The following is a 55,477-nucleotide window of genomic DNA, read 5'->3' as shown; positions in this document are numbered from 1 at the left end:
GGGCGCCGCCTCCGGGGTCTCGAAGTCGCTCTGCGCGCCGCTGAGCTCCCACAGCTTCTGGCCGCTGGAGGCCTCCCAGCCCTGTACGCCGCCGCCGCGCGTCGCGGTGACGACGGTGCCCCGCTCGGCGCGCAGCGCGTACACCCACGCCTCGGTGGCCAGCCGCCAGCGCTCGGAGCCGTCGGAGGCGTCGAGCGCGTACAGGGAGGGGCCGTCGGAGGCGTGGATGCGGCCGTCGGCGACTGCCATGGACCAGGCGACGTCGCGCGTCTTGAACTGGCGCCGGCCGCTGCCGACGTCCAGCGCGTGCACCTCGAAGGAGGTGACGTACAGCAGGTCGCCGGCGACGGTCGGGGTGCCCCAGACCTCGTTCGACATGCGGAAGCGCCAGGGGCGCCAGCGGCCGCTCTCGGGCGAGGGACCGGAGGGGGCCGCCGCGGACGCCGCCGACGACGACGCCTGGTGCGGCACCGCCCCGACGGCCTCGGCGGCGGACGCGCCGCCCGGCGGGCGGACCCAGCCCGTCGCGACGTCGGCCCCGGCCCCGGCGGGCGCGGCGGCCGTCGCGCGCGGCCCGGGCCCGATCGGCACCGGCGAGGCGCCGAGCCGGACCGGCTCGCCCGAGGACACCGGCGAGCCCGGCGGGTGCGGCGGAAGCGGGGGTGCGGCCTGCCCGGTGCGCGGGTCCACCCACGACTCGGCGGCGTCACGCCGCGGCCGGTGCGTGGCGGGGCCCGACAGCGGCCCCTCGGCGCCGCGCGGCTTGCGGGCGGGGGCGGGGACCACCGCCGTGCGCAGCCCCGCGCGGCGGGCTTCGATCATGGCGACGGCGGTACCGGGCAGCCAGGCCGAGGCGGTGCCGCTGTCGTCGCCGCCGTCGAAGAGGTGCGGGGCCAGCTGCGCCTGGAGGTCGGCCGGGGTCGGGCGGCGGGTGGCGTCCATCTGCATGCAGGAGTCGATCAGGGGCCGCAGCTCGTCCGGGAGCCCCTCCAGGTTCGGGCCCTCGCGCAGCAGCATGAACACCGTCTCGACCGGGTTGGCCCCGTGGTAGGGCGGGTGTCCGGTGGCGGCGAAGACGAGCGTCGAGCCGAGCGAGAAGACGTCGCTGGCGCCCTTGACGCTGCGCGAGTCCTTCGCCTGCTCGGGCGACATGTAGGCGGGGGTGCCGACGGCGACGTTCGTCATGGTCAGGCGGGTGTTGGAGACCCCGCTCGCGATACCGAAGTCGATGACGCGCGGGCCGTCCTCGACGACGAGCACGTTGGACGGTTTCAGGTCGCGGTGCACGAGGCCGGCCCCGTGGATGGACTGGAGGGCTTCGGCGATGCCGGCCGCGAGCCACCGTACGGCCTGCACGGGCATGGGCCCGCACTCGTTGACGATCTCCTCCAGGGAGGGGGCCGGCACGTACGCGGTCGCCAGCCACGGCACGGCGGCGCGCGGGTCGGCGTCGACCACGGCCGCGGTGTAGAAGCCGGAGACGGCGCGCGCCGCCTCCACCTCCCGGGTGAAACGCACGCGGAACAGCTGGTCCTCGGCGAGCTCGGTGCGCACCGTCTTGATCGCGACGCGCCGTCCGGACGCCGACCGCGCGAGGTAGACCAGCCCCATGCCGCCGGCGCCGAGCCGTCCCAGCACCTCGAAGGGGCCGATCCGTCTCGGGTCGTGCTGCGTCAGCTGCTCCACCACTGGCCTCCACACCTCCCCGTACGGGCCTCCCGGGCCCACGCCGGGCCCGCCCGCAGCGCGCGTCCACCGGCGCGCACGCCCGATTCTGTCAGGCCCGCGCCTGGTCCGGCCCCGGGTCAGGGCCGGGTTTCGCCTCCGGCTTTGGTCCGCGGCTCCGAGAGCAGCCCGAAGACCGCCCCCTGATTGTCGGCGACGACCGCGATGCGCCCGTACGGGGTGTCCACGGGATCGGCGGTGACCCGGCCACCGAGGCGCTGCGCGGTGGCCACGCTCTGGTCGCAGTCGGGGACGGCGAAGTAGGCCAGGAAGTGCGCCGGCATGATCTCCGGGAAGGCGTCGGTGATGAGGCTTCGGCCCAGGACGGCGGTCGCGGAGCCGGGGGCGCTGCCGGGCGGGGACCAGACGCGGTACTCGATGCCGGAGTCGGGGTCGTCCTGGTCCTCGGGGACGTAGCCGAAGACCTTGGCGTAGAACACGTCCACGGCGTCGCGCGCCCGGGTGTAGACCTCCGACCAGCGGTAGGTGTACGGCTCGCCCTGGGCTTCGAACCCGTGGTGGGTGCCGGGCTGCCACAGGCCGAAGACGGCCCCGCCGGGGTCGGCGGCCATCGCGGCGGTGCCGTACGGGCCCACGGGCTGCGGGTCCATCACCATCTGGCCGCCCGCCGCGCGGATGCGGGCGGCGCACGCGTAGGCGTCGACGGTGTAGAGGTAGATCCCCCAGACGGTGGGCATGCGGCCGTCGGGTTTGGGGGCGAGGGCGGCGACGTTGCGGCCGCGGCTGTAGGCCTGCGTGTAGTGCCCGTACTCGGCGCCCGCGCTGTCCCCGAAGGTCCACCCGAAGAGCTCACCGTAGAAGCGCTTTCCCGCCTCGACGTCCGGGAGCGAGGCGTCGACCCAGCAGGGGGAGCCCTCCGCGAATGCCGTCATCGCCCGGTTCCTTCCGTCGTCCACCCCGTGTCCGCCCCGCTCGTACCGGCCATGATGGGTCCGTGAAGGGGTCCGGGGCCTGTTGACGAGACTATTCGGGGGATTACGCCACGATACGGGTGGGCCAGGGACGGGCCGCGACCGGTATCGGCAGGACAGGGCGGCCCGGGACGGAATCCGGCCCGGAAAGCGGCCGAAAAGCATCGGCGGCGGGGTGCGCGGGCGCCGATGGCCCAGGTCCGGGGCCGGGTAACCCCATTTGCAGGCGGCCGAATAGCGCGCCCATCACCCCTCGGTAAGCTGACGGCATGACAGGACAAGTACGCACCGTCGACGGGCGTGTCGCCGGCCGGCGCGGCCAGGCGACGCGGCAGAAGCTGCTCGACTGCCTCGGCGAGATGCTCAGCTCCTCGCCGTACCGCGACGTCAAGGTGATCGACGTCGCGCGCAAGGCCGGTACCTCCCCCGCGACCTTCTACCAGTACTTCCCGGACGTCGAAGGTGCCGTCCTGGAGATCGCCGAGGAAATGGCCACGGAGGGCGCGCAGTTGACGGCGCTCGTCGAGGGCCGCAACTGGGTGGGCAAGGCCGGCTGGGCCGCGGCCGAAGAACTGGTCGAGGGCTTCCTGGACTTCTGGCGCCGCAACGACGCGATCCTGCGGGTCGTCGACCTCGGCGCGGCGGAGGGCGACAAGCGGTTCTACAAGATCCGCATGAAGATCCTGAACTCCGTCACCAACTCCCTCACGGAGTCGATGAAGGAACTCCAGGCCAAGGGCAGGGTCGACAAGGACCTCAGCCCGGCCGCGATGGCCGGTTCGCTGGTCGCGATGCTGGCCGCGGTCGCCTCGCACCAGAAGGGGTTCCAGACCTGGGGTGTGAAGCAGGCCGAACTCAAGCCGAACCTCGCGCTCCTCGTGCACCTGGGCATCACCGGCAAGAAGCCGACCAAGTAACGGCGGCCCCGGACCCCGGCCAGGGGTCCAGGTCCGCCGGCGCCCACCGCGGCCGCCGCGTACGGGTTGCCGCGCTCAGCGGCGGTCCAGGCGGAACAGCCGGATCTCGCGCTCGATCCGCGCCTGGTACGTCGCGTACGGCGGCCAGAACGCCAGGGCCTCCCGCCAGGCCGCCGCACGCTCCTCGCCGTGGAGCAGGCGGGCCCGTACGGCGATGTCCCGGCCGTGCCAACTCACCTGCGCGTCGGGGTGCCTGAGCAGGTTCGCGGTCCAGGCCGGGTGGCCGGGGCGGCCGAAGTTGGAGCCGATCAGCAGCCAGCTCGCGCCGTCGTCCAGCGGCATGCAGGCGAGTGGTGTGGTGCGCGGCTCGCCCGTCTTGGCCCCCTTGGCGGTGAGGATCACGCCGGGGAGCATCTGCGCGCTGAGGATGACCTTGCCCCGGGTGAGCCGGTGCACCGCCTTGTCCATGGCGGGGATGACGTGCGGTGCGATCCTGGCGAACAGCAGGGTCGAGGAGACCTTCTGCATCAGGCGGACTCCGACGGCGGCCATCAGACGGCCATCCTCTCCGAGGTCGTGTCCCGGGCCGCCTCCCGGGCCGCCGGGAAGAGGCCGGCGCGCTGCGCGGCGTGCCCCCGGAGCCGGTGGGCCGGCCCGAAGAGCAGTTCGTCGGCCGCCGCGCGCTTGAAGTAGAGGTGCGCGTCGTGCTCCCAGGTGAAGCCGATGCCGCCGTGCAGCTGGATGGCCTCGCCCGAGGTCAGCCGCAGCGCCTCCAGCGCCTGGGCGAGGGCGAGTCCGCCCTGGTCCGGGTCCCAGGCCGCGTAGTACGCGGCGGAGCGGGCCGCCTGGACCTGTACGTAGAGGTCCGCGAGCCGGTGCTTGACGGCCTGGAAGGAGCCGACCGCACGGCCGAACTGCTCGCGCTCGCGTACGTACTCCACCGTGCGGGCCAGCGCTCGGCCCGCCGCGCCGACCGCCTCGGTGGCGAGCAGGGTGGCGGCGCTCCGGCCGGTCGCGGCGAGCGCCCCGGACACCCCGCCGCCACCGTCACCGCCGTCACCGCCGCCGTCACCGCCCAGCAGCTCGGCTGCCACGTCCCGCAGCTGGACCCGGCCCTGGGGACGGGTCTCGTCGAGCGTGGCCTGCCGGGTGCGTACGAGGCCGGGCGCGTCGTCGCGCACCAGGAAGAGCAGGGTGCGGCTGCGGGCGAAGCCGCCGGTGTGCGCGGCGACCAGCAGCAGGCCGGCGCTGTGCCCGTCCAGCACCTGCGCGGCCTCCCCGTACAGCCGCCAGCCGCCGTCCTCGCCGGCCCGGGCCTGCACCCCGCCGGCGCGGCCGCCCCCGGACCACTCGCCGGGGGTGTTGTCGCCGGTCAGCGCGAGGGCGGTGGCCAGGGCCGTACCGGGTACGGCGAGCGCGGCGGTCAGGGTTCCGGCGGCGAGCGGGGGCAGCAGCGCCGCGCGCTGGGCGGGCGTCCCGAGGGCGCCGATCAGCGGCGCGACGAGCCCGGCGGTGGCGAGCAGCGGGGAGGGCAGCAGCACGCGTCCGGTCTCCTCGCAGGCCAGCGCCAGGTCGGCGGGCGTGCAGCCGACTCCCCCGTACTCCTCGGCGATGGCGGTACCCGGCAGCCCCAGCTGTCGCGAGAGCTGCTGCCACAGCTCACGGTCGTATCCGGCGGAGGTGCGGACGGCGGCCTTGACCTCGTCCGGACCGCAGCGTTTGCCCAGGATCTCGCGCAGGGTGCGGCGCATCTCGTCCTGCTCCGCGGTGAAGGCGGCATCCATCGTCTGGCTCCTCCTGGGGGCGGGCACCTCCCAGCGGTGGCCGGGGGGATATCTGACGGGCCGTCATGTTAGGGCGGCGGGCCGCGGATGCCCAGGGGCTGTCACCGCCGAAGTCGCGCCGGGCGCCACGACGTGCACCACCCCGGTTCCGGCGGCACTACGGCCGGACGGGGCCTAGCGCCTGACGGTACGTCAGATATACGGTCGCCCCATGCCTGGACCCCTCTCCGCCGCCTCCGCACCCCGCCGCAGGGTCGCGGTCGTCGGCGTCGCGCTCTCGGACTGCGGCCGGGTCGACGGCCCCACCCCCTACGCCCTGCACGCCCAGGCCGCCCGCCGGGCGCTCGCCGACTCGGGCCTGGACCGCTCCCTCATCGACGGCCTTGCCTCGGCGGGCCTCGGCACCCTCGCCCCCGTCGAGGTGGCCGAGTACCTCGGGCTGCGCCCCACCTGGGTCGACTCCACCTCCGTCGGCGGCTCCACCTGGGAAGTCATGGCGGCCCACGCCGCCGACGCCATCGCCGCGGGCCACGCCAACGCAGTCCTGCTGGTCTACGGCTCCACCGCCCGCGCCGACGTCAAGGCCCGCCGGCGCACCTCGAACCTCTCCTTCGGGGCCCGGGGCCCGCTCCAGTTCGAGGTCCCGTACGGCCACACCCTCGTCGCGAAGTACGCCATGGCCGCACGCCGCCACATGCACGAGTACGGCACCACGGCGGAGCAGCTCGCCGCCGTGGCCGTCCAGGCGCGGGCGAACGCCGCCACCAACCCCGACGCGATGTACCGGGACCCGATCACGGTGGAGGACGTGCTGTCCGCCGAGATGATCGCGGACCCGTTCACGAAGCTGCACTGCTGCATCCGCTCCGACGGCGGCTGCGCGGTGCTGCTCGCGGCGGAGGACTACGTACCGGACACCGCGAAGGCGCCCGTCTGGATCCTGGGTTCGGGCACCTCCGTCTCCCACACCACCATGTCGGAGTGGGAGGACTTCACCGTCTCCCCGGCGGCGGTCTCGGGCCGCCTGGCCTTCGAACGGGCCGGTCTGGGCCCGGCGGACGTGGATCTGGCGGAGATCTACGACGCCTTCACGTACATGACCCTGGTGACCCTGGAGGACCTCGGCTTCTGCGCCAAGGGGGAGGGCGGGGCCTTCGTGGAGAAGGGCCGGCTGCTGCGGGACGGCGAACTGCCCGTCAACACCGACGGTGGCGGGCTCTCGGCCTGCCACCCCGGGATGCGGGGCCTGTTCCTGCTGGTGGAGGCGGTCCGCCAGCTCCGCGGCGAGGCCGGCCCCGACCGCCAGGTCACCAAGCGGAACGGCCGACTGCCCGAGGTGGCCCTGGCCTCGGGCACGGGCGGCTGGTTCTGCTCCTCGGGCACCGTCATCCTCGGGCGGTAGGCCCCGCGGCGGGCCGGCATCACCGGCGACCCCCGGGGCCGCTCAAGGGCCCCGGGGGGCCGGCGGCCCGGCGGGGCGAGGCTCCGGCGGGCGGGGCGGCTCCGGCGGCCCGCCGACTGCGGCCGCTCAGTAGTTCCAGCGCGCCCGGCTGCCCTCCGAGCGGCAGTGGATGATGCGGCCGTTCGCGGCGTGCGTCTCGCGGCCGACGTCCGCCTTGCGGCAGAACTGGCCCGCCTTGTAGCAGTTCCCGGAGTCGGAGACGATCTCGCAGGCGGCTTCCTCCGCCTGCGTCGGCTCCTGCGCCGGCTCTGCGGTCGCGGCCCGCGTCGGCGCCTGCGTCGTCGGGGCCGGAGCCTTTACCGTCGGTTCGGCCGAGGGCGTCCGCACAGCGGCGGGCGCCGGCGCCGAGGGGCCGGGCAGCGGGGAGGACGAGACGGAGGGCGAGGGCGAGGCAGAGGGCGTGGGCGGGGGCGGGGCCGAGGATTCCGCCGACACGAGCGCCGACGGTGCGACCGGCGCCAAGGAGGCGGCCGCACCGCTCCCCGTGCCGGGCCCGCACGCGACGGCCGCCCCCGCCAGCAGCAGCGCCGCCAGCGTCCGCCGGAGAACCGTCCCCGTACGCCCCGTGCGCCCCGTGCGCCCCACGCGTCTGCCGTCCGAGCCGTCCACCGGTATGCCCATCGGTACCCCCACCCCTCAGCAGTTTGATGAGGGCACATCATATGGACGCGGGGGGCGTGCCGGAGGCACTTTCCACCGGTTCGCGGGGCCCGCCCCGGCCACCGCACCGCGCCCGCCCCGGATGGTGTTCGATGGCCCGTATGACCAGCGAGACGAGCGGCGACGACTTCCGGGACACCCTGCACTCCCTGCGCGTCTGGGACACCCCGCTGCCCTCCTTCGACCCCGGGGCCGCGCCGGCCGAGCCGCTGCCCCTGTTCCGCGAGTGGTTCGTCCACGCCGCCCGCGCCGGGCAGCCCGAGCCGCACACGATGAGCCTGGCGACGGTCGACCCCGAGGGGCGGCCCGACGTGCGCACCCTGATGCTGCACGACGCCGACGCGCGGGGCTGGCACTTCGCCTCGCACGCCACCAGCGCGAAGGGGCGCCAGCTGGCCGGGCGGCCCCAGGCGGCGCTCGGTTTCTACTGGCCCGCAGTGGGACGGCAGATCCGGATCCGGGGACGGGTCACGGCGTGCGGGGCGCGGGAGAGCCGCGAGGACCTGGCGGTGCGCTCGCGCGGGGCGCTGGCCGCGGCCCTGACCGGCCGCCAGAGCGAGGTGCTGGGCTCCCTGACGGACCTCGCCGAGGCCTCGGCGGCGGCATGGGCCCGTGCCGGGGCCGACCCGCAGGCGCCGGCACCGACGTGGACGCGCTACGTGCTGGACCCGGCCGAGGTCGAGTTCTTCCAGGGCGACCCCGCCCGCCGCCACACCCGCCTCCTCTACCGGCGGGACCCCGACGGCGGCTGGTCGCGCATCCTGCTGTGGCCGTGAGGCGGCCGGCCCCCGGGGACGGGCGCCCCCGGGGCCTCAGCTGCGGGAATACGAACCGAGGCCGATCAGGCAGTACACGTACTCGTTGATCGGAGCCCCGTTGAGGGTGTAGCGGTACGAGAACGCGTACTCCGTGCGCGGGGTGTCGTCGCAGCGGTGCAGGTCCGAGGTGAACCCGAAGCGCTGGATCACCTTGTAGTGCGCGTCCGACGCCGAGCAGGAGACCTCTTCCACGTCGTCGACGCGCTGCGCGGTCGTCGAGTCCGGCAGCTGCCCGTTGAGGCAGGTCCCCTTGTCGAACGGGCTCGGGTCCGCCGTGGTGGGGGCCGAGGTGGGGTACGGGTACGCGGGGACGGAGCTGCTGCTGTCCGCGCCGGACGTGTACGAGGTGCGGGTCGGCAACGGCTCGGGCGAAAAGGAGCTGTACGTCGGGTCGGGCGTCGGGCTGTACGTCGAGCTGGGCGACGAGGACGCGGTGTGCTTGTCGTCGTCATCGCCACCGCTGTTCGCCACGACCGCCACGATGATCACGGCCACGACGACGCCGACCACCGCGAGCCAGCCGCCGGCACCGGACGACGACCTGGCCGGCTGACCGGGTACGGCGGCGCTCGCGACGGTCGGCGGCCCCTGTGCAGCCGCCGAACCGGCCCCCGCACCGCCCGCGACCCGTATCCGCAGCAGAACCTCGGTCCCGCCCGCGCGGGCCCGTACGAGTTCGCCGTCCCGGACCCCGGCGGGGATCCGCAGGCGCACGTCCCCGCCGGGCAGTGACACCGGAAGGATCACGCCGTAGGCCGCCTGCTGGGGGGTGATCGTGAGGGGGATCTCCTGCGAGGACGAGGACACCGGCTGCTCCGAGGGGTGAGGTGGTCCGGACCTTTCTGGTGCCGTTCCAGGATCGCCGGGTCCGGGCCGGGGAAGCAGCCGTTCCGCCGGACCGGTGCGGGGCTGTGACATTCCGCGCACGCAGTGGTGCGTACGGCGACTACCGCGCCGTGTCGCCCGGCCGGGCGGCCGGGCGGAAGACCGGGACGACCGGGCCCGGGCCGCCCGTGCGGAACGCGACCCGCAACGGCGTCCCGACGCCCAGGTCCGCCGGCCCGCAGCCCACGAGTTCCGTCATCATCCGCGGCCCCTCCGCCAGGTCGACCACCGCCGCGACGTACGGGACCCGCTCCCCGAAGGGGGGCAGGTCGTTGCGGTGGACGACCGACCAGGTGTATAGGACGGCCGACCCCTCGGCCTCCTCCCACCGCACCCGGTCCTCGCCCGCCCAGCAGAACGGGCAGAACTCCCGGGGGTAGTGGTGCGCCCGGCCGCAGTCCGCGCAGCGGCGCAGCAGGAGCCGCCCCTCGGCGGCCGCGTCCCAGTAGGGGCGGGTGAAGTCGTCCGCCTCGGGCACGTCGTGGCGCGTGGTCACAGGAAGAGTCCCATCGCCGCGTCGAGGGACCAGACCTGCCAGCCCATGGCGAAGAGCGCGACCAGGGAGATGAGCGCCATCATGGCGTTCTGCCCCTGCTCGGCCCAGTCGTGGATCATCAGCACCAGGTACAGCAGGTTGAGCAGCAGCCCCCCGACCAGCGCGATGGGGGTCAGCAGCCTGAGGACCAGGCCGAGACCGAGCGCCAGTTCCGCGTACACCACCACGTACGCCATGAGCCTGGGGCGCGGCCGGACGACCCGGTCGAAGCCGCTTTTCACGAACGTCCAGCGGTGTTTGCCCGCCACATCGGCGGCCCACGCGATGCCGGTGCCGCGCTCGAACCAGCCCTTCTTGTCCTTGTGCCGCCAGCTCTCCAGCCACCACAGGCCGAGGCCCGTTCGGAGCACGGCCATCCATTCGGCTCCACTGAGCCAGACGGTCTGCATCGACAGCCCCCTCCTCCATTATCTGACGGAACGTCAGTTGACCCGATCGGGGCGCGTCCCGCAAGGCCCCCGGAGCCGGCCCGTGACCGATCCGCAATCGATTCCCTCCTTGTCCGAGACCCATCAACTCTCTGTGTCGATACGCTCACACCTCATGCCCGCAGCCCCCACAGCCCCCGACCTGACCACCCAGCCGCGCCCCGTGTACGTGATCGGCGCCGGCCCCGGCGGCCTCGCCGTCGCCGCCGCGCTGCGTGCCCGCGGGATCCGCGCCGTGGTGGTCGAGAAGTCCGACGCGGTCGGCACCTCGTGGCGCTCCCACTACGACCGGCTCCACCTGCACACCACCAGGCGCCTCTCCGGCCTGCCGGGCCTCGCCGTGCCGCGCCGCTTCGGACGGTGGGTCGCGCGGGAGGACGTCGTGCGGTACCTGGAGAAGTACGCCGAGTTCCACGAGCTGGAACTGGTCACCGGCGTGGAGGTGACCCGCATCGAGCCGGCCGCCGACGCGGAGGGCGGGGCCGGCGGCTGGACCCTGCACGCCAGCGGCGGGCGGGTACTGGCCGCGGGGGCCGTCGTCGTGGCCACCGGGTTCAACCACACCCCGGCGCTGCCCGACTGGCCCGGCCGGGAGGGCTTCGAAGGGCGGCTGCTGCACGCCGCCGAGTACCGCAACCCCGCCCCGTACGCCGGCCGGGACGTGCTCGTCGTCGGCGTCGGCAACACCGGCGCGGAGATCGCCGCAGACCTGGCAGAGGGCGGGGCCGCGCGGGTGCGGCTCGCCGTCCGCACCGCCCCGCACATCGTGCGCCGCTCCACCGCCGGCTGGCCGGCGCAGCGCACCGGGATCCTGGTCCGCAGGCTGCCCGTCCGGCTGGTGGACCGGCTCGGCGCGCTCGTCGCCAAGGCGTCCGTGCCGGACCTGACGGCGTACGGTCTCCCGCGCCCCGCCACCGGGCTGTACAGCAGGGTCAAGGAGGGCGCCATCCCGGTCCAGGACGTCGGGCTGATCGACGCGGTCCGCCGCGGGGCGGTCGAGCCGGTCGCGGCCGTGACCTCCTTCGACGGGGACGCGGTGGTGCTGGCGGACGGCAGCCGGATCACCCCCGAGGTGGTGATCGCCGCGACCGGCTACCGGCGGGCACTGGAAGGCCTGGTCGGCCACCTCGGCGTGCTCGACGAGCGCGGCCGCCCCCTCGCGCACGGCGCCCGCACCCTCGCGCAGGCCCCGGGTCTCCACTTCACCGGCTTCACCAACCCCATCAGCGGAATGCTGCGGGAACTGGCCCTGGACGCGGAGAGGATCGCCAAGGCCCTGGCCCGTCGCGGCGGGGCTACCCGCGGCCGTCGCAGGGTCGGCTGAAACCGTCCTGGACCCCCGCCCCGGGGGTCTGGGACCGTTCCACACATCACCTCCACCATCTTTCCTGCGCATCCCTGTTCCTGACGGCGTGTCAGTTCAGTAATCTGACTATGCGTCAGCTAGCGCGACTCATGGAGTCCATCGAGCAGGAGCGGGCGGAACGATGCTTGGATCTACTCACGGCACCCTCACCACCGACTTCCGCGCACGGGTCGAGGCCTGCGGCGAAACCCCCCGGACGGCCGTCCACTCCACGGCGGCACCCACCGCCGAGGGCGCGGCCGCACTGGACGTCAGCGGACGGCCGCTGCGCTGCGACGTGCCCGACCTGGACCGGTTCTTCCGGCCCGAGGCCGTCGCCGTCATCGGCGCCTCCGACGCCGAGGGCAGAGCGAACACCGGCATCACCCGGCAGCTCATCGCCTGGGCGGAGCGCGTCGGTGCCCGGATCCACCCCGTGCACCCGACCCGCTCCACCGTCTTCGGACTGCCCTGCCACGCCTCCGTGGCCGAGCTGCCCGAACAGGTGGACCTCGCGGTGCTGCTGGTGGCCGACCCGCTCCCGGTGATCGAGGAACTGGCCGAGGCCAAGGTCAGGTTCGCGGTCGCCTTCGCCTCCGGCTTCGCCGAGACCGGTGACGCGGGAGCCGCTGCCCAGGCCCGGCTCTCCGCCGCCGTCCGCCGCTCCGGATTGCGCCTGCTCGGCCCCAACACCAACCTCAACGCCTTCGAGGCGTTCCGCGACGACCTGGACGGCCCGGCCATCGCGCTGATCACCCAGTCCGGCCACCAGGGCCGGCCCCTCTACACCCTCCAGGAACTCGGCATCCGGCTCTCCCACTGGGCCCCCACGGGCAACGAGGCCGATCTGGAGACCGCCGACTTCATCTCCTACTTCGCCCAGCGGCCCGAGGTCGGCGCCATCGCCTGCTACGTCGAGGGGCTCAAGGACGGCCGCGCCTTCCTGCTCGCCGCCGACCGGGCCGCGCGGGCCGGGGTGCCCGTCGTCGCCGTCAAGGTCGGCCGTACCGAGACCGGCGCCCGGATGGCGGCCTCCCACACGGGGAAGCTGACGGGCGCCGACGCCGTCGTGGACGCGGCCATGCGGCAGTTCGGGGTGATCCGGGTCGACGGCCTGGACGAGCTCCAGGACACGGCCGCCCTGCTCGCCCGCGCGCGCCCGCCCCGGGCCGAAGGCGTCGTCGTGTACTCCATCTCCGGCGGCACCGGCGCCCACTTCTCCGACCTGGCGACGGAGGCGGGCCTGACCCTGCCCACGCTCTCCGAGGCCAAGCAGGCCGAACTGCACCAGTGGATACCGCCGTACCTGAACGTCGCGAACCCCGTCGACAACGGCGGCCACCCCGTCGGCGACTGGCGCGGCCCCAAGATCATCGATGCCCTCCTGGCGGACCCGTCCGTAGGCGTCCTCATCTGCCCGATCACCGGCCCGTTCCCGCCCATGAGCGACAAGCTGGCGCAGGACCTGGTGGACGCCGCCGAGCGGACGGACAAGCTGGTCTGCGTGATCTGGGGCTCGCCCGTCGGCACCGAGGAGGCCTACCGCACCACGCTGCTCGGCTCCTCCCGCGTCGCCACCTTCCGCACCTTCGGCAACTGCATCACCGCCGTACGGGCCTACCTGGGCCACCACCGCTTCACCGCGTCCTACCGCTCGCCCTTCGAGGACGCCCCGCGCACGCCGTCCCCCTCCTACCGCAAGGCACAGGCCCTGATGCGCCCGGGGCAGCAACTCAGCGAGCACGCGGCGAAGCAGCTGCTGCGGGCGTACGGGATACGGGTCCCGCGCGAGCAGCTGGTCACCAGCGCGGCGGCGGCGGTACGGGCGGCGGGGCTGGTCGGCTACCCGGTCGTCATGAAGGCCTCGGGGCCGCAGCTGGGGCACAAGACGGAACTGGGCCTGGTCAAGATCGGCCTGACCTCGGCGAGCCAGATCCGCGACGCGTACCGGGAGCTGACGGACATCGCCCGCTACGAGAACGTCCCGCTGGACGGCATCCTCGTCTGCCAGATGGTCGAGCGGGGCGTGGAGATGGTCGTCGGCGTCACCCAGGACGACCTCTTCGGCCCGACGGTGACGGTGGGGCTGGGCGGCGTCCTGGTGGAAGTCCTGCGCGACGCGGCGGTACGGGTACCGCCGTTCGGGGAGGACCAGGCCCGGGCGATGCTGACGGAACTGCGCGGGCACGCGCTGCTGGAGGGCGTACGGGGCGCCCCTGCGGCGGACGTGGACGCGCTGGTCGAGGTCGTCCTCCGGGTCCAGCGGATGGCGCTCGAACTGGGCGACACCCTGTCCGAGCTGGACATCAACCCCCTGATGGTCCTCCCCCGCGGCCAGGGCGCGGTGGCGCTGGACGCCCTGGCCATCTGCCGTTGACGCTGCGCCGGCCCGGGCCTCGCGCGGCTCCCCCCGACCCCCGCCCGGGCCGGCCGGAGCCCCAGCCCCCGGGAACCGGAACCCGGGGCCCCGTACGTGCGCTCAATCGCCGCGCGGGCTGGATTGCCGGCGCCCCGGGGGACTGGACCCGGGGCTCCGCCCCGGACCCCGTACGTGCGCTCCGCGCCCGTGCGCTCAATCGCCGCGCGGGCTGGATGTGCTCCGCACCTCCCAGCCCTGCGGCGCCGCCGGCAATTCCAGCCCCGCCGGCGTTTGAGGCGCGGGGTCCGGGGCGGAGCCCCGGGGAACGGGGGAAGGGCGGGGCGGGAGACGGCCCCGCGCAGCGGCCCCCACACCCCGCACCCGACCGCCAGGGCCACCGGTACCGGCCCCTGCCCCGCGCCCGGCCGCAGGGCCCCCGGCACCCGCACCCCTGACCCCACACCCGGCACCCGGCCACCGGCCACCACCCCGAACGGGAGTTCACATGACCAGCGCAGCCCCCGGTGACGAAGTCCTGCACCGCATCGAGACCGGCGGTGTCTCCTGGATCACCCTCAACCGCCCCGCGGCGATGAACGCCCTCACCCGGGACAACCGCGAGCGGGTCATCGCGCTCCTCGCCGACGCCTCCGCCGACCCCCGCATCCGCGCCGTCGTCCTCACCGCCACCGGCAAGGGCTTCTGCGCCGGCGCCGACCTCCGCACCGGCCCCACCGCCGCCGGTGACCCCGCCCCCGCCGACCGCGTCGCGGGCGACGTCGCCCGCATGATCCGCCTCGGCGCGCAGCGCCTGATCACCGCGGTCCTCGACTGCGAGAAGCCCGTCATCGCCGCCGTCAACGGCACCGCCGCCGGCATCGGCTCCCACCTCGCGCTCGCCTGCGACCTCGTCATCGCCGCCGAACCGGCCCGTTTCATCGAGGTGTTCGTCCGCCGCGGCCTCGTCCCCGACGGCGGCGGCGCGTACCTCCTGCCCCGCCTCCTCGGCCCGCAGAAGGCCAAGGAGCTGATGTTCTTCGGCGACGCCGTCCCCGCCGCCGAGGCCGAACGCCTCGGGCTGGTCAACACCGTCGTCCCGGCCGACGCCCTGGAGGCGACCGCCCGCGCCTGGGCGGAGCGCCTGGCCCAGGGCCCGACCCGGGCCCTGGCCCTGACGAAGCAGTTGGTCAACGCCTCCCTCGACGGGGACCGGGCCGCCGCCCTGGCCGCCGAGGCCACCGCCCAGGAGATCAACATGACCACCGCCGACGCCAACGAGGGCGTGGCCGGCTTCGTGGAGCGCCGCACCCCCAAATACCTCGGGCGGTAACCGGGCGGCCGCCCGGCCCGGCGGCCGCCCGGCCCGGCAGCCCCGCAACCCAGCGGCCCCGCGGCCCGACCTACATCTGCGGGCTCGGCTTCAGCAGCGCGAACGTCGCCCCGAACGGGTCCGCGACCCACGCGATCCGGCCGACGTCCGGCACGTCCGCCGCCGGCATCAGCACCGAGCCGCCGTTGCCCTGCACGGCGCTCACCGTGGCGTCCACGTCCGCGACGTGGAAGTACGGCACCCAGCTCGGCCCGACACCGCCGCCCCCGGCCCCGTCACCCTGGGGCGCGACCCCGCCGAAGGACGCCTCCCGCTGGTCGCCGTCCTTGGTGCTCAGCACCCGGTACGTCATCCCGGGCGCCTGCATCTCCTCGCTGCGCCAGCCGAACACCCCGCTGTAGAAGGAGACGGCCGCGACCGGGTCCGGTGCGTGCAGCTCCACCCAGACCAGCGAGTTCTCCTCCGAGGCCACCCCCAGGCCGCTGGTCTTGCCCGGCTGCCACGAGGCGAACTGGGCGCCCTGCGGGTCGGTGAACTGCCCGAGCCACCCCTCGCCCATCACGTCCATCGGCTCCATCCGGACGGTGCCGCCGCCGTCCCTGACGGCCGAGGCGGTGGCTTGGATGTCCGGGGTCATGAAGTGCACCATCCAGGCGGACTTCGCACCCTGCTCGGTGAGCGGCCCGATCGCGGCGACGGTCTTGCCGCCCTGCTGGAAGAAGCCGTACCCGCCGGTCTCGGGGCCGGCGGAGACGAAGTTCCATCCGAAGACGCCGCTGTAGAAGGCGGTGGCGGCGTCCACGTCGGGGCTGCCGAGGTCGAGCCAGTTGGGCGAGCCGGTACGGAAGTCGGTGCCGAGCATGGGTTCTCTCCCGGGTGTCTGCGGTCGTTCGGCGCACGGCGGCACGCCGGTCCCCGCCACCATGCCGAGCCCGCGCGGGGCCGTCCGGCGTACGGGCACGGCGGGCCGGAGGTTTCACCCGTACGGGGGAACGCCCGGGCCCCCGATCCCGTGGCCGCGCCGGTCCGACCCCTTCCAATCTGACGCACCGTCAGCTTCAATCAACGGTGTGATGGGACACGCAGGGATGGCGGCCACCGTCGTCCGATACCTCAGGTCAGTCGGCTCCCCCACCTCCGCCGCGCCGGAGCCGGATCCGCTGTTCGACGCCGCCCTGCCGCGTCCCGACCTGCGGGCCGTCCGGGAGGACGAGCGGGCGCCGGTCGCCCCCGCCGAGTTCCGGGCCGTCCTCGGGAACTTCGCCAGCGGGGTCACCGTCATCACCGCCCCGGCCGTCGAGGGCGCGGACGGGCCGGCCGGCTTCGCGTGCCAGTCCTTCGCCTCGCTGTCCCTGGACCCGCCGCTGGTCACCTTCATGGTGGCCCGTACGTCGACCACCTGGCCCCGGATCGCCCGCGCGGGGGTGTTCTGCGTCAACATCCTGGGCGCCGAACAGGGGTCGCTGTGCCGGTCGTTCGCTGTCAGCGGCGCGGACAAGTTCGCCGGCGTCGTCCACCGCCCGTCCCCCGCGACGGGGTCGCCGCAGCTGGACGCCGTGCCCGCCTGGATCGACTGCCGGATCCACGCCGTCCACACGGGCGGGGACCACCTCATCGTGGTCGGCCGCGTCGAGGCCCTGGGCGCGGCCGGCGAAGGCGACCCGCTCCTCTTCCACCAGGGCAGGTTCGGCCGCTTCACACCGTGAGCCCGAAAGCCCGGAAGCCCGGAAGCCCGGAAGCCCGGAAGCCCGCAGACCGTCGGCCCATAGCCCGTAGCCCGCGAAGCCCCCCGCCCCCGTGCCGGGACCCCGCGCAGGGGCCCGGCACCGGCGCGTTCAAAAGGTCAGCACCCCGCGCGCCACGCGCCCGTGCCGCGCGTCGTCCACCGCCTTCGCGAAGTCCTCCACCGGGTAGACCTCCGTCACCAGCTCGTCCAGCAGCAGCTTCCCCTGCCGGTACAGCTCGGCGTACAGGGCCGTGTCGCGCTGCGGCCGGGAGGACCCGTACCGGCACCCCATGATCGTCTTGTCCAGGTACAGGGACGACACCTGGAAGGAGGCCTCCTCCTTGGAGCCCGGCACGCCCAGCAGGACCGCCTGCCCGTGCCGGTCGAGGAGGTCGATCGCCTGCCGGATCAGCCGTACGTGACCCACGCACTCGAAGGCGTGGTCGGCGCCGGTCGGCAGGATCTCGCGGATCGCCGCCGAGGTGTCCGCGGCGGCGGAGGCGTCGATGAAGTGGGTGGCCCCGAACTGCCGGGCCACCGCCTCCTTCGCCGGGTTGGCGTCCACCGCGACGATGGTGGCGGCCCCCGCGATCCGGGCGCCCTGGAGCACGTTCAGCCCGATGCCGCCGGCGCCGATCACGACCACCGACTCGCCGTGGTCCACCCGCGCCCGGTTCAGTACCGCCCCCACCCCGGTCAGGACCCCGCACCCGATCAGCGCGGCCGAGGTGGCCGGGATGTCCTTCGGGATCTTCACGGCCTGCACGGCCTTGACGATCGTCCGCTCCGCGAACGCCGAGTTGGAGGCGAACTGGAACAGGGGCGTCCCGCCGCGCGAGAAGGGCTGTCCCGGCATTCCGATGGCCTTGCGGCACATGGTGGGCCGGCCCCGGTCGCAGTCCGCGCACGCCCCGCAGTTGGCGAGGGTGGACAGCGAGACGTGGTCCCCGGCCTCCACGTGGGTGACCCCGGCGCCCACGGCCTCGACCACCCCCGCCCCCTCGTGCCCCAGCACCACCGGCGCCGGGAAGGGGATGGTCCCGTCGATCACCGAGAGGTCGCTGTGGCACAGCCCGGCCGCCGATACCGCGACCAGCACCTCCCCCGGCCCCGGGCCGCGGATCTCCAGATCGTCGACCACCTGGGCCTGCTTGCCGTCGAACACGACGCCTCGCATGTCGTCACCGCGTCTCTCTGGGCAGGCCGAGCACGCGCTCGGCGATGATGTTCCGCTGGATCTCGTCCGAACCGCCGTAGATGGTGTCGGCCCGGCTGAACAGGAACAGGCGCTGCTCCTCGTCGAGCCCGTTCTCGTACGGGCTCTCCCCGCCCCAGTCCGCCGGTCCGACGGTGGCCGCCGCGCCCCGCACCGCCACCGCCAGCTCGCCGAGCCGCCGGTGCCAGCCGCCCCACAGCAGCTTCGCGACGCTCGGCGCGCCCTGGTCGCCGCTGCCGCCCAGGGTGCGCAGGGCGTTCCAGCGCATGGTGCGCAGCTCGGCCCACTGCCGTACCAGCCGCTCGTGCAGTACGGGGTCGGCTGCTCCGGAGGCGGCGTGGGCGGCCAGGACCCGTTCCAGTTCGGCGGCGAAGCCGATCTGCTGGACGAGGGTGGAGACGCCGCGTTCCAGGGCGAGCAGGCCCATGGCCACGGTCCAGCCGTCGCCCTCGGCGCCGACGGTCTCGGCGGCCACCGCCCCGTCGAAGAACACCTCGTTGAACTCGCTGGTGCCGGTGAGCTGGCGGATGGGCCGGACCTCGATGCGGCCGGGCTGGTCCATCGGCACCAGCAGGAAGGTCAGCCCCCGGTGGCGGCGGGAGCCGGGTTCGGTGCGGGCCAGGACGAAGCACCAGTCGGCGTCCCGGGCGAGGGAGGTCCAGATCTTCTGCCCGGTGATGCGGTGGCGCCCGTCGGCCGGGTCGCGGACGGCCGCCGTACGGATCCCGGCGAGGTCGGATCCGGCGCCCGGCTCGCTGTACCCCTGGCACCACAGTTCCTCGCCGCGGGCGATGCCCGGCAGGTAGCGGTCCTGCTGCCGCCGGGACCCGTGGGCGATCAGGGTGGGCGCGAGGAGGTTCTCGCCGATGTGGCCGACCCGCCCGGGGGCGCGCAGCGCGGCGTACTCCTCCGCCCACACCACCTGCCCGGTCAGGGAGAGCCGGCGCTGCCCGTAGGCACCGTCGGGGACCTCCCAGCCCTGGCCGATCCAGCCGCCGCGGCCCAGCTCCCGCTCCCAGGCGCGGCGGGCCCCGACCTCCTCGTGTTCGCTGCCGGGGCCGCCGAGCCCGCGGGCGTGCGCGTACGGGCCCACGAGGTGCTCCCGCAGCCACGACCGGGCGCGGCCGCGCAGTTCCTCGTCCTCGGGCCCGAAGCCGAAGTCCATGGGCTCCCCCTCACGCGTTGGGGCGGTCCTTGGCGGCCGCCGCCTTGGCCATGGCCTCCAGCTGCGCGAGCATCGGCATCGGGTCGGTGCCCACCGTCCCGGGCAGGAAGTCGGCGATCTTCTCGGGCGTCCAGGAGCCTTCGGCGTACGCGGCGCGCAGTTCGCGCGGCTGCGCCCACACGGCGATCTTCGGTCCGGCGATGGTGTACACCTGCCCGGTGATCCCCTCGGTCTTCGCCCGGTCGCTGAGCAGGTAGGTGACGAGCGCCGCGACGTCCTCGGGCTCGCCGATCTCCTTGAGCTCCATGGGTACGCCCGCGGACATCCGGGTCCGGGCCACAGGTGCGACGGCGTTGGCGGTGACCCCGTACTTGGCCAGGCCCAGGGCCGCCGAGCGGACGAGGGAGATGATCCCGCCCTTGGCCGCGCTGTAGTTGGCCTGGGCGACCGAGCCCTGGTGGTTGCCGCTGGTGAAGCCTATGAGCGTGCCGGATCCCTGCTTGCGCATGACGGCGGAGGCGGCCCGGAAGACGGTGAAGGTTCCTTTGAGGTGGGTGGCGACCACGGGGTCCCACTCCTGCTCGGACATGTTGAACAGCATCCGCTCGCGCAGGATGCCGGCGACGCAGACGACTCCGTCGACGCGCCCGTAGCGGGCGAGGGCGGTGTCGACGATGCGCTGTCCGCCCTCCATGGTGGAGATGTCGTCGGCGACGGCGACGGCCTCGCCGCCCGCGGTGAGGATCTCCTTGACCACGGATTCGGCGATCTCGCTGGTGGGCTCGCCGCCCTCGATGCCCACGCCGTAGTCGTTGACGACGACCTTGGCCCCTTCGGCGGCCGCGGCGAGTGCCACGGCCCGCCCGATGCCCCGGCCCGCCCCGGTGACGGCGATGACCTTGCCTGCCAGGAAGTTCCCCACGCCCGACCCCTTTCCGCAGTTTCTGACGGACCGTTAGATTCTATGGGCAGCCGGACGCCACAGCACAAGCCCCGGGAGTTGATGAGGCCATGACCTTGCCGGCCGAGTTCCACGACATCGCCAGGCGCGTCAACAACTGGGGCCGGTGGGGCGCCGAGGACGAGAGGGGCACCTTGAACCTGGTCACCGACGCGGTGGTGCGCGCCGCGGCCGCCGAGGTCCGCACGGGCCGGCGGATCCCGCTGGCCCTGCCCCTCAAGGAGGACGGGGTGCAGGCCGGCCTGATCCCCGGCCGGATCAACCCCCTGCACACCATGGTGCAGATCAACCAGGAGCTCTTCGGCCCCGGCACGGTGGCCTGCAACGACGACGCCGTGACGATGGGGCTCCAGGCCGGCACGCACTGGGACGCCCTCACCCACGTCTCGCACTCGGGACGGATCTACAACGGCCGTCCGGCCTCCACGGTCACCGCCCACTCCCGCGCCGAGTTCGGCGGCATCGACAAGGCCGGTCCCGTCGTCTCCCGGGGCGTCCTGCTCGACGTGGCCCGCGCCAAGGGCCTGGACCGGCTGCCGGGCGGCCACGCGGTGACCCCCGAGGACCTCGCGCAGGCGGAGGAGTTCGGCCGGGTCACGGTCCGGGCCGGTGACGTCGTCCTGGTCCGGACGGGCCAGATCCAGGTGTACCTCGCGGGCGACAAGCACGGCTACGGGTTCCCCTCGCCGGGCCTGTCGGTCCGCACCCCCGAGTGGTTCCACGCACGGGACGTGGCGGCGGTCGCCAACGACACCCTGACCTTCGAGATCTTCCCGCCGGAGATCGAGAACCTGTGGCTGCCGGTGCACGCGCTCGACCTGGTCGAGATGGGCATGCTCCAGGGCCAGAACTGGAATCTCGAAAAGTTGTCCACAGCCTGTGCAGAAGAGGGCCGCTACGCGTTCTGGCTCTCCGCGATGCCCGAACCGTTCGTCGGCGGCACCGGCACCCCGGTGGCACCGGTCGCCGTCCTGTGACCGGAGGCCGGATGCCGGAAGGAGCGACCTACTGGGTGGCGGCGTACGCGCATGCACGCCCCGAGCGCGGCACGGCAGCCGCCACCCCACGACCCGCACTCGTCAAGGCAGGACCCTTGGCGTCCCCTCGCGACGAATCGCTCCCCACCAGAGTGATCAACACGTGACGAACCGTCAACACCTCGTTAGAGGTACACGCGGGGTTCCCGGATCGGGGCAAAGAATTCGGCAGACCTTTCCGGGGCGCCCTCGGCGCACTCGGCGCCCGCCTTCCGCGCCCGGTCGACCTCGCACCAGATCCGCTTCCCGGCGCCCTCGGGCTGCCAGCCCCAGCGGTCCGCGAGCCCGTCCACCAGCTCGAGGCCGCGCCCGCCCGTGTCGGTCCCGGCGGCCTGCCTCCGGGCGGGCGCCCGGTCGCTGGCGTCCGCGACCTCGACCCGCACCCCGGGCCCCCCGAACAGCATCCGCAGCACGGCGGGACAGCCGGTGTGCACGACCGCGTTGGTGACCAGCTCCGAGATCAGCAGAATCAGCGTCTCGGCGAGCGGCTCGTCTTCCCCTATGCCGGAACCCGCCAGACGGGACCGCGCCCACCGGCGCGCCCGGCCGACCTCGGCGGGGTCCGCTCCTACCTCAAGCTGAACCTGAAGCACCTGCACCGCTCACACCATCCGAACCGGCGGACACTTCGCCTCACGACGGAACGGGGTCACGGCCAGTGACCCCCTTGTGGAGCAGCATGGTTGACATACAGTCACCACAACAAGCGCTTCGGGCATATTCCAGCGCGAAGGAGTAGGCCTGGTGCATACTGTGCGACGCTCACGCCGCGGGGCCGCTCGCATTCGTGGGAGCGTACCGGAGCGCACCCCCGACTCCGGTCCGTAAGGGGGCGCCCCCAGGACACAAACCGATATCAACTCTCTGTAATCGGACATGAGTCCCGCCTCGTTCCTCCCGTTGCCGAACCCGGCCTCAGCCGACGGCGCCCAGCAGGTCCGCCGCCAGCACCTCCTCCGCCTGCGCAGCCGTGCGCCACTGCTCCGCGCGGACCCAGGCCCGCTTGAGGTGCAGGTGCACGTCCGCCTCCCAGGTGAAGCCCATCCCGCCGTACACCTGGAGGCAGTCGCGGGCCCCCCGCACGGCCGCCTCGTCGGCCAGCAGCTTCGCCGCCGCGATCTCGGCGACGTCGCCCGTCACGGCCGCCGCGTACACCGCGGTACGGGCCACCTCCGCCCGCACCAGCATGCCCGCGCACAGGTGTTTGACCGCCTGGAACGCCCCGATCGGCTGCCCGAACTGCTCACGCCGGCGCGCGTGGTCCACCGCCAGCTCCACGGTCCGCAGGGCGCTGCCGACCTGGAGCGCGGCCGTCAGCAGCGCACCCTCGTCGCGGTAGGGAGCCGGGTCGGGGCCCGGATCCGGGTGGCGGCCCGCCACCCGGTGCAGCGGTGTCAGCGGGTCCACCGAGCGCACCGGCTCGCCTTCGGGCGGCGCGGACGCCCCGAGGACCGCGTCCGCCTCCCCCAGGTGGGCCACCAGCGGCCCGCCCAGGTCGAACGCCGTCACCACCGTCGTCCCGGACGCGGCGCCCGGGACCACCCCGGCCGCCAGGTGCGTGGCCACCAGCGGCCCCGGCAGCAGGGCCCGCCCCGCCTCCTCGAAGACCAGGGCGGCCTCCGGGAGCCCGAGCCCGACCCCGCCGTCGGACTCCGGCAGGCGCAGCGCGAAGAACCCGGCCTCGCCGAGCTCCCGCCACAGCCGCCGGTCCACCGCGACGCCCGCCTCCACCGACGCCCGCAGCGCCTCGCGCCCGTACCGGCCCGCCAGCAGGTCCCGCACGCCCGCCCGCAGGGCGCGCTGTTCCCCGGTCGGCTGGAAGTCCACCGCGCTCACCGCCCCTTCGGCAGGCCGAGGACGCGCTCGGCGACGATGTTCCGCTGGATCTGGGAGGTGCCCGCGGCGATGGTGTACGACAGGGACGAGAGCCGGTCCAGGACCCACTCCTCGTCCAGCGCGAGCGAGCCGGCGCCGAGCACCTGGGCCGCGGCGTCGTACAGCTCCTGCCGCGCGTGGGAGTACGCCAGCTTGAAGACGCTGCCACCTGTGCCGGGGACGCCGCCCGAGCGCTCCGATTCGCTGACGTTCCACTGCGTCAGCCTCCAGAGGGCGCCGAGTTCCCCGTGGAGCCGTCCGAGGGTGCGGCGTAGGACGGGATCGTCCCAGCGCCCGTTTTCCTTCGCGGTCCGGGCCAGCAGGGCGAGCGTACGGCGGCAGGCCACCACCTCCCCCACGAAGGCGGTGCCCCGCTCGAAGGACAGCGTCACCATCGTGACCCGCCAGCCGTCGTTCTCCGCCCCCACCCGGTTCGCCGCCGGCACCCGCACCTCGTCCAGGAACACCTCCGCGAACTCGGCCGACCCGGCGAGCGTGCGCAGCGGCCGTACGGTGATCCCGGGAGCGTCCATCGGCATGGCCAGCCAGGTGATCCCACGGTGCTTCGGCGCGCCGGGGTCGGTCCGCACCAGCAGCTCGCACCAGTCGGCGACCTCCGCGTGGGAGGTCCAGATCTTCGCGCCCGTGACCACGTAGTCGTCGCCGTCGCGGACCGCGCGGGTCCGCAGCGACGCCAGGTCGGAGCCGGCGTCCGGCTCGCTGAACCCCTGGCACCACATCTCGTCACCGCGCAGCACCGGCGGCAGCCAGCGCGCCCGCTGCGCGGCGGTGCCCTCGGCGGCGATGGTGGGCCCGGCGTGCAGGAGCCCGACGAAGTTCGCGCCGACGTACGGGGCCCCCGCCCGCTCGGTCTCCTCCAGGAAGATCAGGTGCTGGGTGGGGGTCGCGCCGCGCCCGCCCGCGTCGAGGGGCCAGTGCAGGCCCGCGTACCCGGCTTCGAACAGCCGGCGCTGCCAGCCGGCGTCGTAGGCGCGGCGGGCCGGCCAGTCGTCGGGGGAGGGCCTCGGGGGCAGTGCGGGCAGCTCCTTGGCGAGCCACTCCCGCAGCCGGGCGCGGAACTCCTGCTCCTCGTCGGTGTAGGTGAGGTCCACTACCGGTCCAGGTCCAGGCCCAGCATGCGGATGGCGTTGCCGCGCATCAGCTTGTAGACGGTCTCGTCGTCGAGCCCCTTCACGTGGTCGAGGGCGACGTCCTTGGTGTGCGGGAAGGTCGAGTCCACGTGCGGGTAGTCGGTCTCGAAGGTCGCGTTGTCGCGTCCGACGACGTCGAGCGAGGCGATGCCGTGCTTGTCGCGGAAGAAGCAGCAGAACATCTGCCGGTAGTAGTACGTGGACGGCGGCTCGGGGATCAGGTCGCGGACGCCGCCCCAGGCGCGGTGTTCGCGCCACACGTCGTCGGCGCGTTCCAGGGCGTACGGGATCCAGCCCATCTGGCCTTCGCTGTAGGCGAGCTTGAGCGCCGGGAACCTCACCAGCACCCCGCTGAACAGGAAGTCCATCATCGAGGCCATCGCGTTGTTGAAGCTGAGGGAGGCCTGGACGGCGGGCGGTGCGTCGGGGGAGGCGGCGGGCATCTGCGAGGAGGACCCGATGTGCATGTTGACGACGGTGCCGGTGTCCTGGCAGACGGCGAAGAAGGGGTCCCAGTACCCGGAGTGGATCGAAGGCAGCCCGAGGTAGGTCGGGATCTCGGAGAAGGTCACGGCGCGCACGCCCCGCGCGGCGTTGCGCCGGACCTCCGCCACCGCGAGGTCGATGTCCCACAGGGGGATGATGCAGAGCGGGATCAGCCGGCCGCCGCTGTCGCCGCACCACTCCTGCACCATCCAGTCGTTGTAGGCGCGCACGCAGGCGAGGGCCACCTCCTTGTCGTGCGCCTCGGCGAAGGTCTGGCCGCAGAAGCGGGGGAAGGTGGGGAAGCACAGGGAGGCCTCGACGTGGTTGAGGTCCATGTCGGCGAGGCGCGCCTTCGGATCCCAGCAACCCGGCCGCATCTCCTCCCTCGTGATCCCCTCCAGGGTCATGTCGTCGCGGTCGAAGCCGACGGCGGCGATGTTGCGCTTGTACGGGAACTTGAGGTCCTCGTAGATCCACCAGTCGGTCGGGGGTCCGTCGGGGTCCATGGAGATCACGTACTTGCCGCCGGTGTAGACCAGCTCGCCGATCCCGGCGGTCAGTGCCTTGGGTCCGCGGTCGCGGTATTTGGCCGGCAGCCACACGTCGAAGAGGTGCGCGGGTTCGATCACGTGGTCGTCGACGCTGATGATCCGAGGCAGTTCCGTGTCCATGATGTCCGGTGTCCCCTCGCCCTATCTGATGGACCGTCAGAAACAAGCTAGCCCCGCCACCTCTGGACCGGCAAGCGGCGGGGCCCTACGCTCTCGCCAGATCTGACACATCGTCAGCCAAGGGGAGGCGGCCGGGATGACGAGGACGGACCACGACGCGGGGGCGGGAGCAGGAGCGGGGACGGCGGCAGCGGCGGGGACGGCGGCAGCGGCGGGGACGGCGGCAGCGGCGGGGACCGGAGCGGAGACCGCCCGCACCCTCGCGGACTCCCGCACCCTCTGGGACCTCGTCGCCCGCCGCGCCGCACTCACCCCCGCCGCCACCGCGCTCATCGAGGCCGCCCCGGACCCCGCCGACGACCGCACCCTCACGTTCGGCGCGCTCCACGACCGCGCGGAGCGGGTCGCGGCGGGCCTGCACGGCATGGGCGTCGGCCCGGGCACGGTCGTCGCCTGGCAGCTGCCGACCCGCATCGAGACGGTGCTGCTCTCGCTCGCGCTGGCCCGGCTCGGCGCCGTCCAGTCGCCCGTCATCCCCTTCTACCGCGACCGCGAGGCCGGCTTCGCGCTGCGCGGGTCGAAGGCGGAGTTCTTCGCCGTCCCCGGGGAGTGGCGCGGCTTCGACCACGCGGCGATGGCCTCCCGGCTCGGGGCGCGGGGCGTCTTCAAGGCCTACGAGGACCTCCCGGCCGGCGACCCGGCCGGCCTGCCGGCGCCTCCCGCCTCCGGAACGGACGTGCGCTGGATCTACTGGACCTCCGGCACGACCTCCGACCCCAAGGGCGTGCTGCACACCGACCGGTCCCTGATCGCGGGCGGCTCCTGCCTGGCGCACGCCCTGCGGCCGGGGCCGGGGGACGTGGGCTCGATCGCCTTCCCGTACGCGCACATAGGCGGCCCCGACTACCTCGTGATGCTGCTGCTGTACGGGTTCCCGGCGGTGCTGTTCGAGAAGTTCGCGATGCCGGACGCGCTGGACGGGTACCGCCGCCACGGCGTCACCATCGCCGGCGGCTCCACCGCCTTCTACTCGATGTTCCTCACCGAGCAGCGCAAGGACCCCGACGGGAAGCTCGTCCCGAGCCTGCGCCTGCTGGCGGGCGGCGGCGCACCGAAGCCGCCGGAGATCTACCACGCGGTGGTCCGCGAACTGGGCTGCCGGCTCACCCACGGCTACGGCATGACCGAAGTCCCGATGATCACCATGGGGGACCCGGACGACACGGACGAGAACCTCGCGACGACCGAGGGCCGCCCGCCGCGGGGCATGTCGATACGCATCACGGCCCCGGACGGCACCCCGCTCCCGCCGTCCGCCGACGGAGAGGTCCGCCTGCGGGGCGAGGCGGTCTGCCGGGGCTACCTGGACCCCGACCTGTCGGCGGAGGCCTTCGACGCCGACGGCTACCTGATCACCGGCGACCTCGGCCACCTCACCCCGGACGGGCACCTGGTCCTCACCGGCCGCAGCAAGGACGTCATCATCCGCAAGGGCGAGAACATCTCGGCGAAGGAGATCGAGGACCTCCTCCACCTGCTCCCGGACGTGACCGACGCCGCCGTCATCGGCCTTCCGGACCCCGAGCGCGGCGAACGCGTCTGCGCGGTGGTCGAGCAACCGCCGTCGGCACCCCCGTTGACGCTGACGGCGGTCACCGCCCACCTGCGCTCCCAGGGCCTTTCCCCGCACAAGCTCCCGGAACAACTGGAACTGGTCGAGGCGCTGCCCAGAAACGAAGCCCTCCGCAAAGTGCTCAAATACAAACTCCGCGAGCGCTACGCGTGAAAGCACGCCGCCGGCCTCCGAGACCGACAAGGGATCTCGGAGACCGGCGAAAGCGATTCCCTGGTGGGGGGACGAATCAGGTAACCGCCGCGCACCGTCTCGATTCGTAGCCGCTCTTTGCCGTTAGATGTTCTTGAGGTAGCCGCTCTTGAACCCGTAGGCGTTGGCGACGACCTGCTGGCGCTTGTCGATCTCGACGCCGAAGCCCTTGTAGATGATCGAGCCTTCCCAGACGACCTGGCCGATGGCGTTGCCGCTGGCCAGCTGGGCCTTCGGGACGCCGTGGCCGATGGAGACGGCGCCGTTGAAGTTGCGCTTGCCGCAGTCGGCGTGGTCGACGCGGTCGATCTTGGAGCCGTTGGTGTGGTAGTTCACCCACACGCTGAGCTTGGTGATGGTGATGCCGAAGATCTTCTGGCGGACGGTGTAGGTGGTGTCCCACCAGCCGGCGTGCAGCTTGCCCGCGGCCGAGATCCCGGAGGCGTCGCCCGCGTCGGGGGTGAAGGTGGCGTCGCTGTCGGCGGCGATCTGCACGTCACCGCCCTTGAGGTTCACGAGCGAGTGCGAGGGCGTGCCGTCCGTGGGGACGTCGGCGACCTCTTCCAGCAGGGCCTTGAGGTTCTCGGGGTCCTCGGCGTAGTTGAGGAACTTGACCTGCTTGTCGTGGGTCAGGGCGTCGAAGTCGCGCAGCGCGTCGGCGGCGCCTTCCTCGGTGCTGTTCTTGAGGCTGTTCTCGTAGGCGGCGATGCGCATGCCGTCCTGCGAGATGAGAGAGGCGCTGGCGTTCGCGGTACCCATCAGCGTGGTGGCGGCGACGACGGCGAGAACGGCTGCGGTACGGCGGGGGGTTATGACCTTGGACATGGCTGAGCGGAAGCCCTTCACGTTGGGGGGTGGCTTGCGAAACTCAGCTAACCAGCGGAACAAACCGTTCCCGCTCAACGGATCCTCAGATCTTCGATCTTCGTCGCCCCGGCACGCGAATGCGCCTCAAATGCCGCACTGAGTACGGCAGTTGCTCAAACCGGAGCACTGCCGCCCGGCCCCCCGCGAACGGAGGACGGCCCCCGCACGGTCATCGCCGCGACCCCGCTCCGGGGAGCGGGGTCGCGGCTGATGTTCCTCGTGAAACGACGCCCCGTCCGGGGTCAGGCATCCGGGGCGGCGACGCCGCAGTAGGCGGCGAAGGCCGTGAGGATCTCGTCCTCCGAGATGCGGCCGTCGCCGTCCGCGTCGAGGGCCGTGGCGATCTGGGACGCCGGCTCCGGCGGGGTGCCGAGGACGCGCAGCACGCGGGCCGCCGCCGCCGGGGTGGCGCCCGGGTCCGCGCCGTCCTCGGACGCCACCGCGATCACCGCGCGCAGGAACGGCCGGGCGATCTCCGCAAAGCGCTCCGGGTTGTCCCGCAGCCGCTTGACCGCACCCGTCACGAACTCCTCGCGCGACACCCGCTGGTCACCGTCGACGTCGGCGATCCCGGCCATGCCCTGCCAGAACGCCTCGGCGCCCGCGAAGACGGCCTGGCCCTTGTCCGACCGGGCGCGGACGCCGAATTCGGCCAGCACGGCCCGCGCGGCCACGCTGAAATCCTCGCGGTCGATGAATCCGGACCCGTCCTGGTCGAAGGTGGCGAATCGGGAGGCGATCTTGCGCTCGTACTCTGCGCTGTCCATATTCGGCGTTCCGCCTTCACATGTGCGTGTGGGTGCAGTTTGAGGTGCAGTTCAAGACAAGGCAGGAGCGTACGGCCTCGGTGGCCCGCGCGTTAAGCCGAGCCGTCCGGGAGATGGCCGCATCGAACCCGCGCACGGGAAGCGCGGCAGGGCGCGTACTGATGTGCCTATGCGGGTGTCATGTTCCGGCCCCGGGGCGGGTAGTGGCCGTACCACGACAGGCACGCTCCGGGGGTGGGCTTTCGGTGAAGACGGGCGCATCCCGCCATGTGCCGACTACATTCGACGGGTCGACACACGGCCGGGGCTGGGGGCACTATGCCGAAGGACGTACCACCGCGCTGGGACCGCCGCATGCAGCAGCGCCTCGCCCGCGGTGAGGCCGCCGCGCTCGGGGAGCTGTACGACCGCTTCGCCTCGCTCGTGCACAGCCTCGCGCACCGGGTGCTGGGCGACGAGACGGCCGCGGACCGGATCACCCGCGAGGTGTTCGGGTACATCTGGGAGAACCCGGACGCCTACGACCCCAAGCAGGGCTCCCTGCGTTCCTGGGTCGCCCGGATCACCCAGGGCCAGGCCGTGGCCCGGCTGCGCCAGGCAGAACTGGGCCGCGGTTCCCGCGAGGAGCTGGAGCAGAAGGTGCGCAGCGCCAACGCCGCCGCCCGGGCGGACTACATCGTCACCTCCATGCCCGCGCCGCTGCGCTCCGCGCTGGAACTCGCGTACTTCAAGCGGCGCGACTACCGGCAGGCCGCCGCCGACCTCCACATCAGCGAGGACGAGGCGCGGCGCCGGCTGCGCCTCGGGCTCCAGCTGCTGTCGACCGCCAACGCCCTCCCGCGGGAGGACACCGCCCCGCCCGGATACGGCCCGCCCGGATATGGAACGCCCCGATGACCGGCCCCGCCGAAGACGTGCCCGACGACGGTTACGAGCGGCCCGTGGGCGGTGCGGCCCGGATACCGGGCCCGCGCGGGGCCGCCGACGACCTCGACCCGCTGCCGGACCCCCGGCCCACGCCGCAGCCCGCGCCCGTGCCGCAACACGCCCCCGAGCCGCCGCCCACGCACGCCGTACTGAAATCCCTGCTCGGTGCGTGGGCGCTGGCCGCCTGCTCCGCCGAGGAGACCCAGGCGGTGGAGGACCACCTCACCGAGTGCGCGCCCTGCGCGGAGGAGGCGCTGCGTCTGCGGGACGCGGTCGGGCTGCTGCACCCGGAGGAGAGCCTCGACCTCAAACCGCTGCTGCGCTCGCGGGTGCTGGAGGACTGCCTGGGCAAGCGCCCGGCCCGCATCCCCGTCCCGGCGTGGGCGACCCCGTACGACACGGAGACCGCCCGGCTCGACGCCCTGCTGCGGGACTTCGGGGACGCCGAGTGGCACACGCCCGTACAGCTCAAGTGGTTCCAGGAGGAGCGGAGCCGGTCGCGGGACACCACCGTGGCCGGCGTCATCGGCCACCTCCTGACGGTGGACGGGCTCGTCGCGACGGCGCTCGGACTGGACGACCCGCTGGGCGCGCAGGCACCGCCCGGCGGTACGACGCGGCGCACTGAGTTCTTCTGGGACTCGGAGCGGCACCCGGCCACCCGGCAGGTCCGCGAGCCGTGGCGGGAGCAGGGCCACACCCTGGTCCGGACGGTGTCCTTCGCGGGCCACGGGGTGGCCGAGCTGGCGGTCGACTACGGCGGCTTCGCCCTGCCGCTGGGCGACGCGTTCCTGGAGCGTGCCTTCGAGTGCTGGGTGCACGCGTGGGACATCGCGGAGGCGGTGGACTACCCGTACGAGCCGCCGTCCGGACCGCACCTGCACCGCATGATCGACCTGGCGGCGCGCCTGCTGCCGGCGGCGCTGGCCGAACGGCGCCGCGCGGGTCTGGCGGGACCGGCGCGCGGACTGGTCGCGGCGGGCGCCCCGGGGCGGACCCTGCACCTGGAGATCGAGGGTGCGGGCGGCGGCGGTTGGGACATCGCGCTGGATTCCCCGGCGGCGAAGCCGTCGTCGGACCACACGGTGGCGGAGATCGCCCTGGACGGCCTGGAATTCTGCCAGCTGGCCGCCGGTCACATCTTCCCGGAGGAAGCGGCGGCGGGCCAGCACGGCGACCGCGAGGCCATCCGCGACGTCCTCTTCGCGGCGGCCTCCCTCAGCCGGCTGTAGGGGCCCCGCCCCGGCGGGCGGGGGCCCCACCAGCCGGTGGGGCCCCCGCGGCCGATGGGGCCCCCGCGGCGGGTCAGGCGAAGACGACCGTCCGCGTGCCGTTCAGCAGCACGCGGTGCTCGCTGTGCCACTTCACGGCGCGGGCCAGGGCCTGGCACTCCACGTCCCGGCCGATCGCCACCAGCTGTTCCGGGGTCACCTCGTGGCCCACCCGCTCGACCTCCTGCTCGATGATCGGCCCCTCGTCGAGGTCGGCCGTCACGTAGTGCGCGGTCGCGCCGATCAGCTTCACGCCCCGCGCGTGCGCCTGGTGGTACGGCTTCGCGCCCTTGAAGCTCGGCAGGAAGGAGTGGTGGATGTTGATGATCCGCCCGCTCAGCTCCCTGCACAGGGTGTCCGACAGCACCTGCATGTACCGCGCCAGCACCACCAGCTCGACGTTCTGCGCCCGCACCAGCTCCAGCAGTTCCGCCTCGGCGTCCGCCTTGGTGTCCTTGGTCACCGGGATGTGCACGAACGGGATGTCGTACGAGCCGACCAGCTCCGCGAAGTCGGTGTGGTTCGAGACCACCGCCGCGATCTCCACCGGCAGCGCCCCGATCCGCGACCGGAACAGCAGGTCGTTCAAGCAGTGCCCGAACTTCGACACCATCAGCACGATCCGCATCCGCTCGTCCGAGCGGTGGATCTGCCAGTCCATCTCGAAGGAGTCCCCGATCGCGGCGAAGCTGGCCCGCAGCTTCTCCACGGTGAGCGGCGCATCCGCCTCGAAGTGCACCCGCATGAAGAACAGGCCCGTGTCGCGGTCGCCGAACTGCCGGCTGTCCTCGATGTTGCATCCGGTCATGAAGAGGTAGCTGGACACGGCGTGCACAATGCCCTTTTTATCCGGGCAGGAGAGGGTCAGGACGTACTGCTGCGGCTGCGCCTGGCGCTGCGGGTCATCGTTCATGACGGCAAAGCCTTTCACACCGCGCGGGTGAGGATCCTCAGCACTTCGATCGAGCTGGGCGCGGCGTCCGGATCTTCCCCGTCCGCCGTCGCGAGCCGTACGTGCGCCTCGCGCGCTGCGCGCACCGCCTCCGGCCATGCGTGGTGCTCCAGGTACGCGGAGACGGGCGCGTCCGGGCCGACCTGGTGCAGGATGCGCAGCACGCGCAGGACCGCGAGGTCCACGAGGGCCGCCTCACCGGAGTCGCGGAAGATCGTGCCGACGTACTTCTCCGCCGACCAGCTGTCGAGCCAGGTGTCCTCGACGAGCCGGTACACGGCGTCGGTGACGTCCCCGTACCCTTCGACGCCGGCCTGCCAGACCTCCTCCTGGAACACCGGGTCGGAGAGCATGTGCAGCGCCGAGCGCACGTTGCTGCGCCAGCGCCACCACGGCATGTCGTTGAGGGGCATGCCGCCCATGGTGGAGGAGCGGCCGCCGCGGCGGGAAGAGTTCTTCGAACCTTGGGCGAATGTCACGCTTTCGATCGTACGTTCCCCCGTGGCGCGATCTTGAAGCACCTGTGCGCGACCCGGCCCCCGCAATTCACCTCCCCGTCACCGAATGTTGTGTACACCTCATGCTCGCGTTCCCCGGGGGGCGGAATGGTGCATGGACATGACCGACCGGCGACGCACGACCTCCTTCTCCCGCACCTTCCTGGCCACGGCGATGGGTGCGTGTCTCGTCGCCGGATGCGGGCTGGTCCCCGGGGGCTCGGGGGGCCCCGGGGACACCATCACCGTGATGACCTTCGCCCCCATCGGAACGCAGGCGACCAACATGCCCGGCATGCCCGGCATGGCGAAGGCGTACGAACGCTGGGTGAACGCCCGGGGCGGCATCAGGGGCCACAAGCTGCGCGTCCTGACCTGCAACGAGAAGAACACCCCCACCGGCGCCGCCGACTGCGCGCGCGAGGCGATCGCCCAGAAGGCCGTCGCGGTCGTCGGCTCGTACAGCCAGCACGGCCGCGCCTTCATGGCGCCCCTGGAGGCCGAGGGCATCCCCTTCATCGGCGGGTACGGGGTCTCCTCCGAGGAGTTCGAGAGCACCCTCTCCTACCCCGTCAACGGCGGCCAGCCCGTGCTCCTGGCCGGCGCCGGACACCAGCTGGCCAAGACGTGCAGCCAAGTCGCACTGGTCCGGCCCGACACGCTCGCGGGCGACGCCATGCCCGTACTGCTCAACGCGGGGCTGCGGGCCAACAAGGCGGCGGACGCCGCCGACATACGGGCGGCCGAGGACGGCGCCGACTACACGCCCGAGGCCCGGGAGGCGCTGACCGACGCCACCGGTCCCGCCGCCAAGGACCGCGGCTGCGTGACGGCGGTGCTCGGCGAGCGCACGGAGACCTTCCTCGACGCCTTCCGCCGGACCGACGAGAAGCACAAGAAGCCGCAGATCGCCTCCGTCCTCGGCAGCGTCAGCCAGGCGCTGGTCGACCGCACCGGCGGCCGGGAGAGCCCCTTCGAGGGCGCGTACCTCACCAGCTGGTACCCGGTGTCGGGCGACCCGCTGTGGGGGCCGATGCGCAAGGTGATCTCCGAACAGGCCTTCGGCGACGACACCGTGGACCCCGACGACAGCGGAACGCAGACCACCTGGATCGCGTACACCGTGCTGAGCGAGGTCGTCGGCCGCCTCAAGGCCGACGAGGACGTGACCGCGCGCAAGATCGCCAAGGCCCTCAATCAGACCGCGGGCGTCCAGACCGGCGGCCTCACCCCCGAACTCAGCTGGCGGGACCAGGACGTACGGGCCGTCGCCGGTTTCCCGCGCATCTCCAACGGGCGGGTCACGTTCCAGGTCGTCCAGCAGGGACGCCTCGTCGCGCAGCCGGGCGAGGAGTCCCAGGACATGACGCCGACCCTGGAGGCGGCGCCCCGCGCGGCGTAGGGCCCGGGCGCCGGGGGGTCACAGCTCGGTCTTGTCCCGGCGGGTGAGGCCGTACTTGGCCGCGATCGAGTTCCACATCGTCGCGGCGGACTCCTTGGCCCGCGTCGCCTCACCGCTGGACTTGTTGCCGTCGGCCGCGTGGTCGGTGGACTTGGCCTTGCCGTCCTTGCACCCGCCCTTGTCGTGCGCCACGTCGTCCGCCCAGCTCGCGTAGCCGCGGTCGGCGGCCGCCGAGGACTTCCAGGCCTTGGTCAGGGCGGCGGACAGCTTCACGTGGTCCGGGAGCTCGTCCATCTTCAATTCCTGGAGCCGGGTGACCAGTTCCTCGCGCTGGCGGGCGGCGTCCCGCAGCTCCAGGGCCGCCTGGTCGAGGTTGCGGCAGCTCTTGATGTCGTCGACGGCCTTGATCACCGCCGCCCGGCTGCCGTTGCTGTCCGCGAGCACCTTGTCGAGCTGGACGGCCTGCGGGCGGGCCGGGTCCACCTGGGCGTCGTCGGCCGCGGTCTCGGTGGAGCCGGTCGGGGCGGGGACCGCCGCGCCGGGGTCGCTGTTGGCGGCCTTGCCGCCGCCGTCGGCGAGCAGCGAGCCGACGCCGAGCCCGGCCACGGCGAGGCCGATGACCGCGGCGGCTATGACCCCGGCCGAGACCTTGCGCGGTGGCGCGGGAGGCGGCGGGGGCGGCGCGGGTGCGTACTGCTGCCGGGGCGGTACGGGTCCCGCGGGAGGTCCTGCGGGGCCCCGCGGGCGCGGGGCCCGGCGCAGCACGGGCTCCTGGACCGGCGGGAGCTGCTGGGTGTGGCCGACGGTGTCGTCGCTGCGGAACAGGCCGTCGAAGCCCTGCACGCCGGAGTCGGAGGGTGCCGCCGGCACCGGCGGGATGTACTGGGTGGCCGCCTCGTGAGGGCCCGGGACCGGCGCGATGTACTGGGTGGCGGCCTCGTGGTGGGCGGGCCCGTCCACGACCGGCGCGATGTACTGCGTCGCCGCCTCATGAGGGCCCGGCACCGGCGCGATGTACTGCGTCGCCGCCTCATGAGGACCCGGGACCGGCGCGATGTACTGGGTGGCGGCCTCGTGGTGGGCGGGCCCGTCCACGACCGGCGCGATGTACTGCGTCGCCGCCTCATGAGGACCCGGGACCGGCGCGATGTACTGGGTGGCGGCCTCGACCGGGCCCGGTGTGCCCGGTATGGGCGGGATGTACTGGGTCACCGCCTCGGGCAGCGGTGGGTACCCGTAGCCGTGCGGGTCCCCCGGACCCTCGAACCCCGGGCCGACCACGTGCCCCGCCGGTGGGTACCCGTACCCCGGCTGGGGCGCGTGCCCCGGCGGGGCCTGCGCCGGGTAGCCATAGGCCGGGCCGCCCGGCGTGCGGGGCTCCTGCGCCCCGTACCCGCCAGGGTGGTGCTCCGGCTGCTGCGCGCCGTCCCGCTGCGCCCCGTGACCGGGCGCGGGAGGGCCGTCCGGCTGCGACCGGGACCCGGGTTCCTGCGACCCGTACCCCGGGTCGCGGCCCCACGGCGCACCGGCCTGCGGGGCGGCCCCCTGGCCGCTCCCCTGTCCGCTCTCCGTCACCCGGGAACTCCTTCACCGACCTGCCCGCAACGTACGGAACCGTCGGCCCACGCTACCCGGTCACCGGCCGCCCCCGTCAGTCCCGCCCGGAGCTCCGCCCCCCGCCTCAGGCCGCCGCCACCTCCAGCCGGGCCACGAACTCCCGCACCGCCGCCTCCTCGCGGTACGGCTCCAGCCGGGTCCGGAAGTCCTCCAGGTACTCCGCCCCGCGCCGGGTCCGCAGGGAGTCCAGCAGGTCGGCGGCCTTCGACGCCGTCTGGCACGCCTGCTCCACCTCCCGCTGCTGGACCTGCGCCGCCGCCAGCAGCAGCAGACCGATCGCCCGGCGCCGCGCCTTGGTCCCGGGCAGGCCCCGCAGCGCCTCCTCGGCCCGCCTGGCCGCCGCGTCGGCCTGGCCGAGGTCCCGGTGGCAGTGGGCCAGTTCGTCCGCGAGGTAGGCCCGGTCGAAGTGGCGGATCCACACCGGGTCGTCGCCCGCCTCCGGCTCGGCCCGCTCCAGCGCGGTCACCGCCCGCCCCGACAGCACCGCCGTGGCCCGGGCGTCGCCCAGCAGCGCGTGCCCGCGCGCCTCGGCGGCGTAGAACATGGCCTCCACCCTCGGGGTGACCTGCCCGCGCGTGCCCTCCTGCGCGGCCCGAGCCAGCTGCGCGATCTCCCTGGGGTTGCCGAGTTCGGCGGCGAGGTGGCTCATGGACGCGGCCAGGACGTAGCCGCCGTACGCGCGGTCACCGGCCGCCTGGGCCAGCCGTAGCGCCTGGATGTAGTAGCGCTGGGCCAGGCCCGGCTGGCCCGTGTCCACCGCCATGTAGCCCGCCAGTTCCGTCAGCCGGGCCACGGCCGCGAACAGCGCCCGCCCGACCGGCTCCCGGTAGGAGCCCCCGATCAGCCCCGACACCACGGAGTTGAGGTAGTGCACCACCACCGGGCGCACGTGCCCGCTGCCGAAGCGGTGGTCGAGTTCCTTGAGGGCCTCGGTGGTGGCCCGTACCGCTTCGACGTCGGGCATCCCGACGCGCGAGCCGCTGTTGCGGGCCACCTGCGGGTCGGCGCCGGTGATCAGCCAGTCACGGCTGGGTTCGACGAGGGCGGAGGCGGCCACGCTGGAGCCGGAGAGGAAGTCGCGGCGGCCGACGTCGCTCCGCCACAGCTCGCTGACCTGCTCGATGGCGCCGATGACGGTCGGGGAGAACTGCAGGCCGACGCCGGAGGCGAGGTTCTTGCCGTTGGCCATGCCGATCTCGTCGATGGTGACGGTCCGGCCGAGTTTGCGGCCGATCGCCTCGGCGATGATGCCGGGCGCCCGGCCGCGCGGCTGCTGGCCGCGCAGCCAACGGGCCACGGACGTCTTGTCGTAGCGCAGATCGAGGCCGTGCTCGGCCCCGCACATGTTCACGCGCCGGGCGAGCCCGGCATTGGAGCACCCGGCTTCCTGGATGAGCGCCTGCAGCCGTTCGTTCGGCTGGCGGGCGAGGAGAGGCCTGGCTGCCATGAAAACCCCCTGAAGCCGCGGGAGAGCGATGGAATGATCACTTCCCGCCTGATGTGCGGAGAATCTTCGTCTCTGCGTGGTGTCGCTACCCACGGACCGCGCTCCGGGCTCCTACGCGCCCCCGCACGTGCTTCCGTGCGCCCCATTTGCAGGATCGATGCTCCGCCCACGGGCCGGTTTACGCCCGTAACCCCCGGTGGGTGCGGCAGTTGTGATGGGCGTGGAAGAGACCATCGGAGTCACGGAGACCGCAGCCATCCCCAAGCAGCGCGGCGAGCAGCTGCTGGACCATGCCGTGCGGTACGCGGAAGAACGGCACTGGGACGTCTTCGCGGGCACCTGGCTGGAGGCCGGCGACGGCCGCGAGGTGTGCTCCTGCGGGGACCTCGACTGTACGGCGCCCGGCGCGCACCCGGCGGTGGAGGACTGGGCGGCGCTGGCCACCGGCAGCGCGGTGCAGGTGCGCCGGATCTGGGCGAAGCAGCCGCGCGCCTCCATCCTGCTGCCGACCGGCCGGACCTTCGACGCCATCGACGTGCCGTCGGCCGCCGGGATCCACGCCGTGGCCCGACTGGAGCGGATGCAGCGCACCCTCGGCCCGGTCACCCTCACCCCGGACCACCGGATGCTGTTCTTCGTCCTGCCCGGAGCCGGGGCGAAGGTGCCGGACCTCGTACGGAAGCTGGGCTGGTCGGCGCCCGCGATCGACATGATCGCGCGGGGCGAGGGCGAGTACGTCGCCGCGCCGCCCACCCGCCTCGGCGGCCGCGGCCCGGTGCAGTGGGCGCGCAGGCCCACTCCGGCGAACCGGTGGCTGCCGGACACGGAGGAGCTGATCGACGCGCTCGCCTACACCTGCGGCAGCCAGGCGGCCGCGGCCCGCGCCGGGCAGAGCGCCTGAGCCCACGACCTCCGGGCCCGCGCCCTGCGAGAACCACGTCCTCCGGGAACCACGCCCTGCGAACTCACGCTGTCTTGAGTTCATGACATAAGTAACTGCTGCCGACTCGTTCCCTCCTCATATGGTGAGGAAAGTACGACCACGGGGATCAGAACGAGAGGCAGGCGCATGCCGGACCAGGGTGATGCGACGACGGGCATGACGGGCGGCTCAGCGGGTGGCGTGCGATCCGCGCCGCCCGCCGCCGTGCGGATAGAGGGGCTGTGGAAGCGGTTCGGCGAGCAAGTGGCCGTGGCCGGTATCGACCTGGAGATCCCGGCGGGCCGGTTCATCGGGCTCGTCGGACCGAACGGCGCGGGCAAGACGACCACGCTGTCGATGGTGACCGGACTGCTGCGCCCCGACATGGGACGGGTGTTCGTCGCAGGGCACGACGTCTGGGCCGACCCGGTCGAGGTGAAGTCGCGGATCGGCGTCCTGCCGGAGGGCCTGCGGCTCTTCGAGCGGCTCTCCGGCCGGGAACTGCTCGGCTACATGGGCCGGCTGCGCGGTCTGCCGGGCGAGGAGACGGACAAGCGGGCGACGCAGCTGCTGGACGTGCTGGACCTCGCCGGCTCGCAGCACAAGCTGGTCGTGGACTACTCGACCGGCATGCGCAAGAAGATCGGCCTGGCGGCCGCGTTGCTCCACAACCCGGAAGTCCTTTTCCTGGACGAGCCGTTCGAGGGTGTCGACCCGGTGTCCGCGCAGACGATCCGCGGAGTGCTGGAACGTTACACCGCCTCCGGTGCCACCGTCGTGTTCTCCTCCCACGTGATGGAGCTCGTCGAGTCGCTGTGCGACTGGGTGGCCGTCATGGCCGGCGGCCACATCCGCGCCGCGGGCCCGCTGGCGGACGTACGGGGTGACGCGCCCTCCCTCCAGAACGCGTTCCTGGAACTCGTCGGGGCGCAGGACCGCGCCGCGGGCGAGTCCCTGGACTGGCTGGGCGGCGGCCGATGAGCGCCCCGGTCACCGCGGCCGCCCCGACGGCACCCGTCACCGCCGCCCCGGCCCCCTCCCTGACGCGGCTCTTCGTCCGTCTCAAGCTGTCGCTGCTCAAGAACGGGCTGAAGGGCTCCTCGAAGCGCAAGGCGGCCTGGTTCGGCACCCTCGCGCTGGCGTTGGTGGTGGGCTTCTTCGTCACGCTGGGGCTGGCCCTGCTGCACGGCAACGCGCATGCGGGGACGGTCGTCGTGATCCTCGCGGCGATCCTGGCGCTGACCTGGAGCTTCATGCCGCTGTTCTTTCCGAGCGGTGACGAGACTCTCGACCCGAGCCGGCTGGTGATGCTGCCGCTGCGCCCGCGTCCGCTCGTCCGGGCCCTGCTGGCGTCCTCGCTGGTCGGCATCGGGCCCCTGTTCACGCTCTGCCTGGCCGTCGGCTCGGTGGTGGCGGTCGCGCGGGACGCGGCCGGGACGGTGTTCGCCGTCCTCGCCGTTCCGCTGCTGCTGCTGTTCTACGTGAGCCTGGCGCGGGCCGTGGCCACCGCCAACGTACGGTTGCTGTCCAGCCGCAAGGGCCGTGACCTCGCGCTGCTCAGCGGCCTGCTGATCGCGATCGGCGCCCAGGTGGCCAACTTCGCCAGTCAGCGCCTGTTCCAGCCGGGCGGACTGGCCCACCTGGAGCCGGCGGAGGCGGTGGTCCGCTGGCTGCCGCCCGCGACGGCGGTGGGCATGGTGGACTCAGCGAGCAAGGGCGACTACGCGGTCGCCGCTGCCCAGCTGGTGATCACGCTCACCGCCCTGGCCGGGCTCGTGTGGTTCTGGGAGCGCAGCCTGACCAAGCTGATGGTCACTCCGGACGGTTCGACCCTCGCGGCCGCCGCGCCGCGCAAGGACCGCGAGGCCGGCACGGGCTTCTGGGCCCTGCTGCCCGGCGGCCGCACGGGCGCCGCGATGCAGCGCACCCTGCGGTACGTGCTGCGCGACCCGAAGACGAAGTCGGCCTGGGTGACGGCGCTGGCCGTGGGCCTGATCGTGCCGGTGTTCAACGCCCTCCAGGGGACCGGCTCGCTCTACCTCGCCTGTTTCGGCTCGGGCATGCTCGGCATCCAGATGTACAACCAGTTCGGGCAGGACACCTCCGCGTTCTGGATGGTCGCGCAGACCCTGTCGAGCCCGCGCGACGTCTTCGTGGAGATGCGGGCCCGCGCCGGGGCGCTGGCCCTGGTCACCGTCCCGTACACGGTCCTGGTCACGGCGGTCACCGCCGGGCTGGTCGGCAACTGGTCCTACTTCCCCGCGGCCCTGGGCCTGGCGCTGGCCCTGCTGGGCGCGATGCTGTGCACGGGCGCGCTGGCCTCGGTCCGTTTCCCGTACTCGATCCCCACGGACGGCGCGTTCAAGAACGTGGCGCCGGGCCAGGCCGGGCTCGCCTGGCTGAGCATCTTCGGCGGCATGCTCGCTTCGGCGGTGATCTGCGCCCCGGTGATCACGGTGACGGTCTACTTCGCCACCACCCCGGAACAGCAGTCCCTCGCCTGGACGGTCCTGCCGCTGGGCATCGTATGGGCCGCCCTGGCGGCCTGGGCGGGCCTGCGCCTGGCGGCCCCCCTGGCGGCCCGCCGCATCCCCGAGATCCTGACGGCGGTCAGCAAGGGCTGACGGCCGGAGCCCGGCCCGCGCTCCCGAGGGAGTGCGGGCCGGGCTCTTGCGTGTCCCGGTCAGACCGTGGGGAACTTCGCCGTGAAGGCGCTCGGGACGCTGACCACGTCGTTGAAGCTGAGCTTGCCCTCGCCGAACTGGTCGGCGGTCATCGCCTTCTTCTTGCCGGCGGTGACCTGCCAGACGGTGTTGCTGTCGGGCGACAGCAGCATCGTGCCGTCGGCCGGGGCGGCCTTCGCGGCGGCGGACCGCAGCCACTCGCCCGGCGCACCCTCCAGCGGACGCTTGTCGTAGCCGAAGGCCGTGAAGTCCGCATAGGTCAGCGGGACCGCGACCCCGCCCGCCATCACGTAGACCGTCGAGTCGGCGCCCGAGGCGTCCTTCACGATCGTGCCGTTGGAGACCTGGGTGGCCACCGTCGAGGCCAGCCAGCCGCCGGGGACACCCATCAGGGAACGCTTGTCGTATCCGTTGGCGGTCCACTCGGCGGCCGAGATGTGCAGCGCCGCTCCGTTCAGCATCACGTAGCGGGACGGGTCGGTGCCCGACTGGTCCATCAGGACGGTGCCGGTCGAGGGGACCTTCTTCGCCGCGGCCTTCAGCCACTCGCCCGGAACGCCCATCAGCGTCTGCGTGTTGTACTCGTCGGCGGTCCACTCAGTGCCCGAGATGTAAAGGGCCGCGCCGTCGACCATCACGTAACGCTTCGGGTCCTTGCCGGTCTGGTCCATCACCACGATGCCGGTCGTCAGCTGCCGCTGCGCGGCGTTCTGCAGCCAGGCGGTGGGAACCCCCATGTCGGCACGGGTGTTGTAGCCGGCCGCGGTCCAGTCCTCGGCTCCGATCAGCAGCGCCGTGCCGTCGATGATCACGTAGCGGTTGGCGCCGCCGGCCAGGTCGTGGACCACGGTGCCGGAGGCGGGGGCGCTCGGCAGGGCCCGGAAGGCCGTGTCGTCCACCAGCACGATCTTGCTCAGGTCGTACTTGTCCGGGGTGACGTCGGATGCCGCGACCGGGATGCCCGCACCGTTGATGATGACCTTGACGTCCGGGCCGTTCGGCGACTTCACCAGCGTTCCGGCGGGCAGGGTGGCCGGGTTGGGGAGCGTGGGGGTGTTGCTGCCGGCCGGCGAGACGTAGCCGCTGATCCGCTGGCCCCAGGGAGCCGAGCCGACGCTGTAGGAGGAGGTGGAGTTGGTGCTGACGTGGCCGGGCCTGCCGCCCTGGTTGCCGCCGGTGATGGTGACCGAGCCGCCGGAGACCGCGGTGACGAGGGCCACGTGGTCGGCGTAGTCGCTGCCGTTGTAGTTGTAGACGACCGCGTCACCGACGTGCGGCGTGCTGGAGATCGTCCCGTACTTCTTGCCGTAGTCCATGAAGCTGGCCGCTCTGTCGTCCAGGGTGGACAGACCGGTGACCCCGTTGCGGGCCCAGACCCAGCCGGCGAAGTCCGCACACCAGGCGTGGGCCGTGGTGGTGCCGCCGTAGCAGCTGCTGGACTGGTTGGGGCCGCCGACGTACCCGCCGTGGGCGCAGGCCCCGTTGCCGTTCTCGGCGCGGGCCGTGGCCGAGATGCCGTCGGTCAGCGGCGAGGCGCTGGCGGGGGCGGCACCGACCGCGGTGAGCACGGTGACGGCCAGGGCGGAGGCGGAGGTGAGGCGGATGGCGGTGGCCTTGAGGGCGCGGGACATGGCGAAGCTCCTGACGGGGCGGTGAGAGAAGTGTGGGGGCGCTGCGGTGGCCGCAGGCGCGGGCCTGGTGAAGGCCGGAAGTCGGGGGGCGCTGCGGTGACCGCGGGCGGGGGCCTGGCGAAGGCCGGAAGTCGGGGGGGGCGTCGCGCCGTGATCACGCGGACGGCTGCCCTGCAGGAGCAGCTGTCAGGCGGGTGGCACGGGGCGCCGGGTGGAGCGGTGGGGCAAGCGGTGGCGCAAGCGGTCTGCCCGGAAGGGGTGTTACTCCCAGACGGTGGTGGACTTGCCGGCCGGGGCCGTCTCCCACACGGTGGTGGCGGTGGTGTGGGCGGTGTGGGCGGCGGTCAGCTGGGAGGCCGCTACCGGGGCGAGGGCGGCGAGGGCGAAGGTGGTGACCGCGGCGGCCTGGGCGAAGCGGGTGCGAAGCATGGCAGAGGTCCTTTTGCGAGAGCTGGGGCGAAGCGGTTTCGGTGTCCGGATTCGCGTCCCGCGGTGACGTCTCTTCCGGTCTCGCCTGCCGGGTCCGTGTGCTGTTCCCTGCTGGCGATCACTACTTTCGTCGCAGGTCAGGGGCTATGGAAGGGCTTTCAGGTGGACGGAAACGGCCCTGGACCAATCCGGCCAGCAAGGCCGGAAGCGGCCTCCAGGAGCCGCTCGTAGTACGCCGTCACCAAGGGCGCGCCGACCCGGCCGACCGACCATCCGCTCAGCTCGGGGACCGCCCTCGTCGCACGGCGGCACAGCGCCTCCGCGCGGTGTTCCGCCTCCTCCAGGCCGTCCGCGAGGAGGTAGACCCCGAGGACGGGGGACGGCTGCGCGTGCGGGTGGGCGGAGACGTGCTCCACCGGGATGTGGGCGGGCGCCTGGGCGCGCACGAGATCGGCTGCTTGTGGCGGAAGGGCAGCTTCCGCCGACGGGGCGCGCAGGCCCACGTGGATGAGGTACATGCGCGCCACTCTGCCGAACCCCGCGGAGCGGCCACAGGGCTCTGACCTGGACTGTTGGGGCCCTGGCCGGAACCGTCCACGCGCTTTGCCCATCGGTGACGACGTGCGACGATGCAGTCACCTTGTTCGAAAAAGGGCTCACACGGGGGGAACCGCTGTGCTCGCCACTCTCGGCCTCGACGCCACGTCAGAGGCCGTCTACCGCACCATGCTCGCTCACCCGGCGGAGGGCGTTGCCACCCTCGCCGACCGCCTCGGCGCACCCGAAGGGGACGTCCGGCGCAGCCTGGACCTCCTCAGCGAACTGGCGCTGGTCCGTCCGTCCTACGAGCGGCAGGGTCAGCTGCGCGCGGTGTCGCCCGAGGTCGGCATGGAGCTCCTCATGGCGCGCCAGCAGGCGGAACTCGCCGCCCAGCAGCTGCGGATCGAGGCCTCACGGGCCGCGGCCACGCAACTCATCGCCGAGTTCGCCGACCTGACGCCGGCCTCGTCCAGCCCGGGTGTGGAGCAGCTGCTGGGCCTGGACGCCATCCGTGACCGGATCGCGGGCCTGGCGCACGAGGCCCGCACCGACCTGATGACGTTCGCACCGGGCGGCGGGCACCGTGCGGAGAGTCTGGAAGCGTCGAAACCCAATGACCAGGCGCTGCTCGGCCGGGGTGTGCGGATGCGCTCGCTCTTCCTCGACAGCGTCCGCAACAGTCAGACGACGGTGGCCTACGCGACCTGGCTGGGGGAACTCGGCGGCGAGGTGCGGACCGCTCCGGAGCTGCCCACCCGGCTGATGATCTTCGATAAGTCGACCGCCGTCATCCCGGTCAGCAGCGAGGACAGCGCGGCGGGCGCGGTGGTGCTGACCGGGGAGGGCACGCTGATGGCGCTCTGCGCGCTCTTCGACAACGTCTGGGGTGCCGCGCGCCCGCTGGGGACGGCCGGGACGGCCCGTGACGAGGGCGGCCTCAGCCCGCAGGAGACCACCGTCATCCGGCTGCTGGCCCAAGGCCTGACGGACGAGGCGATCGCCAAGCGGCTGGCGGTCTCCTCGCGCACCGCCCGTCGGCTGGCCACGGACCTGATGGACCGGCTGAACGCCCGCAGCCGCTTCGAGTTCGGCGTACGGGCGGTCCAGCGCGGCTGGCTGCCCCACATGGCGGACTGAGCCCCCTGGGGCCTGAGCGCCTAGGACTCGGTCTCGATGCCGGCCAGGTCGAGCGAGGCGAGGCGGTCGGGGTCGCCGAGGGAGTCGATGCTGACGATCAGGCCGTCGGTGACGGTGAAGGCCATGACCGACAGTGGACGCCCGTTCTCGGAGACGACCACGCCCGCGGCGCCGTTGATCAGCGCCGGGCGGACGAACGGCGACAGGCCGCTGAACAGGAGCGCCTGCCCGGCCACGGTCCGGGCGCCGTTGACGACGACCATGCGGCCGGGGCGTGCCGCGCCGCCGTCGGAGCGCAGGACGATGTCGGGGTGCAGCACCGCGACGAGCGCCTCGAAGTCGCCTTCGCGGGCCGCGGCGAAGAACGCGTCGACCACCCGGCGCTGTGCGCCGAGGTCGGGGTCCGGGACGGCGGCCCGGCCCTGCACCCGGCGGCGCGCACGGCTCGCCAACTGCCGTACGGCCACGGGCGACTTCTCCAGCATCGGGGCGATCTCGTCGAAGGGCACGGCGAACATGTCGTGCAGCACGAACGAGAGCCGCTCGGCCGGCGAGAGCGACTCCAGCACCACCATCAGCGCCAGCCCCACCGAGTCGGCCAGCATCGCCTGCTGCTCGGGATCGGTCACCGCCTCACGGCTGACGACGGGATCCGGCATGAAGCTGCTCTCCAGCGGATCCTCGCGCCGGGCCGCACGTGAGCGCAGGGTGTCCAGGCACAGCCGCGACACCACGGTCGTCAGCCACCCGCCGAGGTTCTCCACCGCGCCGACGTCACTGCGGCCGAGCCGCAGCCAGGCCTCCTGCACGGCGTCCTCCGCCTCGCCGAGGGAGCCCAGCATCCGGTAGGCCACGGCTTTGAGGTGCGCGCGGTGCTCCTCGAACCGGTCGGCCAGCAGTTCATGTTCGTCCACGTCTCGCATCCCTCTCCACCACGCCCCGCCCGCGGGAGCCACCTCCCCGCATCCTCGGTGCCGGCGCGCGCGAACCGCTGGTGGTTTCTGCGAGTTTGTCAGGAAGCGGCCCTGACGCCGTCGAGGAAGGGCTCCAGGACCGCCCGCCAGGCGGCCGGCTGGTCGTAGTGCAGGTAGTGGCCGGCATCGGGGATCTCCGCGTACCGGCCGGCAGGCAGGACGCGGACCATCTCCTGGGCTTCGGCGCGGCCCAGTTCGCCGTCGAGCCCGCGCACGACCAGCGTGGGGCAGCGGACCTGGGCCAGCTCCTCCCAGTGCGCGTCGTGGACCCACGTCTCACGGGCCGTCAGCATCTGGCGGCGGGAGAAGAGGGGGCGCCAGCCGTCCTCGGCCTGGTGCATGACCTCGGCGAAGAACGCGCCGCGGCCGGGGTCGGGGCGGTCCACCCGGGGGTCGTCCTCGCCGAACCAGCGGCGGGCCGCGTCCTGGGTGGGGAAGGGCAGCGGCCAGCGGTGGAACCAGTCCTCCCACTCCCGCTGCGAGGCCTCGCCGAGCGCGGAGGCCCGCATGTCGCAGATGACCAGGGCCTCCACCAGCTCCGGGCGGCGGGCCGCGAGCTGCCAGGCGGTGAGGGCGCCCATGGAATGGCCGATCAGGGTGACGGGGGCGAGGCCGAGCTGTTCGACGGCGGCCTCGGCATCGGCGACGAAGGCTTCGCGCCCGAATGCGGCGGGAGACGGGGAGCCGGTCGGCGGACGGCCGCTCTGACCGTGCCCGCGCTGGTCCAGTGCCACGACCCGGCGGTCCTCGGCGAGCCAGCGGGCGGTTCCGGCCCAGTGCAGGGCGCGGCCCATCAGGCCGTGGAGTAACAGGACCGAGGGCCGCTCGGGTTCCTCGGGCGTACGGGGTTCGCCACGGGTCCCGCGGCCCGGTGCGAGGAACTCCCAGGCGGCCAGGCGTACGCCGTCGGCCCCTGTGACATCGATGCGCTGTACCACCGCAGATGCACCCCCTTCGATCCCCGTCAGGGTATCGAACCCGTATTCGAAAATGGCGCTCTCGCCGACAACACCGCTCTTTCGAGTGACCTTGCTCAAGGATTGGCCGCCGCTGCCGATGGAGATCCTTTCAGCAGGGAGGCGGGCCGCTCGGGGAAGACGGTCCGAAGGGGATGACCTTGAGAGCTCGGGGCTCCAGGTCAGTCAGGGGAGGATCGGTCCCGGCGCCGCAAGGCGCCGGGACCGCTTGCGTCACCCGCCGCGCCGTCAGCGCTTCGCGACGAACACGTGCGAGGCGATCTCCGCCCCCAGCTCCGCGGCCTCGCCGCCGCTGCCGACCAGCACCCCGCCCGGGGACTCCGTCACGCTGACCACCGACCCGGGCTGCACCCCGGCCCGCCGCAGCGTGTACATCAGCTGGGCGTCGGTCTGGATCGGCTCGCCGATCCGGCGCACCACCACGGTCTTGCCCTCGGCGCCCGGGTCCAGCTCCGAGAGGCTGACCATGCCGGCCTCCAGGAACGGGTCCGCCTCGGCCTTCTCGCCCAGCTCCTCCAGCCCCGGGATCGGGTTCCCGTACGGCGACTCCGTCGGGTGGCGCAGCAGCTCCAGCACCCGCCGCTCCACCGCCTCGCTCATCACGTGCTCCCAGCGGCAGGCCTCGGCGTGCACCTGCTCCCACTCCAGCCCGATGACGTCGACGAGCAGGCACTCGGCCAGCCGGTGCTTGCGCATCACGCGCGTCGCCAGCCGCCGCCCCTCCTCCGTCAGCTCCAGGTGCCGGTCGCTGGCGACGGCCACCAGGCCGTCGCGCTCCATCCGGGCGACCGTCTGGCTCACCGTCGGGCCGCTCTGATCGAGCCGCTCGGCGATCCGGGCTCGCATGGGGACCACGCCTTCCTCTTCCAGTTCGAGGATGGTGCGGAGGTACATCTCCGTCGTGTCGATCAGTCCGGACATTCGTGCCCCTCGGATTGCGTGCGCTGGCCCTGCCCCCAATTCTGACGCATCGGGCCGACAACCGTCCCGTGCCGAACGTCAAGGCCGGTACGGGACGTCCGCCCGGGCCCCTCCCACGCCCACGGGCTCCGCGCCCCCCGGATTGACGTTCGTATTGACACGCCCTTGGTCCAGACCGCACGGTGAGCGGCGGACACCGCGGCGGACACCGGCGCAACCCACCCGCACCCCACCCCTGGAAGGGCCTTCGGCGTATGAGCGAGAGCAAGCTGGCCGGGCAGTTCTTCGACGCCGCCATCGGCCTGCTGGAGCGGGTGCGGGACGAGGAAGCCGGGCCGATCGGCGCGGCGGGGGCGGCCATCGCCGACGCCGTCGCCGGCGGCAAGCGGCTCTTCGCCTTCGGCGCCGGGCACTCCTCGCTGCCCGCCCAGGACGTGGTCTACCGGGCCGGCGGGCTGGCCCTGATGAACTTCCTCGCCGTGCCCGGCACCGCGGGCATCGACGTCATGCCGGCCACCCTCGGAAGCGCCCTGGAGCGCGTCGACGGCCTCGCCGCGGCCGTTCTGGACAGCAGCCCGGCCGCCGAGGGCGACGTCCTCGTGATCATTTCCCTTTCGGGGCGCAACGCCCTGCCGGTCGAGATGGCCGTGAACGCCCGCGCCATCGGCCTCACGGTGATCGGCGTGACCTCCGTGGCGTACGCGACCGGGACCCGGTCGCGGCACGCGTCGGGCACCTTCCTCAAGGACCACTGCGACATCGTCCTCGACAGCAAGATCGCGGTCGGCGACGCCGAGCTGAGCCTCGACGGCATCGACGCGCCCTTCGCACCCGCCTCCACCGTCGTGACCTGCGCGATCATGCAGGCCGTGATGGCGGCGGCGGCCGGCGAACTGGCCACGCGCGGGCTGCAGCCGCCGCTGCTGCGCTCGGGCAACGTCGACGGCGGCCACGAGTGGAACGGCCGCGTCATGCAGGAGTACGGCGACCGGATCTTCTTCCGCCACTGAGGGCTGTCCGTGCGGCGCGGGCCGCCGAGGTCCGCGGGGGACGGCCCGGCCGGACGGGCGAAGGCCCCGGCCGGCGCCGCCCCCGGCTCAGAGGTCCGCCGGGCGGCCCGTCGTGTGGCGGGCCAGGTCCAGGTCCGCCGCGACCCGGGCCGCCACCTCCTCCGCGTACAGGGCGTCCGCGCGCTCGAACGCCGGGCGCGAGGCGCCCCGCAGGAACGTCAGCGCGCCCAGGGTCCGGCCCCGGCTGCGCAGCACCGTGCACAGGGCGTGCGCCGCGTCCGGGGGCCAGTGCCGGGCCCGCGCCCACGCCTCGGGCGGCTCCCCCGCCGGGACGCTGGCCCGCACCGGGCCGATCCGGTCCAGGGCCTGCAAGGCCGGGTGCATGCCCGCGTACCGGACCGGGATCGCGCCCGGCTCCGGCAGCAGCAGGGTCTGCCCCGACGGCGACACCGCCGAGCGGACGAGCCGTCTGCGGCGTCCGGGCACGGCCGGGTCGGTGCGCGGGTCCGCCGGGCCGTCGAGGACGTCGGGAACGTCCAGGACGTCCACCAGCGCGTGCTCCGCGAAACCGGCCAGGGCGAAGTCCAGCCGTACGGCGGCTGCCTCCGCCGGGTCCTCGCACTCGGCGGCGGCCCGCCCCGCCCGGTAGAGCTGGTTGGACCGGAACCGCAGCTGCCCGGTGTCCAGCTCGGCCTGCCTGGCCTCGGTGACGTCCTGGAACAGCCAGCCGACCCCGAGCGGCACCGGCAGCTCCGCCAGCGGCGAGGCCAGCCGCAGGAACCCCGAGCGCCAGCACCGCCTCCGCACCCCTTCCGGCGTACGGACCGAGACCCACAGCTCCAGCGGCGCGGGCGGGACCCCCTCCGCCAGCACGTGCTGGAGCGCGCCCTCCAGTTCCTCCACGCCCTGCGCCAGCAGCTCCCCGAGCGGTCGCCCCAGCAGGGCGGTGCGCCCGGACCCGAAGGCGCGGGCGGCGTGCAGGTTCACCACGGCCGGGCGTAAGTCGACGTCGACCAGGACGACCCCCCAGGAGGCGTCCTCCAGCAGCGCCTCGCTCAGGGCGATGGACCGCTCCAGGTCGATCTGCGCGTGCACCTCGCTGAACGCGCAGTAGACGCCGGCGGGCTTGCCGTCCGCGCCAGGCACCCCGGCGGACTGGGTCCGTACGAGGACCCGGCCGCCGTCCTTGGTCAGCAGCGCGAACTCGTGCACGTGCCGGCCGGGCGAGTCCTGGGCGGACATCAGCCGGTCCTCCACGTCGTGCGCGTCGGCCGCGCGCACCGCCCAGCCGGCGAACCCGCGCCGGCCGACGGCCTCGGCGGCGGTCCAGCCGAGGATCCGCTCGGCTTCGCGGTTCCAGTGGGTGATCACGCCGTCGGCGTCGAACGCGCACAGGGCGGCGTCCATCCCGTCCAGCAGCGCTGCGAGCAGATCGTCGGCGGTCTCGTTACGTCCGGAAACACTCACCTGGCACCCCCTGCAGGTGTTCGCGTATGCGGCACGTCAGATCATTGAACTGAAACGTGACGCAGCCCACACCCCCTTCCCCGAATCGTCCCGTTTTTTCCCCTCCGGCCGCCCGGGCGAAGTCGGGGCCGTAAATGCCTTGAGCGACTCGGGACGGGCTCGTAGGCTCTGCCGTACACGAGAAGGGAGGTGGTTCCCGAAATGTACGGAAACCGGACGCGTGAGGTGGCTGCGGGCTAAAGCGCCCGTCGTCGCACGCACCCAGTGCGGTGCCCGGCGGGAACGCCAGGCGCCAATCCCAAGCAGTCACCCGACCCGCGGGCTCGCCGGTACGTCCGGCCGGCTCCTCTCACTGCAGGAGAGGATCCCGAGCCCGCGGGTCGTCTGCATTTCCGGGGCTCCCCGCGCGCCCTGCGCTCTCCGGGCCTCCCGGACTCCCCGGATGTCCGGCCTCCCGGCCGTCCCTCCTGCGGGACCGCTACGGGCAGAGCCGCTCGACCCGCCACTGCCCGCCCTCGCGGACGTAGCGCAGCCGGTCGTGCAGCCGGTTCTCGTGGCCCTGCCAGAACTCCACCGCCTCGGGCACCACCCGCAGGCCTCCCCACTCCGGCGGCACCGGCACCTGCTCGCCCTCCGGGTAGCGCTCCGCCAGCTCCGCGTAGCGCCGGTCCAGCTCCGCCCGGGAGCCGATCACCTGGGACTGCGCACTCGCCCAGGCCCCCAGCTGCGAGCCGTGCGGGCGCGAACGGAAGTACGCGGCGGTCTCGTCGCGGCCGATCCGGGCGGCCGTACCCGTCACGATGACCTGGCGGGCGATCGGGTGCCAGGGGAACAGCAGCGACACGTACGGGTTCTCGGCGATCTCGACCCCCTTGCGGGAGGCGTAGTTGGTGAAGAAGACGAAGCCCCGCTCGTCGAACTGCTTGAGCAGCACCGTGCGGGAGCTGGGCCGCCCGTCGGCGGTCGCGGTCGAGACGACCATCGCGTTGGGTTCGAAGAGGTGCGACGCGGCGGTCTGCCGGAACCACAGCGCGAACTGCTGCATCGGGTCCCCGGCGAGGCTCTCCTCGTCGACGATCTCGGAGCGATAGTGCTTGCGCATGGTGGCGGGATCAAGGTCCTGGTGGGTCACGCGGGCCATCCTGCCGCAGTGCGACCGCCAGGGGTGTGCCGTATGTCACGCTTCCGCAGGCCATGCGGAACGGACAAAATCTTGGGGCCGGTCCGAGGGTCCCCGCACGGATGACCATCGGCCGTGCCGGGCATCAACGGGGATGACCGCGCCGGACCGCGAATCACGCCGGGAGCCGCGCGTGTTCGCACTATCTGAGGAGCCGCCTGATGTCCGACTTCGTACCCGGGCTCGAAGGGGTCGTCGCGTTCGAGACGGAGATCGCCGAGCCCGACAAGGAGGGCGGGTCCCTCCGCTACCGGGGGGTGGACATCGAAGACCTGGTCGGCCACGTCTCCTTCGGGAACGTGTGGGGCCTGCTGGTCGACGGTGCCTTCAACCCCGGTCTGCCGGCCGCCGAGCCCTTCCCGATCCCGGTGCACTCCGGTGACATCCGGGTCGACGTGCAGTCCGCGCTGGCGATGCTGGCCCCCGTGTGGGGTCTGAAACCGCTCCTCGACATCGACGAGCGGACGGCGCGGGACGACCTGGCGCGGGCGGCCGTGATGGCGCTGTCCTACGTCGCCCAGTCGGCCCGCGGCCAGGGACTGCCGATGGTGCCGCAGAAGGAGATCGACAAGGCCGAGTCCGTCGTCGAGCGGTTCATGATCCGCTGGCGGGGCGAGCCGGACCCCCGGCACGTCAAGGCCGTCGACGCGTACTGGACCTCCGCCGCCGAGCACGGCATGAACGCCTCCACCTTCACCGCTCGGGTGATCGCCTCCACCGGCGCCGACGTGGCGGCGGCGCTCTCGGGCGCCGTCGGGGCGATGTCCGGGCCGCTGCACGGCGGGGCGCCGTCCCGGGTCCTCGGCATGATCGAGGAGATCGAGCGCACCGGCGACGCCGTGGCCTACGTGAAGAAGGCCCTGGACAAGGGCGAGCGGCTGATGGGCTTCGGACACCGGGTCTACCGGGCCGAGGACCCGCGTGCCCGCGTGCTGCGGCGCACCGCCAAGGAGTTGGACGCGCCGCGCTACGAGGTCGCCGCCGCGCTGGAGAAGGCGGCGCTGGAGGAACTGCACGCGCGCCGTCCCGACCGGGTGCTCGCGACGAACGTGGAGTTCTGGGCGGCGATCATGCTGGACTTCGCGGAGGTCCCGGCGCACATGTTCACCTCGATGTTCACCTGCGCCCGCACGGCGGGCTGGTCGGCGCACATCCTGGAGCAGAAGCGCACGGGCCGCCTGGTCCGCCCGTCGGCCCGCTACATCGGCCCGAGCCGGCGGGACCCGCGCGACATCCAGGGGTACGCGGACATCGCCGAGACGGCCTGATCCGCCGCCCGCTGCGCCGGGGCGCCGCACCCCGGACGGGGGGCGGCGCCCGCGGTGTGCGCAGGGTGCCCGGGGTCGTCCGGGTGCTCAGGCTCCGAGCGCGGCGTCCAGGATGCGGGCCCATTGGGTGACGACGCGGGCCCGGCGGGCCGTGTCGTCGGACAGGACGTTGGCCAGGCCCAGGCCGCGGGCCATGTCGAGGAGGCCCTGCACGGTCTCCCGCACGCCCGGCACCGACTCGTCCGCGCCGAGCAGTTCGACGGCGATGCGGTGGGTCTCGCGGCCCACACGGGCTTCGAGCCCACTGACGTGCGGGCGCAGCTGCTCCTCGTTGGAGGCGGCGACCCACAGCTGGAGGGCGGCCCGGAAGAGGGTTCCGGTGTACAGGTCGACCAGGGCCTCGACCACGGCCGCGCGCGGGGCCGGGCCCGCGTGGAACAGCTCGCGCAGGGCGGTGGAGCGTTCCTCGGCGACGTGCTCCACGGCGGCCGTGAACAGCTTCTCGCGGGTCGGGAAGTGGTGCTGGGCCGCGCCGCGCGAGACCCCGGCCCGTTCGGCGACGACGGCGACGGTGGAACCGGCCCAGCCGTGTTCGGCCAGGCAGGAGACGGCGGCCTCCAGGAGGTGGCGGCGGGTCACGCGGCTGCGGGCCTGCTTGGGTCCGGCGGTCGTCGTCCCGGCGCCGGTCACCGTGCCCATGACGGGTCCCGGCGCTCGAAGCGGGCGGTGATGCCCTCGCGGGCCTCTTCGGAGGCGAAGTGGCGGGCCGACAGCTCGGTCAGGGCGGCGCCGTCCCCGGCGAGCGCGGCCCGGACCGGCGCGGTCAGCAGCCGTTTCGTCGCGGCGAGGGCCTGGGGGCCGGCTTTGCGCAGGCCCGCGAGGACGGGGGCGAGCACCTCGTCGACGTCCTCGCCGTGCAGGGTGAGCAGGCCGATCCGGGCTGCCTCCGCGGCGCCGAAGGCCTCGGCGGTCAGGAAGTACCGGGCCGCCGCGCGGGGGTCCAGGCGGGGCAGCAGCGGTGCGGAGATGACGGCCGGTACGACGCCCAGGTGGGTCTCGGTGAAGGCGTACGTGGACTGCGGCCCGGCGGCGGCGATGTCGCAGGCGCCGAGCAGCCCGAGGCCGCCGGCCCGTACGTGTCCGGTGACGCGGGCCACGACGGGCGTGGGGAGCTCCGCGATCTCCCGCAGCAGGGCCAGGAAGTCGGCCGGGGCGCAGGGGGACTTGAGATCGGCGCCGGAGCAGAAGGTGGTGCCGGTGTGGGTGAGCACGACGGCCCGGGCCGCCGGATCCGCACCGGCCCCGGCGAGGGCCGCGCGCAGCTCGCCGACGAGGGCTGCGGAGAGTGCGTTGCGGTTGGCCGGGGAGTCGAGGGTCAGCGTGGTGATGCCGGCCGCCTGGGCGGCGTGCACGAGTGGGGCCATGTCTCCTCCGGAGCTCTGCGCAGGTCGGGGAACCTCCCCGGTGGGGAGGGTATGCGCCCCGGGTCCGCCCGGCCGAAGCCCCCCTGCGGGGCGGCACCCCCGGCGGGTGGTCGGGCGCGGCCTCGGCGGGCGGGTCGGCCTGCCCGGCCGAGGCCCCGCCCGGGCCCCGTCCGGGGCGAGGCCCGGTCCGGCCCTGTCCGGGGCGAGGCCCTGTCCGGGGTCAGGCCCGGTCCGGACGGGCGCTAGTAGGACTTGGGGAGGCCCAGGGTCTGGTGGGAGACGAAGTTGAGGATCATCTCCCGGCTGACCGGGGCGATGCGGGCCACGCGGGACGCGGTGATGAGGGAGGCCAGGCCGTACTCGCGGGTGAGGCCGTTGCCGCCGAGGGTGTGGACCGACTGGTCCACCGCCCGGACGCAGGCCTCGGCGGCGGCGTACTTGGCCATGTTGGCGGCCTCGCCCGCGCCCATGTCGTCGCCCGCGTCGTACAGCAGCGCGGCCTTGCGCATCATCAGGCGGGCCAGTTCCAGTTCGATGTGGGACTGGGCCAGCGGGTGGGCGATGGCCTGGTGGGCGCCGACGGGCTCCTTCCACACCTGGCGGGTCTTCGCGTAGTCCACGGCCTTGGCCAGCGCGTACCGGCCCATGCCGAGGGCGAAGGCGGCGGTCATGATCCGCTCGGGGTTGAGCCCGGCGAACAGCTGGAGCAGCCCGGCGTCCTCCTCGCCGACCAGCGCGTCGGCGGGCAGCCGGACCTCGTCCAGAACCAGCTCGAACTGCTTCTCCGCTGCCTGGAGTTCCATGTCGATGACCGAGCGGGAGAACCCGGGCGCATCACGCGGCACGATGAACAGGCAGGGCTTGAGCCGCCCCGACGCGGCGTCCTCGGTGCGGCCGACGATCAAGGTGGCGTCCGCGATGTCCACGCCCGAGATGAACACCTTCCGCCCGCTCAGCACCCATGAGTCACCGTCCCGCCGGGCGGTGGTGGTGATGCGGTGCGAGTTGGACCCGGCGTCGGGTTCGGTGATGCCGAAGGCCATCGTGCGACTGCCGTCGGCCAGGCCGGGCAGCCACGCCCGCTTCTGCGCCTCGGTGCCGAAGCGGGAGATCACGGTGCCGCAGATGGCGGGCGAGACGACCATCATCAGCAGCGGACATCCGGCGGCGCCCAGCTCTTCGAGGACGATCGAGAGTTCGGTGATGCCACCGCCCCCGCCGCCGTACTCCTCGGGCAGGTTGACGCCGAGGTAGCCGAGCTTCGCGGCATCGGCCCACAGCTCCTCGGGGTGACGGCCTTCGCGGGCCGTGCGGGCGAGGTACTCGCGGCCGTAGCGCTGCCCGAGGGCGGCGACGGCCGCGCGCAGTGCCTGGTGCTCTTCGGATTCCACAACGGAGTTGCTCATGCGGGCGTTTCCTCCTGGACTACGGCGAGCAGGGCGCCGAATTCGACCTGGTGGCCGGTTGCGGCGTGGAGCGCGGTGAGCGTGCCGGAGGCGGGCGCGACGATGCGGTGTTCCATCTTCATCGCCTCCAGCCAGAGCAGGGGCTGTCCGGCGGTGACGGCGCAGCCGGGGGCGAGGCCCTCGGCGACGCGCACGACGGTGCCGGGCATCGGAGCGAGCAGGGAGCCGGGTTCGGTGCGGTCCTCGGGGTCCGCGAACCGGGGCAGCCGGGTCAGGGTGTGGGCACCCGGCGCGCAGTCCACGTAGACCTCCGCCGGGCCGACACCCCCCTTGTTCGATTTGTGTTTCACGTGGAACACCCGCCGGACGCCGTCCACTTCGAGGGTGACCAGTCCCGGCTCAGCGGCCAGGACCCGGACACCGGGGTGGTCGACGGGCTGCGGGGG

52 protein-coding genes (2 of these 52 only partly in view) are annotated in these 55,477 nt (G+C 73.4%); 18 read left to right on the top strand and 34 right to left on the bottom strand.

The genetic code is table 11. The features are described 5' to 3' along the window. A protein-coding gene (locus OHA81_RS18215; RefSeq protein WP_329197278.1) for a serine/threonine-protein kinase crosses the window boundary here: on the bottom strand, window positions 1–1,686 show its 5' portion. 726 nt of this gene lie to the left of the window's left edge; the window shows 1,686 of its 2,412 coding nt (coding positions 1–1,686); the start codon lies at window positions 1,684–1,686; its stop codon lies off the left edge, out of view. Between the two features lie 119 nt (window positions 1,687–1,805). Beyond that, on the bottom strand, window positions 1,806–2,618 hold the full coding sequence (locus OHA81_RS18210) for a VOC family protein (protein WP_329197277.1): 813 nt from the start codon (window positions 2,616–2,618) through the stop codon (window positions 1,806–1,808). A 308-nt stretch (window positions 2,619–2,926) separates the two neighbouring features. Here OHA81_RS18210 and OHA81_RS18205 point away from each other — a divergent pair, with 308 nt between their 5' ends. After that, window positions 2,927–3,574 carry a TetR family transcriptional regulator gene (locus OHA81_RS18205; protein WP_329197275.1) on the top strand — a complete coding sequence of 216 codons (648 nt, stop codon included), beginning with the start codon at window positions 2,927–2,929 and terminating at the stop codon, window positions 3,572–3,574. A gap of 75 nt (window positions 3,575–3,649) precedes the next feature. On the opposite strand, the gene OHA81_RS18200 is transcribed toward OHA81_RS18205, so the two are convergent. Then, complete coding sequence (locus tag OHA81_RS18200) at window positions 3,650–4,126, bottom strand: nitroreductase family deazaflavin-dependent oxidoreductase (protein ID WP_329197274.1); 477 nt, start codon at window positions 4,124–4,126, stop codon at window positions 3,650–3,652. Next, complete coding sequence (locus OHA81_RS18195) at window positions 4,126–5,358, bottom strand: acyl-CoA dehydrogenase family protein (RefSeq protein ID WP_329197272.1); 1,233 nt, start codon at window positions 5,356–5,358, stop codon at window positions 4,126–4,128. The genes OHA81_RS18200 and OHA81_RS18195 overlap by 1 nt, the downstream gene beginning before the upstream one ends. 211 nt (window positions 5,359–5,569) lie before the next feature. On the opposite strand from OHA81_RS18195, the gene OHA81_RS18190 reads away from it, so the two are divergent. Beyond that, entirely contained in the window at window positions 5,570–6,760 is a 1,191-nt protein-coding gene (locus OHA81_RS18190) for a thiolase C-terminal domain-containing protein (protein WP_329197270.1), read from the top strand. Window positions 6,761–6,886: 126 nt separating this feature from the next. On the opposite strand, the gene OHA81_RS18185 is transcribed toward OHA81_RS18190, so the two are convergent. Beyond that, complete coding sequence (locus OHA81_RS18185; protein WP_329197268.1) at window positions 6,887–7,441, bottom strand: hypothetical protein; 555 nt, start codon at window positions 7,439–7,441, stop codon at window positions 6,887–6,889. A gap of 140 nt (window positions 7,442–7,581) precedes the next feature. On the opposite strand from OHA81_RS18185, the gene OHA81_RS18180 reads away from it, so the two are divergent. Continuing rightward, window positions 7,582–8,256, top strand: a complete 675-nt coding sequence (locus OHA81_RS18180; RefSeq protein WP_329197266.1) for a pyridoxine/pyridoxamine 5'-phosphate oxidase — start codon at window positions 7,582–7,584, stop codon at window positions 8,254–8,256. Window positions 8,257–8,292: 36 nt separating this feature from the next. Here OHA81_RS18180 and OHA81_RS18175 read toward each other — a convergent pair whose 3' ends face one another. The 3 genes from OHA81_RS18175 to OHA81_RS18165 form a co-directional block, all read right to left on the bottom strand. Next, window positions 8,293–9,105 (bottom strand): LppU/SCO3897 family protein, encoded by an 813-nt coding sequence (locus OHA81_RS18175; RefSeq protein ID WP_329197264.1) that lies wholly within the window; start codon window positions 9,103–9,105, stop codon window positions 8,293–8,295. Between the two features lie 139 nt (window positions 9,106–9,244). Next, complete coding sequence (locus OHA81_RS18170; protein ID WP_329197263.1) at window positions 9,245–9,679, bottom strand: Zn-ribbon domain-containing OB-fold protein; 435 nt, start codon at window positions 9,677–9,679, stop codon at window positions 9,245–9,247. Next, window positions 9,676–10,128 (bottom strand): DoxX family protein, encoded by a 453-nt coding sequence (locus OHA81_RS18165; protein ID WP_329197261.1) that lies wholly within the window; start codon window positions 10,126–10,128, stop codon window positions 9,676–9,678. Before OHA81_RS18165 ends, OHA81_RS18170 begins: the two co-directional genes overlap by 4 nt. 154 nt (window positions 10,129–10,282) lie before the next feature. On the opposite strand from OHA81_RS18165, the gene OHA81_RS18160 reads away from it, so the two are divergent. The 3 genes from OHA81_RS18160 (at window position 10,283) to OHA81_RS18150 (ending at window position 15,201) form a co-directional block, all read left to right on the top strand. After that, window positions 10,283–11,491: a flavin-containing monooxygenase gene (locus OHA81_RS18160; protein WP_329197259.1), complete on the top strand. Its 1,209-nt coding sequence runs from the start codon at window positions 10,283–10,285 to the stop codon at window positions 11,489–11,491. 163 nt (window positions 11,492–11,654) lie between these two features. Then, complete coding sequence (locus tag OHA81_RS18155; RefSeq protein WP_329197257.1) at window positions 11,655–13,889, top strand: acetate--CoA ligase family protein; 2,235 nt, start codon at window positions 11,655–11,657, stop codon at window positions 13,887–13,889. Window positions 13,890–14,376: 487 nt separating this feature from the next. Then, on the top strand, window positions 14,377–15,201 hold the full coding sequence (locus OHA81_RS18150; RefSeq protein WP_329197255.1) for an enoyl-CoA hydratase/isomerase family protein: 825 nt from the start codon (window positions 14,377–14,379) through the stop codon (window positions 15,199–15,201). A gap of 70 nt (window positions 15,202–15,271) precedes the next feature. On the opposite strand, the gene OHA81_RS18145 is transcribed toward OHA81_RS18150, so the two are convergent. Then, a complete protein-coding gene (locus tag OHA81_RS18145; RefSeq protein ID WP_329197253.1) occupies window positions 15,272–16,063 on the bottom strand; it encodes a VOC family protein in 792 nt (263 codons plus the stop codon). Window positions 16,064–16,289: 226 nt separating this feature from the next. Between OHA81_RS18145 and OHA81_RS18140 the strand changes: the two genes are divergently transcribed. After that, complete coding sequence (locus OHA81_RS18140; RefSeq protein WP_329202364.1) at window positions 16,290–16,907, top strand: flavin reductase family protein; 618 nt, start codon at window positions 16,290–16,292, stop codon at window positions 16,905–16,907. A 129-nt stretch (window positions 16,908–17,036) separates the two neighbouring features. On the opposite strand, the gene OHA81_RS18135 is transcribed toward OHA81_RS18140, so the two are convergent. The 3 genes from OHA81_RS18135 to OHA81_RS18125 are packed head-to-tail and all read right to left on the bottom strand — an operon-like array spanning window position 17,037 to window position 20,230. Then, entirely contained in the window at window positions 17,037–18,104 is a 1,068-nt protein-coding gene (locus OHA81_RS18135; protein ID WP_329197251.1) for a Zn-dependent alcohol dehydrogenase, read from the bottom strand. A 4-nt stretch (window positions 18,105–18,108) separates the two neighbouring features. Continuing rightward, window positions 18,109–19,308, bottom strand: a complete 1,200-nt coding sequence (locus OHA81_RS18130) for an acyl-CoA dehydrogenase family protein (protein WP_329197250.1) — start codon at window positions 19,306–19,308, stop codon at window positions 18,109–18,111. 10 nt (window positions 19,309–19,318) lie between these two features. Further along, the gene (locus tag OHA81_RS18125; RefSeq protein WP_329197247.1) at window positions 19,319–20,230 is read right to left on the bottom strand and encodes an SDR family oxidoreductase; all 912 of its coding nucleotides are present in this window, start codon (window positions 20,228–20,230) and stop codon (window positions 19,319–19,321) included. 89 nt (window positions 20,231–20,319) lie between these two features. On the opposite strand from OHA81_RS18125, the gene OHA81_RS18120 reads away from it, so the two are divergent. Then, window positions 20,320–21,246 carry a cyclase family protein gene (locus tag OHA81_RS18120; protein WP_329197245.1) on the top strand — a complete coding sequence of 309 codons (927 nt, stop codon included), beginning with the start codon at window positions 20,320–20,322 and terminating at the stop codon, window positions 21,244–21,246. A gap of 185 nt (window positions 21,247–21,431) precedes the next feature. Here OHA81_RS18120 and OHA81_RS18115 read toward each other — a convergent pair whose 3' ends face one another. From OHA81_RS18115 to OHA81_RS18100, 4 genes are all read right to left on the bottom strand, one after another. Next, window positions 21,432–21,905 carry an ATP-binding protein gene (locus OHA81_RS18115; RefSeq protein ID WP_329197244.1) on the bottom strand — a complete coding sequence of 158 codons (474 nt, stop codon included), beginning with the start codon at window positions 21,903–21,905 and terminating at the stop codon, window positions 21,432–21,434. A gap of 316 nt (window positions 21,906–22,221) precedes the next feature. Beyond that, window positions 22,222–23,133: an acyl-CoA dehydrogenase family protein gene (locus OHA81_RS18110; RefSeq protein ID WP_329202362.1), complete on the bottom strand. Its 912-nt coding sequence runs from the start codon at window positions 23,131–23,133 to the stop codon at window positions 22,222–22,224. Between the two features lie 5 nt (window positions 23,134–23,138). Then, the gene (locus OHA81_RS18105) at window positions 23,139–24,293 is read right to left on the bottom strand and encodes an acyl-CoA dehydrogenase (RefSeq protein ID WP_329197243.1); all 1,155 of its coding nucleotides are present in this window, start codon (window positions 24,291–24,293) and stop codon (window positions 23,139–23,141) included. Further along, window positions 24,293–25,489, bottom strand: coding sequence for an amidohydrolase family protein (locus OHA81_RS18100; RefSeq protein ID WP_329197241.1), 1,197 nt, complete (start codon window positions 25,487–25,489; stop codon window positions 24,293–24,295). The genes OHA81_RS18105 and OHA81_RS18100 overlap by 1 nt, the downstream gene beginning before the upstream one ends. A 136-nt stretch (window positions 25,490–25,625) precedes the next feature. On the opposite strand from OHA81_RS18100, the gene OHA81_RS18095 reads away from it, so the two are divergent. After that, window positions 25,626–27,275 carry a class I adenylate-forming enzyme family protein gene (locus OHA81_RS18095; RefSeq protein WP_329197239.1) on the top strand — a complete coding sequence of 550 codons (1,650 nt, stop codon included), beginning with the start codon at window positions 25,626–25,628 and terminating at the stop codon, window positions 27,273–27,275. A gap of 123 nt (window positions 27,276–27,398) precedes the next feature. Here OHA81_RS18095 and OHA81_RS18090 read toward each other — a convergent pair whose 3' ends face one another. Then, complete coding sequence (locus OHA81_RS18090; protein ID WP_329197237.1) at window positions 27,399–28,139, bottom strand: hypothetical protein; 741 nt, start codon at window positions 28,137–28,139, stop codon at window positions 27,399–27,401. Between the two features lie 284 nt (window positions 28,140–28,423). Further along, window positions 28,424–28,948: an EF-hand domain-containing protein gene (locus OHA81_RS18085; protein WP_329197235.1), complete on the bottom strand. Its 525-nt coding sequence runs from the start codon at window positions 28,946–28,948 to the stop codon at window positions 28,424–28,426. 318 nt (window positions 28,949–29,266) lie between these two features. On the opposite strand from OHA81_RS18085, the gene OHA81_RS18080 reads away from it, so the two are divergent. Together OHA81_RS18080 and OHA81_RS18075 are read left to right on the top strand one after the other, a co-directional pair. Beyond that, window positions 29,267–29,845: a sigma-70 family RNA polymerase sigma factor gene (locus OHA81_RS18080; protein WP_329197233.1), complete on the top strand. Its 579-nt coding sequence runs from the start codon at window positions 29,267–29,269 to the stop codon at window positions 29,843–29,845. Beyond that, entirely contained in the window at window positions 29,842–31,107 is a 1,266-nt protein-coding gene (locus tag OHA81_RS18075) for a maleylpyruvate isomerase N-terminal domain-containing protein (protein WP_329197232.1), read from the top strand. The genes OHA81_RS18080 and OHA81_RS18075 overlap by 4 nt, the downstream gene beginning before the upstream one ends. A gap of 73 nt (window positions 31,108–31,180) precedes the next feature. On the opposite strand, the gene purU is transcribed toward OHA81_RS18075, so the two are convergent. Both purU and OHA81_RS18065 read right to left on the bottom strand, forming a co-directional pair. After that, window positions 31,181–32,059, bottom strand: coding sequence for a formyltetrahydrofolate deformylase (gene purU, locus OHA81_RS18070; protein ID WP_329197230.1), 879 nt, complete (start codon window positions 32,057–32,059; stop codon window positions 31,181–31,183). Window positions 32,060–32,073: 14 nt separating this feature from the next. Then, window positions 32,074–32,520: an SCO4402 family protein gene (locus OHA81_RS18065; RefSeq protein WP_190183578.1), complete on the bottom strand. Its 447-nt coding sequence runs from the start codon at window positions 32,518–32,520 to the stop codon at window positions 32,074–32,076. A gap of 196 nt (window positions 32,521–32,716) precedes the next feature. Here OHA81_RS18065 and OHA81_RS18060 point away from each other — a divergent pair, with 196 nt between their 5' ends. Then, window positions 32,717–33,997 (top strand): ABC transporter substrate-binding protein, encoded by a 1,281-nt coding sequence (locus tag OHA81_RS18060; RefSeq protein ID WP_329197229.1) that lies wholly within the window; start codon window positions 32,717–32,719, stop codon window positions 33,995–33,997. Window positions 33,998–34,015: 18 nt separating this feature from the next. Here OHA81_RS18060 and OHA81_RS18055 read toward each other — a convergent pair whose 3' ends face one another. Together OHA81_RS18055 and OHA81_RS18050 are read right to left on the bottom strand one after the other, a co-directional pair. After that, on the bottom strand, window positions 34,016–35,572 hold the full coding sequence (locus OHA81_RS18055; protein ID WP_329197227.1) for a hypothetical protein: 1,557 nt from the start codon (window positions 35,570–35,572) through the stop codon (window positions 34,016–34,018). Window positions 35,573–35,678: 106 nt separating this feature from the next. Further along, window positions 35,679–37,061 carry a transcriptional regulator gene (locus OHA81_RS18050; RefSeq protein ID WP_329197225.1) on the bottom strand — a complete coding sequence of 461 codons (1,383 nt, stop codon included), beginning with the start codon at window positions 37,059–37,061 and terminating at the stop codon, window positions 35,679–35,681. 214 nt (window positions 37,062–37,275) lie between these two features. Here OHA81_RS18050 and OHA81_RS18045 point away from each other — a divergent pair, with 214 nt between their 5' ends. The 3 genes from OHA81_RS18045 (at window position 37,276) to OHA81_RS18035 (ending at window position 40,607) form a co-directional block, all read left to right on the top strand. Beyond that, window positions 37,276–37,962 carry a bifunctional DNA primase/polymerase gene (locus OHA81_RS18045; protein ID WP_443056573.1) on the top strand — a complete coding sequence of 229 codons (687 nt, stop codon included), beginning with the start codon at window positions 37,276–37,278 and terminating at the stop codon, window positions 37,960–37,962. A gap of 168 nt (window positions 37,963–38,130) precedes the next feature. Further along, complete coding sequence (locus OHA81_RS18040; protein ID WP_443056572.1) at window positions 38,131–38,964, top strand: ABC transporter ATP-binding protein; 834 nt, start codon at window positions 38,131–38,133, stop codon at window positions 38,962–38,964. Continuing rightward, window positions 38,961–40,607 carry a transporter gene (locus OHA81_RS18035; protein WP_329197221.1) on the top strand — a complete coding sequence of 549 codons (1,647 nt, stop codon included), beginning with the start codon at window positions 38,961–38,963 and terminating at the stop codon, window positions 40,605–40,607. The genes OHA81_RS18040 and OHA81_RS18035 overlap by 4 nt, the downstream gene beginning before the upstream one ends. Window positions 40,608–40,666: 59 nt before the next feature. Here the strand turns inward: OHA81_RS18035 and OHA81_RS18030 are convergent, their stop codons facing one another. The 3 genes from OHA81_RS18030 to OHA81_RS18020 all read right to left on the bottom strand — a co-directional run bounded on the left by OHA81_RS18030 (window position 40,667) and on the right by OHA81_RS18020 (window position 43,245). Then, the gene (locus OHA81_RS18030; protein WP_329197219.1) at window positions 40,667–42,298 is read right to left on the bottom strand and encodes a CHAP domain-containing protein; all 1,632 of its coding nucleotides are present in this window, start codon (window positions 42,296–42,298) and stop codon (window positions 40,667–40,669) included. Between the two features lie 261 nt (window positions 42,299–42,559). Next, on the bottom strand, window positions 42,560–42,727 hold the full coding sequence (locus OHA81_RS18025) for a hypothetical protein (protein WP_329197217.1): 168 nt from the start codon (window positions 42,725–42,727) through the stop codon (window positions 42,560–42,562). Between the two features lie 158 nt (window positions 42,728–42,885). Next, window positions 42,886–43,245 carry a hypothetical protein gene (locus OHA81_RS18020; protein WP_329197215.1) on the bottom strand — a complete coding sequence of 120 codons (360 nt, stop codon included), beginning with the start codon at window positions 43,243–43,245 and terminating at the stop codon, window positions 42,886–42,888. A 157-nt stretch (window positions 43,246–43,402) separates the two neighbouring features. Here OHA81_RS18020 and OHA81_RS18015 point away from each other — a divergent pair, with 157 nt between their 5' ends. Beyond that, window positions 43,403–44,404: a LuxR C-terminal-related transcriptional regulator gene (locus OHA81_RS18015; protein WP_329197213.1), complete on the top strand. Its 1,002-nt coding sequence runs from the start codon at window positions 43,403–43,405 to the stop codon at window positions 44,402–44,404. A 20-nt stretch (window positions 44,405–44,424) separates the two neighbouring features. Here OHA81_RS18015 and sigJ read toward each other — a convergent pair whose 3' ends face one another. The 3 genes from sigJ to OHA81_RS18000 form a co-directional block, all read right to left on the bottom strand. After that, complete coding sequence (sigJ, locus tag OHA81_RS18010; protein ID WP_329197212.1) at window positions 44,425–45,318, bottom strand: RNA polymerase sigma factor SigJ; 894 nt, start codon at window positions 45,316–45,318, stop codon at window positions 44,425–44,427. A gap of 98 nt (window positions 45,319–45,416) precedes the next feature. Further along, window positions 45,417–46,316 (bottom strand): alpha/beta fold hydrolase, encoded by a 900-nt coding sequence (locus OHA81_RS18005; RefSeq protein ID WP_329197210.1) that lies wholly within the window; start codon window positions 46,314–46,316, stop codon window positions 45,417–45,419. A gap of 267 nt (window positions 46,317–46,583) precedes the next feature. After that, window positions 46,584–47,276 (bottom strand): metal-dependent transcriptional regulator, encoded by a 693-nt coding sequence (locus tag OHA81_RS18000; RefSeq protein ID WP_329197209.1) that lies wholly within the window; start codon window positions 47,274–47,276, stop codon window positions 46,584–46,586. Between the two features lie 254 nt (window positions 47,277–47,530). Between OHA81_RS18000 and OHA81_RS17995 the strand changes: the two genes are divergently transcribed. Next, window positions 47,531–48,286: an SIS domain-containing protein gene (locus OHA81_RS17995; protein WP_329197207.1), complete on the top strand. Its 756-nt coding sequence runs from the start codon at window positions 47,531–47,533 to the stop codon at window positions 48,284–48,286. Window positions 48,287–48,373: 87 nt separating this feature from the next. Here the strand turns inward: OHA81_RS17995 and OHA81_RS17990 are convergent, their stop codons facing one another. Together OHA81_RS17990 and pdxH are read right to left on the bottom strand one after the other, a co-directional pair. Beyond that, entirely contained in the window at window positions 48,374–49,753 is a 1,380-nt protein-coding gene (locus OHA81_RS17990) for a PAS domain-containing protein (protein ID WP_329197205.1), read from the bottom strand. Between the two features lie 478 nt (window positions 49,754–50,231). Next, window positions 50,232–50,894, bottom strand: a complete 663-nt coding sequence (pdxH, locus tag OHA81_RS17985) for a pyridoxamine 5'-phosphate oxidase (RefSeq protein WP_329197203.1) — start codon at window positions 50,892–50,894, stop codon at window positions 50,232–50,234. Between the two features lie 200 nt (window positions 50,895–51,094). Here pdxH and OHA81_RS17980 point away from each other — a divergent pair, with 200 nt between their 5' ends. Next, window positions 51,095–52,201: a citrate synthase 2 gene (locus OHA81_RS17980; RefSeq protein ID WP_190182847.1), complete on the top strand. Its 1,107-nt coding sequence runs from the start codon at window positions 51,095–51,097 to the stop codon at window positions 52,199–52,201. A gap of 87 nt (window positions 52,202–52,288) precedes the next feature. Here the strand turns inward: OHA81_RS17980 and OHA81_RS17975 are convergent, their stop codons facing one another. From OHA81_RS17975 to OHA81_RS17960, 4 genes are all read right to left on the bottom strand, one after another. Continuing rightward, on the bottom strand, window positions 52,289–52,900 hold the full coding sequence (locus OHA81_RS17975) for a TetR/AcrR family transcriptional regulator (RefSeq protein WP_329197198.1): 612 nt from the start codon (window positions 52,898–52,900) through the stop codon (window positions 52,289–52,291). After that, window positions 52,888–53,625 (bottom strand): enoyl-CoA hydratase family protein, encoded by a 738-nt coding sequence (locus OHA81_RS17970; protein WP_329197197.1) that lies wholly within the window; start codon window positions 53,623–53,625, stop codon window positions 52,888–52,890. Before OHA81_RS17970 ends, OHA81_RS17975 begins: the two co-directional genes overlap by 13 nt. Before the next feature lie 242 nt (window positions 53,626–53,867). Further along, window positions 53,868–55,031, bottom strand: a complete 1,164-nt coding sequence (locus tag OHA81_RS17965; protein WP_329197195.1) for an acyl-CoA dehydrogenase family protein — start codon at window positions 55,029–55,031, stop codon at window positions 53,868–53,870. Beyond that, window positions 55,028–55,477, bottom strand: partial view of an ATP-binding protein gene (locus OHA81_RS17960; RefSeq protein ID WP_329197192.1) — the end only. 1,509 nt of this gene lie beyond the right edge of the window; only the last 450 of its 1,959 coding nucleotides appear in the window; the start codon falls outside the window, past its right edge — the gene reads right to left on this strand; the stop codon is at window positions 55,028–55,030. The genes OHA81_RS17965 and OHA81_RS17960 overlap by 4 nt, the downstream gene beginning before the upstream one ends.

Source organism: Streptomyces sp. NBC_00667 (genome assembly GCF_036226825.1).
Lineage (GTDB): Bacteria > Actinomycetota > Actinomycetes > Streptomycetales > Streptomycetaceae > Streptomyces.
This window is presented reverse-complemented; position numbering and strand designations above follow the sequence as displayed.

Coding starts and splice junctions, on each gene's coding strand:
- OHA81_RS18210 (WP_329197277.1), bottom strand. CDS start 2,618: ATGACGGCATTCGCGGAGGGCTCCCCCTGCTGGGTCGACGCCTCGCTC.
- OHA81_RS18205 (WP_329197275.1), top strand. CDS start 2,927: ATGACAGGACAAGTACGCACCGTCGACGGGCGTGTCGCCGGCCGGCGC.
- OHA81_RS18200 (WP_329197274.1), bottom strand. CDS start 4,126: ATGGCCGCCGTCGGAGTCCGCCTGATGCAGAAGGTCTCCTCGACCCTG.
- OHA81_RS18195 (WP_329197272.1), bottom strand. CDS start 5,358: ATGGATGCCGCCTTCACCGCGGAGCAGGACGAGATGCGCCGCACCCTG.
- OHA81_RS18190 (WP_329197270.1), top strand. CDS start 5,570: ATGCCTGGACCCCTCTCCGCCGCCTCCGCACCCCGCCGCAGGGTCGCG.
- OHA81_RS18185 (WP_329197268.1), bottom strand. CDS start 7,441: ATGGGCATACCGGTGGACGGCTCGGACGGCAGACGCGTGGGGCGCACG.
- OHA81_RS18180 (WP_329197266.1), top strand. CDS start 7,582: ATGACCAGCGAGACGAGCGGCGACGACTTCCGGGACACCCTGCACTCC.
- OHA81_RS18165 (WP_329197261.1), bottom strand. CDS start 10,128: ATGCAGACCGTCTGGCTCAGTGGAGCCGAATGGATGGCCGTGCTCCGA.
- OHA81_RS18160 (WP_329197259.1), top strand. CDS start 10,283: ATGCCCGCAGCCCCCACAGCCCCCGACCTGACCACCCAGCCGCGCCCC.
- OHA81_RS18155 (WP_329197257.1), top strand. CDS start 11,655: ATGCTTGGATCTACTCACGGCACCCTCACCACCGACTTCCGCGCACGG.
- OHA81_RS18150 (WP_329197255.1), top strand. CDS start 14,377: ATGACCAGCGCAGCCCCCGGTGACGAAGTCCTGCACCGCATCGAGACC.
- OHA81_RS18145 (WP_329197253.1), bottom strand. CDS start 16,063: ATGCTCGGCACCGACTTCCGTACCGGCTCGCCCAACTGGCTCGACCTC.
- OHA81_RS18140 (WP_329202364.1), top strand. CDS start 16,290: ATGGCGGCCACCGTCGTCCGATACCTCAGGTCAGTCGGCTCCCCCACC.
- OHA81_RS18135 (WP_329197251.1), bottom strand. CDS start 18,104: ATGCGAGGCGTCGTGTTCGACGGCAAGCAGGCCCAGGTGGTCGACGAT.
- OHA81_RS18130 (WP_329197250.1), bottom strand. CDS start 19,308: ATGGACTTCGGCTTCGGGCCCGAGGACGAGGAACTGCGCGGCCGCGCC.
- OHA81_RS18120 (WP_329197245.1), top strand. CDS start 20,320: ATGACCTTGCCGGCCGAGTTCCACGACATCGCCAGGCGCGTCAACAAC.
- OHA81_RS18100 (WP_329197241.1), bottom strand. CDS start 25,489: ATGGACACGGAACTGCCTCGGATCATCAGCGTCGACGACCACGTGATC.
- OHA81_RS18095 (WP_329197239.1), top strand. CDS start 25,626: ATGACGAGGACGGACCACGACGCGGGGGCGGGAGCAGGAGCGGGGACG.
- OHA81_RS18090 (WP_329197237.1), bottom strand. CDS start 28,139: ATGTCCAAGGTCATAACCCCCCGCCGTACCGCAGCCGTTCTCGCCGTC.
- OHA81_RS18085 (WP_329197235.1), bottom strand. CDS start 28,948: ATGGACAGCGCAGAGTACGAGCGCAAGATCGCCTCCCGATTCGCCACC.
- OHA81_RS18080 (WP_329197233.1), top strand. CDS start 29,267: ATGCCGAAGGACGTACCACCGCGCTGGGACCGCCGCATGCAGCAGCGC.
- OHA81_RS18075 (WP_329197232.1), top strand. CDS start 29,842: ATGACCGGCCCCGCCGAAGACGTGCCCGACGACGGTTACGAGCGGCCC.
- purU (WP_329197230.1), bottom strand. CDS start 32,059: ATGAACGATGACCCGCAGCGCCAGGCGCAGCCGCAGCAGTACGTCCTG.
- OHA81_RS18065 (WP_190183578.1), bottom strand. CDS start 32,520: ATGGGCGGCATGCCCCTCAACGACATGCCGTGGTGGCGCTGGCGCAGC.
- OHA81_RS18060 (WP_329197229.1), top strand. CDS start 32,717: ATGACCGACCGGCGACGCACGACCTCCTTCTCCCGCACCTTCCTGGCC.
- OHA81_RS18050 (WP_329197225.1), bottom strand. CDS start 37,061: ATGGCAGCCAGGCCTCTCCTCGCCCGCCAGCCGAACGAACGGCTGCAG.
- OHA81_RS18045 (WP_443056573.1), top strand. CDS start 37,276: ATGGGCGTGGAAGAGACCATCGGAGTCACGGAGACCGCAGCCATCCCC.
- OHA81_RS18040 (WP_443056572.1), top strand. CDS start 38,131: ATGCCGGACCAGGGTGATGCGACGACGGGCATGACGGGCGGCTCAGCG.
- OHA81_RS18035 (WP_329197221.1), top strand. CDS start 38,961: ATGAGCGCCCCGGTCACCGCGGCCGCCCCGACGGCACCCGTCACCGCC.
- OHA81_RS18030 (WP_329197219.1), bottom strand. CDS start 42,298: ATGTCCCGCGCCCTCAAGGCCACCGCCATCCGCCTCACCTCCGCCTCC.
- OHA81_RS18025 (WP_329197217.1), bottom strand. CDS start 42,727: ATGCTTCGCACCCGCTTCGCCCAGGCCGCCGCGGTCACCACCTTCGCC.
- OHA81_RS18020 (WP_329197215.1), bottom strand. CDS start 43,245: ATGTACCTCATCCACGTGGGCCTGCGCGCCCCGTCGGCGGAAGCTGCC.
- OHA81_RS18000 (WP_329197209.1), bottom strand. CDS start 47,276: ATGTCCGGACTGATCGACACGACGGAGATGTACCTCCGCACCATCCTC.
- OHA81_RS17995 (WP_329197207.1), top strand. CDS start 47,531: ATGAGCGAGAGCAAGCTGGCCGGGCAGTTCTTCGACGCCGCCATCGGC.
- pdxH (WP_329197203.1), bottom strand. CDS start 50,894: ATGGCCCGCGTGACCCACCAGGACCTTGATCCCGCCACCATGCGCAAG.
- OHA81_RS17980 (WP_190182847.1), top strand. CDS start 51,095: ATGTCCGACTTCGTACCCGGGCTCGAAGGGGTCGTCGCGTTCGAGACG.
- OHA81_RS17975 (WP_329197198.1), bottom strand. CDS start 52,900: ATGGGCACGGTGACCGGCGCCGGGACGACGACCGCCGGACCCAAGCAG.
- OHA81_RS17970 (WP_329197197.1), bottom strand. CDS start 53,625: ATGGCCCCACTCGTGCACGCCGCCCAGGCGGCCGGCATCACCACGCTG.
- OHA81_RS17965 (WP_329197195.1), bottom strand. CDS start 55,031: ATGAGCAACTCCGTTGTGGAATCCGAAGAGCACCAGGCACTGCGCGCG.